The 56,467-nt window shown below is 58.6% G+C and carries 54 protein-coding genes and 1 pseudogene (1 of these 55 cut by a window edge); 26 read left to right on the top strand and 29 right to left on the bottom strand.

The features are described 5' to 3' along the window. The 3 genes from brnQ to phoB all read right to left on the bottom strand — a co-directional run. Positions 1–679 carry the 5' portion of a branched-chain amino acid transporter carrier protein BrnQ gene (gene brnQ, locus ABLU88_RS24245; protein WP_025107191.1) on the bottom strand. 641 nt of this gene lie to the left of the window's left edge, so only the first 679 of its 1,320 coding nucleotides appear in the window; it begins with the start codon at positions 677–679; its stop codon lies beyond the left edge, outside the window. Positions 680–1,097: 418 nt separating this feature from the next. Then, positions 1,098–2,387, bottom strand: coding sequence for a phosphate regulon sensor histidine kinase PhoR (gene phoR / locus ABLU88_RS24240; protein WP_004848171.1), 1,290 nt, complete (start codon positions 2,385–2,387; stop codon positions 1,098–1,100). 21 nt (positions 2,388–2,408) lie between these two features. After that, a complete protein-coding gene (gene phoB / locus ABLU88_RS24235; RefSeq protein ID WP_004099401.1) occupies positions 2,409–3,098 on the bottom strand; it encodes a phosphate response regulator transcription factor PhoB in 690 nt (229 codons plus the stop codon). 278 nt (positions 3,099–3,376) lie between these two features. Here phoB and sbcD point away from each other — a divergent pair, with 278 nt between their 5' ends. From sbcD to ABLU88_RS24220, 3 genes are all read left to right on the top strand, one after another. Further along, positions 3,377–4,579, top strand: a complete 1,203-nt coding sequence (gene sbcD / locus ABLU88_RS24230; RefSeq protein WP_014228147.1) for an exonuclease subunit SbcD — start codon at positions 3,377–3,379, stop codon at positions 4,577–4,579. Then, complete coding sequence (gene sbcC, locus ABLU88_RS24225) at positions 4,576–7,710, top strand: exonuclease subunit SbcC (RefSeq protein WP_345911460.1); 3,135 nt, start codon at positions 4,576–4,578, stop codon at positions 7,708–7,710. Before sbcD ends, sbcC begins: the two co-directional genes overlap by 4 nt. A 289-nt stretch (positions 7,711–7,999) precedes the next feature. Continuing rightward, positions 8,000–8,362 (top strand): NUDIX hydrolase, encoded by a 363-nt coding sequence (locus ABLU88_RS24220; RefSeq protein ID WP_025107193.1) that lies wholly within the window; start codon positions 8,000–8,002, stop codon positions 8,360–8,362. Between the two features lie 47 nt (positions 8,363–8,409). Here the strand turns inward: ABLU88_RS24220 and mak are convergent, their stop codons facing one another. Next, positions 8,410–9,315, bottom strand: a complete 906-nt coding sequence (gene mak / locus ABLU88_RS24215; protein ID WP_014228144.1) for a fructokinase — start codon at positions 9,313–9,315, stop codon at positions 8,410–8,412. Positions 9,316–9,405: 90 nt separating this feature from the next. Between mak and rdgC the strand changes: the two genes are divergently transcribed. Further along, positions 9,406–10,317 (top strand): recombination-associated protein RdgC, encoded by a 912-nt coding sequence (gene rdgC, locus ABLU88_RS24210; RefSeq protein ID WP_348838238.1) that lies wholly within the window; start codon positions 9,406–9,408, stop codon positions 10,315–10,317. A 42-nt stretch (positions 10,318–10,359) separates the two neighbouring features. Here the strand turns inward: rdgC and ppnP are convergent, their stop codons facing one another. From ppnP to aroL, 4 genes are all read right to left on the bottom strand, one after another. Beyond that, positions 10,360–10,644 (bottom strand): pyrimidine/purine nucleoside phosphorylase, encoded by a 285-nt coding sequence (gene ppnP, locus ABLU88_RS24205; protein WP_004099395.1) that lies wholly within the window; start codon positions 10,642–10,644, stop codon positions 10,360–10,362. An 87-nt stretch (positions 10,645–10,731) separates the two neighbouring features. Beyond that, a complete protein-coding gene (locus ABLU88_RS24200; protein WP_165795123.1) occupies positions 10,732–11,412 on the bottom strand; it encodes an AroM family protein in 681 nt (226 codons plus the stop codon). A gap of 252 nt (positions 11,413–11,664) precedes the next feature. Further along, entirely contained in the window at positions 11,665–11,856 is a 192-nt protein-coding gene (locus ABLU88_RS24195) for a YaiA family protein (RefSeq protein WP_004129622.1), read from the bottom strand. A gap of 71 nt (positions 11,857–11,927) precedes the next feature. Continuing rightward, positions 11,928–12,455 carry a shikimate kinase AroL gene (aroL, locus tag ABLU88_RS24190; protein WP_004848163.1) on the bottom strand — a complete coding sequence of 176 codons (528 nt, stop codon included), beginning with the start codon at positions 12,453–12,455 and terminating at the stop codon, positions 11,928–11,930. A gap of 334 nt (positions 12,456–12,789) precedes the next feature. Here aroL and ABLU88_RS24185 point away from each other — a divergent pair, with 334 nt between their 5' ends. Next, on the top strand, positions 12,790–13,488 hold the full coding sequence (locus tag ABLU88_RS24185) for a DUF2076 domain-containing protein (RefSeq protein WP_014228142.1): 699 nt from the start codon (positions 12,790–12,792) through the stop codon (positions 13,486–13,488). Here ABLU88_RS24185 and ABLU88_RS24180 read toward each other — a convergent pair. After that, complete coding sequence (locus ABLU88_RS24180) at positions 13,485–13,943, bottom strand: YaiI/YqxD family protein (RefSeq protein ID WP_009653579.1); 459 nt, start codon at positions 13,941–13,943, stop codon at positions 13,485–13,487. The genes ABLU88_RS24185 and ABLU88_RS24180 overlap by 4 nt on opposite strands. 116 nt (positions 13,944–14,059) lie before the next feature. Between ABLU88_RS24180 and proC the strand changes: the two genes are divergently transcribed. Then, entirely contained in the window at positions 14,060–14,869 is an 810-nt protein-coding gene (proC, locus tag ABLU88_RS24175) for a pyrroline-5-carboxylate reductase (RefSeq protein WP_004848157.1), read from the top strand. A gap of 46 nt (positions 14,870–14,915) precedes the next feature. Here the strand turns inward: proC and psiF are convergent, their stop codons facing one another. The 8 genes from psiF to ABLU88_RS24135 form a co-directional block, all read right to left on the bottom strand. Then, positions 14,916–15,236 (bottom strand): phosphate starvation-inducible protein PsiF, encoded by a 321-nt coding sequence (psiF, locus tag ABLU88_RS24170; protein ID WP_004132478.1) that lies wholly within the window; start codon positions 15,234–15,236, stop codon positions 14,916–14,918. Between the two features lie 90 nt (positions 15,237–15,326). Beyond that, positions 15,327–16,748, bottom strand: a complete 1,422-nt coding sequence (phoA, locus tag ABLU88_RS24165) for an alkaline phosphatase (protein WP_172868565.1) — start codon at positions 16,746–16,748, stop codon at positions 15,327–15,329. Between the two features lie 97 nt (positions 16,749–16,845). Then, positions 16,846–17,106, bottom strand: a complete 261-nt coding sequence (gene iraP / locus ABLU88_RS24160; protein WP_004848155.1) for an anti-adapter protein IraP — start codon at positions 17,104–17,106, stop codon at positions 16,846–16,848. A gap of 227 nt (positions 17,107–17,333) precedes the next feature. Then, entirely contained in the window at positions 17,334–18,326 is a 993-nt protein-coding gene (locus ABLU88_RS24155; protein WP_014228139.1) for a substrate-binding domain-containing protein, read from the bottom strand. Positions 18,327–18,392: 66 nt separating this feature from the next. After that, on the bottom strand, positions 18,393–19,679 hold the full coding sequence (locus ABLU88_RS24150; RefSeq protein WP_172868559.1) for an MFS transporter: 1,287 nt from the start codon (positions 19,677–19,679) through the stop codon (positions 18,393–18,395). Positions 19,680–19,773: 94 nt separating this feature from the next. Further along, positions 19,774–20,538 carry a gluconate 5-dehydrogenase gene (gene idnO, locus ABLU88_RS24145; protein WP_014228137.1) on the bottom strand — a complete coding sequence of 255 codons (765 nt, stop codon included), beginning with the start codon at positions 20,536–20,538 and terminating at the stop codon, positions 19,774–19,776. A 177-nt stretch (positions 20,539–20,715) separates the two neighbouring features. Further along, entirely contained in the window at positions 20,716–21,915 is a 1,200-nt protein-coding gene (locus tag ABLU88_RS24140) for a multidrug efflux MFS transporter (protein ID WP_014228136.1), read from the bottom strand. A gap of 169 nt (positions 21,916–22,084) precedes the next feature. Then, positions 22,085–22,768: an extensin family protein gene (locus tag ABLU88_RS24135; protein ID WP_014228135.1), complete on the bottom strand. Its 684-nt coding sequence runs from the start codon at positions 22,766–22,768 to the stop codon at positions 22,085–22,087. A 101-nt stretch (positions 22,769–22,869) separates the two neighbouring features. Between ABLU88_RS24135 and ddlA the strand changes: the two genes are divergently transcribed. Then, on the top strand, positions 22,870–23,967 hold the full coding sequence (ddlA, locus tag ABLU88_RS24130; RefSeq protein WP_033836946.1) for a D-alanine--D-alanine ligase: 1,098 nt from the start codon (positions 22,870–22,872) through the stop codon (positions 23,965–23,967). A gap of 115 nt (positions 23,968–24,082) precedes the next feature. On the opposite strand, the gene ABLU88_RS24125 is transcribed toward ddlA, so the two are convergent. Further along, positions 24,083–24,286, bottom strand: a complete 204-nt coding sequence (locus ABLU88_RS24125) for a DUF2754 family protein (RefSeq protein WP_004132489.1) — start codon at positions 24,284–24,286, stop codon at positions 24,083–24,085. Between the two features lie 255 nt (positions 24,287–24,541). Here ABLU88_RS24125 and ABLU88_RS24120 point away from each other — a divergent pair, with 255 nt between their 5' ends. Continuing rightward, positions 24,542–24,844, top strand: a complete 303-nt coding sequence (locus ABLU88_RS24120; protein ID WP_009653569.1) for a DUF2755 family protein — start codon at positions 24,542–24,544, stop codon at positions 24,842–24,844. Here the strand turns inward: ABLU88_RS24120 and ABLU88_RS24115 are convergent. The 3 genes from ABLU88_RS24115 to ABLU88_RS24105 all read right to left on the bottom strand — a co-directional run bounded on the left by ABLU88_RS24115 (position 24,841) and on the right by ABLU88_RS24105 (position 27,816). After that, positions 24,841–25,947, bottom strand: coding sequence for a DUF1615 domain-containing protein (locus tag ABLU88_RS24115; RefSeq protein WP_025107198.1), 1,107 nt, complete (start codon positions 25,945–25,947; stop codon positions 24,841–24,843). The two genes, ABLU88_RS24120 and ABLU88_RS24115, sit on opposite strands and share 4 nt — an antisense overlap. An 18-nt stretch (positions 25,948–25,965) precedes the next feature. Continuing rightward, positions 25,966–27,186: a peptide antibiotic transporter SbmA gene (sbmA, locus tag ABLU88_RS24110; protein WP_348838246.1), complete on the bottom strand. Its 1,221-nt coding sequence runs from the start codon at positions 27,184–27,186 to the stop codon at positions 25,966–25,968. Positions 27,187–27,303: 117 nt separating this feature from the next. Further along, the gene (locus ABLU88_RS24105) at positions 27,304–27,816 is read right to left on the bottom strand and encodes an isochorismatase family protein (protein ID WP_162557351.1); all 513 of its coding nucleotides are present in this window, start codon (positions 27,814–27,816) and stop codon (positions 27,304–27,306) included. A 220-nt stretch (positions 27,817–28,036) separates the two neighbouring features. Here ABLU88_RS24105 and ampH point away from each other — a divergent pair, with 220 nt between their 5' ends. The 4 genes from ampH (at position 28,037) to ABLU88_RS24085 (ending at position 32,946) form a co-directional block, all read left to right on the top strand. After that, complete coding sequence (gene ampH, locus ABLU88_RS24100; protein ID WP_014837555.1) at positions 28,037–29,197, top strand: D-alanyl-D-alanine-carboxypeptidase/endopeptidase AmpH; 1,161 nt, start codon at positions 28,037–28,039, stop codon at positions 29,195–29,197. Between the two features lie 106 nt (positions 29,198–29,303). Continuing rightward, positions 29,304–30,278, top strand: coding sequence for a porphobilinogen synthase (hemB, locus tag ABLU88_RS24095; protein ID WP_014228129.1), 975 nt, complete (start codon positions 29,304–29,306; stop codon positions 30,276–30,278). Between the two features lie 212 nt (positions 30,279–30,490). Further along, positions 30,491–30,988: a transposase gene (locus tag ABLU88_RS24090; protein WP_325934743.1), complete on the top strand. Its 498-nt coding sequence runs from the start codon at positions 30,491–30,493 to the stop codon at positions 30,986–30,988. 239 nt (positions 30,989–31,227) lie between these two features. Then, positions 31,228–32,946: a lysophospholipid acyltransferase family protein gene (locus tag ABLU88_RS24085; protein ID WP_106510526.1), complete on the top strand. Its 1,719-nt coding sequence runs from the start codon at positions 31,228–31,230 to the stop codon at positions 32,944–32,946. Positions 32,947–33,110: 164 nt separating this feature from the next. On the opposite strand, the gene tauD is transcribed toward ABLU88_RS24085, so the two are convergent. Genes tauD through tauA form a run of 4 tightly spaced genes read right to left on the bottom strand, consistent with a single transcriptional unit; the run spans position 33,111 to position 36,524 of the window. Further along, a complete protein-coding gene (gene tauD / locus ABLU88_RS24080; protein WP_286114625.1) occupies positions 33,111–33,962 on the bottom strand; it encodes a taurine dioxygenase in 852 nt (283 codons plus the stop codon). Beyond that, entirely contained in the window at positions 33,959–34,786 is an 828-nt protein-coding gene (tauC, locus tag ABLU88_RS24075) for a taurine ABC transporter permease TauC (RefSeq protein WP_032694130.1), read from the bottom strand. The genes tauD and tauC overlap by 4 nt, the downstream gene beginning before the upstream one ends. Beyond that, positions 34,783–35,550, bottom strand: coding sequence for a taurine ABC transporter ATP-binding subunit (gene tauB / locus ABLU88_RS24070; protein WP_004848135.1), 768 nt, complete (start codon positions 35,548–35,550; stop codon positions 34,783–34,785). Before tauB ends, tauC begins: the two co-directional genes overlap by 4 nt. Positions 35,551–35,561: 11 nt before the next feature. Continuing rightward, the gene (gene tauA, locus ABLU88_RS24065; protein ID WP_032748188.1) at positions 35,562–36,524 is read right to left on the bottom strand and encodes a taurine ABC transporter substrate-binding protein; all 963 of its coding nucleotides are present in this window, start codon (positions 36,522–36,524) and stop codon (positions 35,562–35,564) included. 341 nt (positions 36,525–36,865) lie between these two features. On the opposite strand from tauA, the gene ABLU88_RS24060 reads away from it, so the two are divergent. The 6 genes from ABLU88_RS24060 (at position 36,866) to fbpC (ending at position 44,653) form a co-directional block, all read left to right on the top strand. Further along, entirely contained in the window at positions 36,866–37,495 is a 630-nt protein-coding gene (locus ABLU88_RS24060) for a response regulator transcription factor (protein WP_348838223.1), read from the top strand. Continuing rightward, positions 37,495–39,036 carry an MASE1 domain-containing protein gene (locus tag ABLU88_RS24055; RefSeq protein WP_014837550.1) on the top strand — a complete coding sequence of 514 codons (1,542 nt, stop codon included), beginning with the start codon at positions 37,495–37,497 and terminating at the stop codon, positions 39,034–39,036. Before ABLU88_RS24060 ends, ABLU88_RS24055 begins: the two co-directional genes overlap by 1 nt. A 60-nt stretch (positions 39,037–39,096) precedes the next feature. Continuing rightward, positions 39,097–40,416 carry an MFS transporter family glucose-6-phosphate receptor UhpC gene (gene uhpC, locus ABLU88_RS24050; protein WP_348838243.1) on the top strand — a complete coding sequence of 440 codons (1,320 nt, stop codon included), beginning with the start codon at positions 39,097–39,099 and terminating at the stop codon, positions 40,414–40,416. After that, entirely contained in the window at positions 40,416–41,447 is a 1,032-nt protein-coding gene (locus ABLU88_RS24045; protein ID WP_025107206.1) for an ABC transporter substrate-binding protein, read from the top strand. Before uhpC ends, ABLU88_RS24045 begins: the two co-directional genes overlap by 1 nt. 69 nt (positions 41,448–41,516) lie before the next feature. Then, the gene (locus tag ABLU88_RS24040; RefSeq protein WP_085522053.1) at positions 41,517–43,595 is read left to right on the top strand and encodes an iron ABC transporter permease; all 2,079 of its coding nucleotides are present in this window, start codon (positions 41,517–41,519) and stop codon (positions 43,593–43,595) included. A gap of 11 nt (positions 43,596–43,606) precedes the next feature. After that, entirely contained in the window at positions 43,607–44,653 is a 1,047-nt protein-coding gene (gene fbpC / locus ABLU88_RS24035; protein ID WP_348838218.1) for a ferric ABC transporter ATP-binding protein, read from the top strand. A gap of 89 nt (positions 44,654–44,742) precedes the next feature. Here fbpC and mmuM read toward each other — a convergent pair whose 3' ends face one another. Together mmuM and mmuP are read right to left on the bottom strand one after the other, a co-directional pair. After that, positions 44,743–45,675 carry a homocysteine S-methyltransferase gene (gene mmuM, locus ABLU88_RS24030; RefSeq protein ID WP_032748170.1) on the bottom strand — a complete coding sequence of 311 codons (933 nt, stop codon included), beginning with the start codon at positions 45,673–45,675 and terminating at the stop codon, positions 44,743–44,745. Beyond that, positions 45,662–47,068: an S-methylmethionine permease gene (gene mmuP, locus ABLU88_RS24025; RefSeq protein ID WP_348838216.1), complete on the bottom strand. Its 1,407-nt coding sequence runs from the start codon at positions 47,066–47,068 to the stop codon at positions 45,662–45,664. Before mmuP ends, mmuM begins: the two co-directional genes overlap by 14 nt. A 280-nt stretch (positions 47,069–47,348) precedes the next feature. On the opposite strand from mmuP, the gene eat reads away from it, so the two are divergent. From eat to eutC, 3 genes are read left to right on the top strand one after another with little or no spacing between them, the layout of a single operon-like run. Beyond that, positions 47,349–48,728, top strand: a complete 1,380-nt coding sequence (eat, locus tag ABLU88_RS24020) for an ethanolamine permease (RefSeq protein ID WP_004129501.1) — start codon at positions 47,349–47,351, stop codon at positions 48,726–48,728. 11 nt (positions 48,729–48,739) lie between these two features. After that, on the top strand, positions 48,740–50,128 hold the full coding sequence (locus tag ABLU88_RS24015) for an ethanolamine ammonia-lyase subunit EutB (RefSeq protein ID WP_348838213.1): 1,389 nt from the start codon (positions 48,740–48,742) through the stop codon (positions 50,126–50,128). Beyond that, positions 50,125–50,901, top strand: coding sequence for an ethanolamine ammonia-lyase subunit EutC (gene eutC, locus ABLU88_RS24010; RefSeq protein WP_348838211.1), 777 nt, complete (start codon positions 50,125–50,127; stop codon positions 50,899–50,901). Before ABLU88_RS24015 ends, eutC begins: the two co-directional genes overlap by 4 nt. A gap of 260 nt (positions 50,902–51,161) precedes the next feature. Here the strand turns inward: eutC and ABLU88_RS24005 are convergent. After that, positions 51,162–51,239, bottom strand: a pseudogene (locus tag ABLU88_RS24005) (hypothetical protein); the annotation flags it as partial. Positions 51,240–51,422: 183 nt separating this feature from the next. On the opposite strand from ABLU88_RS24005, the gene ABLU88_RS24000 reads away from it, so the two are divergent. From ABLU88_RS24000 to ABLU88_RS23980, 5 genes are read left to right on the top strand one after another with little or no spacing between them, the layout of a single operon-like run. Then, positions 51,423–52,529 carry an ABC transporter substrate-binding protein gene (locus ABLU88_RS24000; protein WP_024359092.1) on the top strand — a complete coding sequence of 369 codons (1,107 nt, stop codon included), beginning with the start codon at positions 51,423–51,425 and terminating at the stop codon, positions 52,527–52,529. A gap of 20 nt (positions 52,530–52,549) precedes the next feature. Beyond that, positions 52,550–53,449, top strand: a complete 900-nt coding sequence (locus tag ABLU88_RS23995; protein WP_004099333.1) for a branched-chain amino acid ABC transporter permease — start codon at positions 52,550–52,552, stop codon at positions 53,447–53,449. Beyond that, the gene (locus ABLU88_RS23990) at positions 53,449–54,498 is read left to right on the top strand and encodes a branched-chain amino acid ABC transporter permease (RefSeq protein WP_004848115.1); all 1,050 of its coding nucleotides are present in this window, start codon (positions 53,449–53,451) and stop codon (positions 54,496–54,498) included. Before ABLU88_RS23995 ends, ABLU88_RS23990 begins: the two co-directional genes overlap by 1 nt. Next, entirely contained in the window at positions 54,485–55,267 is a 783-nt protein-coding gene (locus tag ABLU88_RS23985) for an ABC transporter ATP-binding protein (RefSeq protein WP_014228113.1), read from the top strand. Before ABLU88_RS23990 ends, ABLU88_RS23985 begins: the two co-directional genes overlap by 14 nt. Next, the gene (locus tag ABLU88_RS23980; protein WP_048261359.1) at positions 55,260–55,955 is read left to right on the top strand and encodes an ABC transporter ATP-binding protein; all 696 of its coding nucleotides are present in this window, start codon (positions 55,260–55,262) and stop codon (positions 55,953–55,955) included. The genes ABLU88_RS23985 and ABLU88_RS23980 overlap by 8 nt, the downstream gene beginning before the upstream one ends. A 107-nt stretch (positions 55,956–56,062) precedes the next feature. On the opposite strand, the gene ABLU88_RS23975 is transcribed toward ABLU88_RS23980, so the two are convergent. Continuing rightward, complete coding sequence (locus tag ABLU88_RS23975) at positions 56,063–56,245, bottom strand: hypothetical protein (RefSeq protein ID WP_004129481.1); 183 nt, start codon at positions 56,243–56,245, stop codon at positions 56,063–56,065. Positions 56,246–56,467: the final 222 nt, after the last annotated feature.

Raw genomic sequence — 56,467 nt, 5'->3', positions numbered from 1 at the left:
AGCGGGTCAGCAGGCGGGCTTCGGTCACGCCGCGAGAACGCGCGGCGTTGACAATCACGATACCAAAGACCATTGCCCCGAGGGTGTCCATGGTCAGATAGCCGTTGACGAAGCCGTTAGAGAACGGCGCGGTGCGGTAGGCTTCCATCGCGTGGCTCAGCGGACCGGCAGGCCAGACGATTGCCGCCACGGCGAGAATAATCAGGGCGATAATTTTCAGCGGCGCGAGGAAATTCCCCACGGTGTCCAGCAGCTTGCCCGGGTAGAGCGAAACGAGGATCACCAGCGCAAAATAGATAATGCTGTAAATCAGCAGCGGCAGCGGGCCGTCGCCGGTCAGCGGCGCAATCCCCACCTCAAAAGAGACGGTCGCGGTACGCGGGGTCGCGAACAGCGGCCCTACGGCCAGATAGCAGACGACCGCCAGCAGGATACCGGCGACTTTACCAATCGGCGTGCTCAGGCTCTCTACGCCGCCGCCGACTTTTGCCAGCGCCACGACCGTTAGCACCGGCAGACCCACGGCGGTAATCAGAAAGCCAATGGCCGCGCTCCAGACGTGTTCGCCGGCCTGTAAGCCAACCATTGGGGGGAAGATAATATTGCCTGCGCCGACAAACAGCGCGAAGGTCATAAAGCCCAACGCTATGATGTCGCGAGATTTTAACTGATGGGTCATAAATTCATTACAGCCTGTGGATGTGGTGTTGTAAAAACGGATAAATACCGCGCCTTTCCCCTGGGGATGATACAGCGGCCATTGTCAGTAAACTCAGCGGGATATGCTCCCAAAGCGGCGTGGAAAAGAATTGTTTTTTGAATTACCACGCAAAAACAGTCTGTCTGCGACCGTAGGGGGGCAATTTAAACGCTTATAACGTTTTAAAGCAAGGAGGGATCGCAAAAGCAGATGATTATGCTAACTCTATTTTGATGCGTAGAATTATTTACCTGATGGATAGAAAACATCTGGCTTATCATGCGAACAAAAAAGCAGCGAGCGTTCGTTAATTACGCAGCTGTGATTGCGCTGCAAAGGAAAATGACCAGCCGAAGCTGGTCATTGGCAAGTTATTCTGACACCCGGCCGCTCGGGCTCAATTTTTGGCAATTAAACGTTCCGGTAACAGGAAGCTAAAGCGGGTGCCTTTCCCCAGCGTACTCTCAATTTCGAGGCGGCTATCGTGATGGCTGACGGCGTGTTTGACGATCGCCAGCCCCAGACCGCTGCCGCCGGTCTGTCTTGAACGCGCTTTATCCACCCGGTAGAAACGCTCGGTCAGACGCGGAATATGTTCCGGCGCGATGCCCGGCCCGTTATCTTCGACGCTGAACAACGCTCCGTGCGGCGCGCGCTGCCAGCTTACGGTAATGTCCGTTCCCGGCGGCGTATGGTTGACCGCGTTATAGACCAGGTTGGAAATGGCGCTGCGCAGCTGTTCTTCATTACCCAGTACTTTCAGCGATTCATCGACCGAAAAATGCAGCACCTGCCTCTGCTGGCTTAGCGTTTGCGCCTCGCGCTCGACCACCCGCAGCATCATCGGCACATCGATTTTATCGTTCATCGCCAGTACCGGCGCGGCTTCGATTCGCGACAGCGTCAGCAGTTGCTTAACCAGGCCTTCCATGCGCTGGGTTTGTTCACGCATGGTGTGCAATGCTTTTTCGCGCGTTCCCCCTTCCAGCACCTGCTCCTGCATCATCTCCAGATACCCCTGCAGCACCGTCAACGGCGTGCGCAGTTCGTGGCTGACGTTGGCGAAAAAGTTTCGCCGCGCCCCTTCCAGCTGGTGCATCTGCGTGACATCGCGCGCCACCATCAGCAGCTGTTTATCGCTATAGGGCATCACGCGAATTTCAAGATGACGGCCGTTATTCAGCACCAGATTGAGCGGTTTGGAAAAATCGCGGTATTTCAGATAATTGGCAAATTCAGGGTAGCGCAAGAGGTTAAGGATGTTCTGCCCGTTATCGTCAGGCCAGCGCAGATTCAGGATCTGCTGGGCCAGACCGTTGCACCAGAACATCACCCCTTCTTCGGTGGTCAGCACCACCGCATCCGGCAGAGACTCCGCCCCGCTGCGAAAGCGCTTAATCAGGCTTCCCAGCTCACGGCGGCGCTTTTTATTACGCATCTGCATCTGGTGCAGTCCGTAAAGCAGCGGCTCCCAGCTGCCGCTGCCCGGCGGCGGCGTCATGCTGCGATCAACCCACAGCCACCACGACAGGCGCATCAGATTCCAGAAATGCCAGACAAGAAGACCGGTCACTGCCGCCAATAAAAACCACGGCAGGTAACCTAAAAACGCCCCGAGGATCAGGGCCGGGATACAACACAAGAAAAGCTCAAGCGCCAGCCTTTTCCATGACAGCCGTTCCAGCACGGTTCACACTCCTGTCAGCATTCAGAAACGGGCGGAGAAACGATATCCCGTACCGCGAACCGTTTGTACCATCCGGTCATGGCCGCTATGTTCCAGCGCTTTGCGCAGACGGCGAATATGCACGTCTACCGTTCTGTCTTCGACATAAACGTTGGTTCCCCAGACGTGATTCAGCAGCTGTTCGCGGCTATAGACTCGCTCCGGGTGCGTCATGAAGAAGTGGAGTAATTTAAACTCCGTAGGCCCCATATCCAGCGGATTTTCGCCGGTCATGACGCGATGCGAAGAGGGGTCGAGGCTCAGCCCCTGCATTTCAATCACCTCCTCCACCGCCATCGGCGAAATGCGCCGCATCACGGCTTTAATTCGCGCCACCAGCTCTTTCGGGGAAAACGGCTTAGTGATGTAGTCATCGGCGCCGGTCTCCAGGCCGCGGACGCGATCTTCCTCTTCGCCGCGGGCGGTCAGCATCACCACCGGAATATCGCGGGTCATCGCTTCACGCTTGAGCTGTTTAATAAACTGCAGACCCGACCCGCCCGGCAGCATCCAGTCAAGGAGGATCAAATCAGGCCAGGGTTCATTGAGCTGATTGACCGCGCTGTCAAAATCTTCCGCCTCGACGGGCTGAAAGCCGTTTTGCTCCAGAACAAAGCAAACCATTTCGCGGATTGGAGCTTCATCTTCAACGACCAGAATTCTTCTCGCCATTATTTACCCTGTATTTTTTAGCCATCAGTATAGAAGTGCGCGGCCATTATGCGTCAGATTTATGACAGATTTATGAAAAAAATGACCGCCAGATGAACGCGGATTTCGAATTGTGACACGGACTTAACTCACCCAAAAGCAGCGTTATCCCCTCAATAATTCAGGTTTCACTCCCCACAAGCACAGGTAACCAGGTGGCTGGACGTAGCCAACGCATAAGCAACTTGAAGGATGAGAGGTATATAATGCCGCTTACGCTTTTTTGCTATGGAACAACTATGCGCATCCTTCACACCTCTGACTGGCACCTTGGGCAAAATTTTTACAGCAAAAGTCGCGCCGCCGAACATCAGGCGTTTCTCGACTGGCTGCTGGCCAGCGCGCAGGAGCATGACGTCGATGCCATTATTGTTGCGGGCGATATTTTTGATACCGGCTCACCGCCGAGCTACGCGCGCGAGCTGTATAACCGCTTTGTCGTTCAGCTGCAGCAGACCCGCTGCCGGCTGGTGGTGCTGGCGGGAAACCACGATTCGGTCGCCACCCTCAACGAGTCGCGAGACATTCTCGCCTTCCTGAATACGACGGTGGTGGCCAATGCCGGCCACGCCCCTTTTATCCTGCCGCTGCGCGACGGTACGCCGGGGGCGATTTTTTGTCCGGTACCGTTCCTGCGCCCGCGTGAGCTGGTGACCAGCCAGGCCGGGCACTCTGGCGGCGAAAAGCAGCAGCTGCTGCTCAGCGCCATCAGCGACTACTACCAGCAGCAGTACCAGCTGGCCTGCGAACTGCGCGGCGACCGGGCGCTGCCGATTATCGCCAGCGGCCATTTAACCACCGTCGGCGCCAGCAAAAGCGACGCGGTTCGCGAAATCTATATCGGTACGCTGGACGCCTTCCCGGCGAGCCGTTTTCCGCCCGCCGACTATATCGCGCTCGGCCACATTCACCGGGCCCAGGTGGTCGGCGGCTGCGAACATATCCGCTACAGCGGTTCGCCCATCCCGCTGAGCTTTGACGAAACCGGGAAAAATAAGAGCGTCAATCTGGTCACTTTCGCTAACGGCTGCCTGACGGACGTCACGCCGCTTATCGTCCCCGTCACCCAGCCGCTGGCGGTCCTGAAGGGCGATTTCGCCAGCATTAGCGCACAGCTAAACCAATGGCAGAATAACGACCAGCAGCCCTCAGCGTGGCTGGATATCGAAGTCACCAGCGACGAATATATGCATGATATCCAACGTAAAATCCAGGCACAGACCGAAACGCTGCCGGTAGAAGTGCTGCTGGTGCGCCGCAGCCGCGCCCAGCGCGATCGCATTCTGGCCGGCGCTCAGCGCGAGACCCTCAGCGAACTGCAGGTGGAGGACGTCTTCGCCCGCCGTCTGGCGCTGGAAACGCTGGAAGCGACGCAGCAGCAGCGCCTGGAACAGCTCTTTAATGAAACGCTGCATAGCCTGAACGGTGAGGATCGCCTGTGAAAATACTCAGTTTACGCCTGAAAAACCTCAATTCACTCAAAGGCGAATGGAAAATTGATTTCACCGCTGAGCCCTTCGCCAGCAACGGACTGTTCGCGATTACCGGGCCAACCGGCGCCGGAAAAACCACCCTGCTGGATGCTATCTGTCTGGCGCTGTATCACGAAACCCCGCGCCTGAGCAGCGTGTCGCAATCGCAGAACGATCTGATGACCCGCGACACCGCCGAATGCCTGGCGGAAGTGGAGTTTGAGGTAAAAGGCATCGCCTACCGCGCCTTCTGGAGCCAGAACCGGGCGCGAAACCAGCCGGACGGCAACCTGCAGGTTCCGCGCGTCGAGCTGGCGCGCTGCGAGGACGGCAAGATCCTCGCCGATAAGGTCAAAGATAAGCTGGAACTGACCGCCGCGCTCACCGGCCTGGACTATGGCCGCTTCACCCGCTCGATGCTGCTGTCGCAGGGGCAGTTCGCCGCCTTCCTGAACGCGAAACCGAAAGAGCGCGCCGAGCTGCTGGAGGAGCTGACCGGCACCGAGATTTACGGCCAGATTTCGGCACAGGTCTTTGAAAAGCATAAGCAGGCCCGCGTCGAGCTGGAGAAAATTCAGGCCCAGGCCTCCGGCGTGCTGCTGCTGAGCGACGAACAGCAGCAGGCGCTCCAACAAAGTTTGCAAGCGCTTACTGATGAAGAAAAACAGCAGGTTAGCGAACAAACCCGCCTGCAAAATGCCCGTCAGTGGCTGGTACGCGGCGCAGAGCTGACGGCAGAAGATCTGCAGGTTCAAACCGCGCTACGCGAAGCGCAGGCTGCGCTGGAGCAGGCGCAACCGCAGCTTACCGTATTGCTGAATGCCCAGCCCGCGGAGCAGCTACGCCCGCAGTGGACGCGTCAACAGGAGCAAACCGCCGCGCTGGCGCAAACCCGCAATCTGAGAGAAGAAGTAAATACTCGCTTACATGAACGACTGCGGCTGCGGGCGGGGATTCGCCTCGCCGCCCGGCAGCAGTCTGAACGCCTGCAGAACCACCAGCAAACGCTCGCCGCATGGCTAAAAGAGCACGACCGCTACCAGCGATGGGGCAATGCGCTGGCGGGCTGGCGGGCCGCTTTCCAGCAGCAGGCCCGCGATACGCAGCAGCAAGCCGCTCTGCAGCAGCGTCTGGCGGAAACCAGCCGCCGGCTGGGCGAACTGCCGCCCGACGGGCTGGCGCTGGATGCTGAGCAGGTCAGCGCCGGCCTCGCGCAGCACGCCGCGGCGCGCGCTCTGCGCCAGCAGCTCGCGGCCCTGCATGGCCAGCTGCAGCCGCTGAGCCAGCGATTATCACAGCTTCATGCCGCCGGGCAGGCCAGTAAGCAGGAGCAGGAGCGGCTGGAAACCACCCTGGCCCAGCGCCGTCAGGCCTATAAAGAGAAGAATCAGCAGTTTAGCGATGTCAAAGCCCTGTGCGAAATGGAAGCGCGCATTGCCGGCCTGGAGGCCGAACGAGCCCGCCTGCAGCCCGGTTCCCCCTGTCCGCTCTGCGGTTCCGCGCAGCATCCGGCCGTCGCCGAGTATCAGGCGCTGGTTCCCGGCGTAAATCAGGCGCGGCGCGATGCGCTTGAGCGCGAAGTCAAACAGCTGGCGGAGGCCGGCGCCCTGGTGCGCGGCGAGCTGGACGCCCTGCTTAAGCAGCAGCAGAAAGAGGCCACCGAGAAAGCATCGCTTCTGCAGCAGGAGCAAGCGCTTACCTCACGCTGGCAGGCGACGATCGCCGGATTAAATATCGACCTGACGCCAAAGGATGACATTCCCGGCTGGCTAAACGCGCAGCAGGAGCATGAACAGCGGCTGTATCAGCATCAGCAGCGTCTGGCCTGGCAGGCCCAGCAGCAGGAGTGCCAGCAGCAGCTCCAGCAGCTCCAGCAGGAACAAGCGCAGCGCAGCGCCGCGCTGGCGGCTGAACTGGCCGCATTTGCGCTGAGTTTACCGGCAGCAGAGCAGGCCGCAGGCTGGCTGGCGCAGCGGGAAGACGAGACCCGCGGCTGGCAGGCCAAACAGAACGAACTGATCGCCCTGCAGGAACAGCTTCAGCAGTTGACCCCGCTGCTAGAGTCCTTGCCGGAAACGGACTTAGCGGCGGAACCCGCGCCGCTGGACGGCTGGCGCCAGGTGCACGACGACTGCCTCGCGCTTCAGAGCCAGTGGCAAACCCTGGGGCAACAGGAGAGCCAGCAGCAGGCTCAGTTGAAAGAGAGCGAAGCGCAGTTCAGCGCGGCGCTGGCCGCCAGCCCGTTCGCTGACCAGCAGGCGTTTCTCGCCGCGCTGCTCGATGAGGAGACGCGCCGGCGCCTTGAACGCCTGAAGCAGACGCTGGAAAGTACGCTACAGCAGAATCAGGCGCTGGCGATGCGGGCCCGCGAGGCGCTGGATAGCCACCGCCAGCAGCCGCCGGCGGAAACGGATATCAGCCAGCCTCTTGAACGGGTACAGGAACAGCTTCAGCAGCTGACGACGCTGCTGCGGGAAAACAGCGCCCGTCAGGGAGAGATTCGCCAGCAGCTGAAGCAGAATGCAGAAAACCAGCAGCGTCAGCAGTCGTTACGCCAGCAGATGGAACGCGCTGCGCAGGAAGTGGAAGACTGGGGATGGCTGAACGCGCTTATCGGCTCCAGAGAGGGCGATAAATTCCGTAAGTTTGCGCAAGGCCTGACGCTGGATAACCTGGTGTGGCTGGCCAACCATCAGCTCAACCGCCTGCACGGCCGCTATCTGCTGCAACGCAAAGCCAGCGACGCCCTGGAGCTGGAAGTGGTCGATACCTGGCAGGCGGACGCGGTGCGCGACACCCGGACGCTGTCCGGCGGCGAGAGCTTCCTCGTGAGCCTCGCGCTGGCGCTGGCGCTCTCCGATCTGGTGAGCCATAAAACGCGGATAGACTCGCTGTTTCTCGATGAGGGCTTCGGCACTCTGGACAGCGAAACCCTGGATACCGCGCTGGATGCGCTGGACGCGCTCAACGCCAGCGGCAAGATTATCGGCGTCATCAGCCACGTTGAGGCGATGAAAGAGCGCATTCCTGTGCAAATTAAAGTTAAAAAAATCAACGGGCTGGGCTATAGCCGTCTCGATAAAGCTTTCGCCGTCGAATAAATTTCCCCCTCCGCACCTGTCTTCAAGCCTCTCCCCCACGGGAGGGGTCGCGTTGTTGCCCGGGCTCAGAATTCACGATAAATCTTGATATCGCACGAATTTGCATGATAAGTTTAAATTCATTGCTTCAACGATGAATAACAGGCGAAATCATGCATAAAAACCGTGCTTATTATTTTAACCACATCATTTCGTGCAAAAACGTGCATTCATGACTTTTTCTGAGGGCGTGCTGCTGCCTCCGGCAGCATCGTCCCATCCCCTCTGGCCCATTAAGAAGGTCTTAACCATGAAAAGCTTACTTATTTTGATTGCCGGCCCGGTACGCAGCGGCACCCACAATCGCGCGGAACTTATCGACGCTAACCTGAACAATATGGCCCAGGTTGCGCTACGCGTTTATCAGAAAGGGCATATCCCCGTGGTCGGCGAATGGCTGGCTCTGCCCATCGCCAAAGCTGCGGGTTCAACGGAAATTGGCGATGCGATTAGCGAGGAATATCTCTACCCGGTCGCTCACCGTGTCATTAGCCGCTGCGACGCTATATTGCGCATGCCGGGCGAATCCCGGGGAGCGGATCTGGATATTGAGGAGGGTAAAAAAAGGGGGCTGCCGATTTACTACAGCCTGGAGGAGATCCCGGACCGGTAATCCGCGGGGTACCCGCTGCGCCGTTCAGGCCGCGCAGCGGTTGATGATTACAGCGGCCACAGCCAGGCCGCGCCGCGCACGCCGCTGGAGTCCCCGTGCGCCGCCCGGCGAATCGGCGTCTCGCATTCACCGCCGAATACCCATGGTTTTAGCAGATTCGGCACCGTCTGGTAGAGACGGTCAACGTTGCTCATTCCGCCGCCAAGTACAATAACGTCCGGATCGAGGATGTTAACCACGTGAGCCAACGACTTCGCCAGCCGCATCTCATAGCGGCTCAGCGCCAGCTCCGCCACCGGATCCCGCTCGCCCACGCGCTGCATAATCTCGCTGCCTTTTAGCGAATGACCGCTTAACCGCCGGTAATCGGTCGCAAAGCCGGTACCGGAGATAAAGGTTTCAATACAGCCCTGCTTGCCGCAGTAGCACGGTACTTCAGCGCGATAGCGAAGTTCATCTTCATCCATCCACGGCAGCGGGTTGTGCCCCCACTCGCCCGCCGTACCGTTGCCGCCAATATGGGCGCGTCCGTTAAGCGCCACGCCTGAACCGCAGCCGGTGCCGATAATCACCGCAAATACCGTTTGCGCCCCGGCCGCCGCGCCGTCTACCGCTTCCGACACCGCGAGGCAGTTGGCATCGTTGGCCAGACGCACTTCCCGTTGCAGACGCTGGCTAAGGTCTTTATCAAACGGCTGACCGTTGAGCCAGGTTGAGTTAGCGTTTTTGACCACGCCGGTATAGGGCGAAATCGACCCGGGGATGCCGATGCCGACCGTGCCGCTCTGCCCGGTAGCCTGCTCGGCCATCTCGACCAGCGAGGCTATCGTCTCTATCGTCTGGCGATAATCGCCCCCTGGCGTAGGCAGGCGATGACGAAATAGCTGCGCTCCCTGGTCGCTCAGCGCGATGACTTCCGTTTTGGTTCCGCCTAAATCAATGCCAATGCGCACTGTGAATTCCTCTCCCGATTAACAATGCAAGCATAGCGACAATTCGCTATCATGCCCGCTGGATTTAACGACTAAGCCGTGGAAATTATCATGCTGTGGTTCAAAAATTTAATGGTTTATCGTCTCAGCCGCGACATTTCCCTGCGCGTCGAGGAGATGGAAAAACAGCTGGCCGAGCTGACCTTTACCCCTTGCGGCAGCCAGGATATGGCCAAAACCGGTTGGGTACCGCCGATGGGATCGCACAGCGATGCGCTGACGCATACGGCAAATGGCCAGATCGTTATCTGCGCGCGTAAAGAAGAGAAGATCCTGCCGTCTCCGGTGATCAAACAGGCGCTGGAAGCAAAGATCTTCAAGCTGGAAGCCGAGCAGGGCCGTAAGCTGAAAAAAACCGAAAAAGATTCTCTGAAGGATGAAGTGCTGCATTCCCTGCTGCCGCGCGCCTTCAGCCGCTTCAGCCAGACCACGATGTGGATCGATACCGTCAACGGGTTGATCATGGTGGACTGCGCCAGCGCCAAAAAAGCTGAAGATACGCTGGCGCTGCTGCGTAAAACTCTGGGCTCGCTGCCGGTTGTTCCGCTGGCGCTGGAAACCCCGATCGAACTGACGCTGACCGAGTGGGTGCGTTCCGGTACCGTGGCTCAGGGCTTCCAGCTGCTGGATGAAGCCGAGCTGAAAGCGATGCTGGAAGACGGCGGCGTGATCCGCGCGAAAAAACAGGATCTGGTGAGCGACGAGATCGCCGTGCACATTGAAGCCGGTAAGGTCGTCACCAAGCTGGCGCTCGACTGGCAGCAGCGCATTCAGTTCTTAATGTGCGATGATGGTTCGATTAAACGCCTGAAGTTCTGCGACGAACTGCGCGATCGGAATGAAGATATCGATCGGGAAGATTTCGCCCAGCGTTTTGACGCGGACTTTATTCTGATGACCGGCGAGCTGGCCGCGCTGATTCAGAATCTGGTGGAAGGGCTAGGCGGCGAAGCGCAGCGCTAATCTCGTGAATTCCTTCCTGCCAGCGCAGGAAGGAAACGAACATTACAGGTAGCGGCACAGATAAGAGGTCGGCTCAGCCACCTGCAGATTAAACTCGCTATTCCCCGGAACGTTGAATACTTCCCCGGCGGCATAGACTTTCCACTCGGTCTCTCCCGGCAGAAGTACGTTCAGCGCGCCGCTGACTACGGTCATCTCTTCCGGCTGCGCGGTACCAAAGGTATATTCCCCTTCCGCCATCACGCCCACGCTCGCACGACCGGTGCTGCTGCTGGTGAAGCCGATAGATTTTACTTTTCCGTCAAAGTATTCATTGCTTTGAAGCATAAACTCGCCCTTATGATCTTGTGTTGAAGGCACAATATAGGGGGCGCTCCTTGCCCCTGTCACGTAAAATTAACGCGTTACATCAGGTTAAACTAATAGTTCTGCCGCCAGCCGTGAAACCAGCACATTTGACAACAGAACCGGAATATCCAGCGCCTTTTGTAATATGTCGCGATGCTGCTGGTGGTAGCAAAGGCAATCCAGCATTAATACGTCTGCGCCCTGTTCAATCAACTCCCTGCCCGCGGCGATTAACTCCTCTTTACCGCCGCTCACCGGATTGGAAATGGCGTAAAACGGAGTATTTTCTAATACCTGCCATTTATTCCGCTGCAGCGGCAAAATCTCTTCAACCGGAACAATCACCCCCACCTGATGGCCGTCGACAATCGACGCGACCAGCGGCGGAATAATTCTTTGCGGCTCAAGCAGGATCGCATTATTCGCCGTAAATCCGCTAAAGGGATGAGTGCTCATGAGTAAAATAAGGTCGTAATTTTGTTTATCGAGCATCGCAATGACGCTACGTAAATCACGCTCAACCTTCTGCCGTGAGACCTGCGCAATTTGATTATCGTTAAGCAAGGTCAATAGCATCTCATCGCCGGGCTCTATGCTGTAGTCCCGCATAACGTCTTCGCGCGTCATTTTGCCGAGCAGGCTAATGTGGGCGATCTCGTCTTCCCTGATATGTTCAGTTAAAAGCGGCAGCATCTCCGCCACGGGTACGACCCCAATGGTCAAGATTGCCATCGATGCACTACTCATATCGTTTACCTTTTCACAACCGCTGTTTCAAAACAGGCTTTTATTTACAACTTCTGCCCCCTGGTGACCCAAAGCAACCGTCGAGAAGCGTAGCAGGTTACGGCTGATATGGAATGTAAAGATTCCAGAAGCGTCAAAAACGCTCCTGAAAATCCGTACCTTAGGTAATCATTAGTACCGTTAATAGATTAAAAATGTGATACATGTCCGGTAGCGATCTTTTCAGAACGAATCCCGGACATTTAAGAGGAATTAAGACTTATCAGGATCTTCGTAACGCCGTTTGGCGTCCAGCGCTTCCTGTTCTGTAGGATGTTCGCTGATGAGTGAGTTTGGCGTCGGGTGATCGGCGCGCAGTTCATACCAGGTGACCGTCTGGCCCTGCGGGCCCTTTTCAACGGCGACAACACGCGCTTCCCTTGGATATGGAGGTCTGGTCGGCATAGCGTTTCCTTTTTTTACCTTAAGAGCTTTAAAGTATAGGCGCTGCCGATCCGTTTACCCCAGGCAAAGTCTTAACTGGTATAGGTCTCGCCGCAGACGGTGGTCATAATCTGTTCCACGACCTCATCCGGCGTGGCGGTCGCATTAATAATATGATGAGCGGCCGCGCGATACAGCGCTTCCCTCTGCGCCAGCACCTCACCCACTTCATCGCGGATGGGCTTTCCGGTCAGCGTCGGGCGCTGTTCCGCCTTCGGATAGGCTTCAAGGCGGTCAATCAGCGCGGAAACCGAGGCCTCGAGATAGATAACGATGCCATTTTCCCGCATAAACTGTCGGTTGTATTCGCTGAGGATAATGCCGCCGCCGGTGGCGATGATCGTCGCGGGTTGAGCGACGCGTTCTAAAGCCTGCGTTTCCAGCGCACGAAAGCGTTCCCAGCCTTCCTGCTGGACGATAGCCGCTACCGTGCGCTGCTCATGCTCCTGCAGCTCATGGTCCGTGTCGGCGAACTTAAAGCTGCGAGCTTTCGCCAGCGCGTGTCCGATGGTCGTTTTACCGCAGCCGCGAGGCCCGACAAGAAATATTAGCTGTGTCATTACCGAAGACCCCTTGGTTCCGCATTTTGCGGATAAATGAAAGCGAAAAGAGAAACAATGGTACCGCAAACTTACCCAACGCAAATCGTAAAATAAACGTTACACACCATCTACAAACCCTTTCACCTTAGTATTAGAAAGGACATTTAATGTAAACTTATCATTGCATTTGGTGTTATGCCAGCTTTACTTTTGTACAGAAGTTATTTTTTGTTCGCAGTCTGGCGTAAACAGTAACACATTTCTGCACAGCTTTACGCTGCCGCATATTTACAAGATGCGTGCTTCGGAGCGAATCTGAAGCTAATCAATCAGTATGACAGAGGTATGTAGTATGCAATCTGAAGAGCAACGCCTTATCGATGGACTGTTTTCCCGATTAAAAGAGGCCGAGAGCCACAGCGCATCACGGGATGCCAGCGCTGAGGAGCGGATTGCCGGGCACATTAAAGAGCAGCCGTTCGCCCCTTACTATATGGCGCAAACGATTTTGATTCAGGAAGCGGCGATCAAACAGCTCAACGACCGCATTCAGGCGCTGGAGAGCCAGGTGACCCAGCTTCAGGCCGCGAAGCCGAGCAGCGGCGGGTTTCTCTCAGGCCTGTTTGGCGGCGGTCAGTCGCGCGGTTCCGACCCGATTCCTGGCGCCGAGCAGTATGGCCGACCGCAGGCCGGCGCCCAGCCTCAGTATGCTCCGCAGGCGCAGCAGCAGAACTACGCCCCTCAGGCGTCGCGCAGCGGCGGCGGTTTTATGGCCGGCGCGCTGCAAACGGCGGCAGGCGTCGCGGGCGGCGTGGTACTGGGAAACATGTTGACCAATATGTTTAGCGGCTCGCATCCGCAGGAGATCGTCAATATCATCGAAGAGAAACCGCAGCCGGATCTCAGCCAGGCGCAGGACAATAGCGTCGCTGACGATACCTTCCGCCAGGATGACGGGCAGTTCCTCGCCGACAACAACGATTATGACGCCGACTTTGACGCCGGTTTCGGCAATGATGATTTCGGCAGCGACGACGACAGCTGGGTTTAACCCTGCTGGCGCTTAACGTCTAACAGCCATTTCTCCAGCGCGGCGGCAAACTGCTGCCGATCGCGCTGGGATAAGCTATCCGGGCCGCCGGTCTGCACGCCGCTGGCCCGCATCGTTTCCATAAAGTCGCGCATCGTCAGGCGTTCGCGAATGGTCGCCTCGCTGTAGCGTTCACCGCGTGGATTCAGCGCCGCCCCGCCTTTCTCCAGCACTTCCGCCGCCAGCGGGATATCGGCGGTAATCACCAGATCTCCCGGCTCGCATAAACGTACGATTTCGTTATCCGCCACGTCAAACCCCTGCGCCACGCGCAGCGTGCGGATAAAGCGCGACGGCGGGACGCGCAGAGGCTGGTTAGCAACCAGCGTCAGCGAGATTTGCGCGCGCTCGGCGGCGCGGAACAAAATATCTTTAATGACGTTCGGACACGCGTCCGCATCAACCCAAATAGCCATTGCGGCTCCTGTCGATGAAAAAGAGATGCCGTATTGTCGCCTGCTTTTGCCTTCCGCGAAAGCAACAAGATGTTAAGCTATATCGCTAACGATAAAACAAACAAAGGGGATTGGTGATGGAGAAGAAAATCGGCTTTATCGGCTGCGGCAACATGGGCAAGGCCATCCTGGGCGGCCTGATCGCCAGCGGGCAGGTGCAGCCGGGTCAAATCTGGGTCTATACCCCGTCGCCGGATAAAGTGGCGGCCCTGCACGACCAATACGGCATTAATGCGGCGCAAAGCGCGCAGGAAGTGGCTCAGGTGGCGGATATCGTTTTTGGCGCCGTAAAGCCGGGCGTGATGGTAAAAGTGCTCAGCGACGTCGCCTCCAGCCTGAATAAAGACTCTCTGGTGGTTTCTATCGCCGCGGGCGTGACGCTCGACCAGCTGGCGCGCGCCTTAGGCCATGACCGCAAAATAGTCCGCGCGATGCCCAACACGCCTTCGCTGGTCAACGCGGGGATGACGTCGGTCACGCCGAATGCGCTGGTCAGCGCCGAAGAAACCGCGGAGATCCTGACCATATTCCGCTGCTTTGGTCAGGCGGAAATCATTGCTGAGCCGATGATTCATCCGGTGGTCGGCGTCAGCGGCTCCGCGCCGGCTTACGTCTTTATGTTTATCGAAGCGATGGCCGACGCCGCTGTGCTTGGCGGAATGCCCCGCGCGCAGGCTTATAAATTCGCGGCGCAGGCGGTGATGGGCTCGGCCAAAATGGTACTCGAAAGCGGCGAGCATCCGGGAACGCTGAAGGATATGGTGTGTTCACCCGGCGGCACCACCATCGAAGCCGTGCGCGTGCTGGAAGAGAAAGGCTTCCGTTCCGCCGTCATCGAAGCGATGGTGAAATGCATGGAGAAATCAGAGAAGCTGAGCCGTTCCTGATTGCAATAGCGAATAGCGGGTGAGGTTTCCCTCACCCGCCCATTTCTTACACCTGTTTTTTCAGGCAGGCGCTCATAAATTTGCTGCGATCGTCCCCTTTCAGGGACTGCTGGGTCGCCTGAGCGTTACACTCGCGCATTTTCTGCTGCTGAGGCGTTAGCCCCTTACCGTCCTGCGCGGCGCCATCTTTCTTCAGGCAGCTACTCATAAACGTTTTACGCTCATCCCCTTTCAGCGACTTCGATGACGCTTCTTTATTGCAGACGCTCATCTTTTGCTGCTGAGGGGTCAACTCTTTTTCCGCGGCACTCACCGCTGTCATAAATACCAGGCCAAAAAGTAGGGTCACAAGTAATGTTATCTTCATCGCACCATCCTCTATGAGTGGATCTCTGTAAGTCTGGTCGCTGATGGAGAAAAAACCAGCCGGTAACGAAAATTCATCACCGGCGCCCGGTTATTTCAGATTAAGTGCGGCTTTCATGGTGTAGAACAGGTCCGTCTGGTCGGTTAAACCCACCACGTTGGCCGCGTGCGGGCCGTAGGCGGCAATACGCAGCTGGGTGCCGGTATGTTCCATCGACTCTTCTTCAGAGTTGCCGTAGCTCATCACCATCACCGAACCATCTTTGGTGTTCAGCGCCTGCGTCAGGCCCGGCGCTTTGGTATCTGCCGGGATAATCTGGCTGGCGTGAGCGTGGTCGGCGGTGACGATAACCAGGGTATTGCCCTCTTTTTTGGCAAATTCCAGCGCCTTCTGTACCGCTTCGTCCAGATCGACGGTCTCGCCAATCTGACCGCACGGATTCGCCGCGTGATCCTGTTTATCGATAGAAGCACCTTCCACCTGCAGGAAGAACCCCTTCTCATTGCTGCTCAGCAGATCGATGGCTTTTTCGGTCATCTGCGCCAGCGTCGGCACCGATGCATCGCGTTTCGGGTTCGGCGTACAGGTCACCGCCGCCTTATCGATATTGCCGTGATAAGACGCCTTTGGGCCTTCCCAACGCACCGGCATATTGCCTTCCGCGAAGAGACCGAGCAGCGGTTTGTCCTGATTGGCCTGGCTAATGGCGGCCAGCGAGCTGGCGTCGGTGACGATCTGGTAGCCGCGGGCTACCGCCTGATCGTGCAGCGTTTTGCCCTGCCATTCACCGGCCGTCGCGCTTTCCGCGAAGGTTTTCGCGCCGCCGCCCAGTGTTACGTCGGGACGGGCGTTCAGCAGCTGTTCGGTAATCGAACCTTTACCGCCCTTTTCCAGCGCGTTGCTGGCGCATTTTTCGCTGGTCACGCTCGGGCCGTAGCATTTACGCGACGTCACATGCGCCACCAGCGCAGCGGGAGTGGCGTCCTGCAATTCCGCCGTGGAGACGTTACCGGTAGCTAAGCCCGCCGCTTTCGCCAGCTCAAGGATGGTCTGATGATCTTTTTCATGGATATCCACGCCCAGCGCGCCGTTATAGCTTTTCACGCCGGTGGTCCAGGCCGTTGCGGAAGCGGCGGAGTCGGTGACATAATCCGGCTTGCCGGTTTTCTTATCCAGAGAATAATGGGTGTACTGGCCGGTCAGCGGCAGCGCGTCAATGCCTTTAAAGAAGCCGCCCGCCCCTTCTGCATAATTTCGCGCGGCGGTGATTTCAGAATCGCCCATTCCGTCGCCAATCAGCAAAATAATATTTTTAGCCGGTTTATTGATTAACGAAGCGCGCAGCGCCTCGGTCTGGTCACCGCTTAAACGACGCGCGCCGCCCGGCGTGGTGATATCGCCCTGCGCGGCACGATTTTCCAGAACCGGTGCGGTTGTTGTTTCTGCGTGAATAATCGGGGAGCCCAGCAGAGGCAGCAGGGCAATAAACAGGGCGCTTAATTTCACTTTTATCGTCTCCGTGTAAAAAATACTTTAAAAAACAAAACGAGGGAGACTGTATAAAAGCGATGTGACAGTAAAATGACAGCATCCATACCCTGTCACAAAACTAGCTACGAGGATGCCGTAACAGCTTCTTTATATATTGCTGCAGGAGCTGGGTATCGCGGTCATCCACCAGCGGGCCGGGGCTGGCCTCATCGATGGCCTGCTCAATATCGGTGATGAGCGCCTGCTGGGCGTCCTGCTCCATGTGACGTAGCAGAGCGGTCACCACCACTTCCAGCGCCTCAACCTGGGCCGTCAGCTCCTTCGATTCTTCTTCCTTTTGGGCGAGTTTTACCAGTAGCTCAGCAATGAGATTCTTCACAGCACTTTATCCTTATGCGAGGTCCGTAGTCTGCTATTTATGTCATACATTAGCCGTCGGTTGCCACTATTATTTTTTAAAAAAGTTCGCCACGCCGGTGAATAACAAGCGAAACGTTTTGCTCTTTGCATGCCACCCGCCAGGAATTTACTCAATGCGGATTAATAAGCATCATAACCAACTTTAACAAATAAGAATAAAATGGAATATCGCTATTCTATCGATAACTATAACGTATCGCCATAATATATCTGGTAGGCCAGATTCACGCTGTCCGGCGCGTCTTTACCGGTCAGGCGCGCAATAAGTATTTCGCTCGCCGTTTTACCGATTTCATAACGTGGGGTAATGACGCTGGCTATTTTTTGCAGCCGCGCACGGCCAATTTCCAGCCCGTGAAAACCGGCGATGGCGATCTCCTGCGGAACGGCTTTCCCCTGCGCCTGGCACTCGAGCAGCACCCCCACCGCCAGATCGTCGTTGGTACAAAAAATGGCGTCAATATCCGGGCGCGTCTTCTGCATCTGCAGGAACATCTGCCGGCCAAGCGCAACCGAGGAGATGGTCCGCGGCGCCATGTGATACGCCTTCAGGCCGTGCTCCGCCAGCGCCAGCTCGGTGCCGCGGAAGCGGCTTAAATCGCGGGGATCGTCCATTGAACCAAAAAAGGCGATCGCCCGTTTGCCGCTCTCAAGAAAAGCATGAGTCATATCCCACGCCGCCTTTTCGTTATCGAACCCCACCTGGATATCCAGCTGCTGGCCGCCGTAGTCCATCAGTTCAGCGACGGGGATACCGCTGGCGCGCACGTACTGCACCATGCGATCGCTGTGCTGCTTCCCGGTCAAAATCAGCCCATCGATATTATAAGAGAGCAGATTGAGCACTTCGCGCTCTTCGCGCTGCGGGTCATATTCGTAGTTGGCAATCAGGGTCTGATACTGGTGCGCGGAGGTCACCGACTCAATGCCGGCCAGCACATCGGCAAAAATCTGGTTGCGGAAGGAGGGAATAAGCACGCCAATCGTTTTACTCCGGGCGTTAAGCAGGATTTCCGGGGCGCGGTTAGGGATATAGTTGTTCTCTTCCATGACCTTTGAAATCAGCTCACGGCTGCGCTCAGAAACCTGGCCGGGGTCACGTAAATAACGGCTGACCGTCATTTTATTCAGCCCCGCCAGGTTGGCGATATCCTGCAATGTCATCCGGTTGTTTTTCATCAGGTTCTCTACGACAAGCGACTTTTATGCTCGCAGAGAACCTTACCACACCAGCGGCGGTTTATGTTAGCCGGCAACCTTTTTTGCCGTCACCGGGGAGACGGGTTGCGGGTTAGCGCGCACGTTGTACATCAGCACGACGGAGGACAGCAGCGCGACAGCCATAAAGGTATAGGAAACCCCCGGCCCGCCGGTAATCCCGTTGAGGTACCCCACCAGCCACGCGCCGAGGAAAGCGCCGAGCGCGCCAAAGCTGTTGATTAAGCCCATCGATACGCCGGAAACGTTGCGCGGCAGCAGTTCAGGAATAAGCGCGAAGAACGGCCCATACGGCGCATACATGCAGGCCGCGGCAATGACCAGTAGCGCATAGGAGAGCCAGAACGCCTGGTTGCCCACCAGCCAGGAGCCAAAGAAAGCGATAGCGGCAATCAGCAATAACGGCCAAATAAACAGTTTACGATTCTGGCACTTATCCGACAGCCAGGAGACCGTCAGCATCAGCATAATTGCCGCCAGGTACGGCACCGCCGCCAGCCAGCCCACCGCCACGATATCCATCTGCGCGGCGTTCTTCAGAATCGACGGCATCCACATCATGAAGCCGTACACGCCGATGCTCCACAGCGCGTGCACGGCGCAGAGCATGATCACATTGCGCGAGCGCAGCGCTTCACCGTAGTTGCGCACCGGCTTGATATGACTCTGCTCGCTGTCCATCACCTTCTGCAGGGTCTCTTTTTCCTGCTCGTTCAGCCAGGAAACCTCGGATGGTTTATCGCGCACCAGTATCCACCAGCATACCGCCCACAGTACCGCCGGAATGCCTTCGATGATAAACATTTCGCGCCAGCCCCACGCCTGAATCAGGTAGCCGGAAACGATGGACATCCACAGCACCGTTACCGGGTTTCCGAGGATCAGGAACGTGTTGGCGCGCGAACGCTCGGTTTTAGTAAACCAGTTGCTGATATAAATCAGCATCGCCGGCATCACCGCCGCCTCAACCACGCCAAGGGTAAAGCGAATCGCCATCAGCATCGGAATATTGCTGACGAACCCGGTCGCCGCCGCGCAGAATCCCCATAAAATCAGGCTAAAGAAAATCATTTTTCGCACGCTGCGTTTTACCGCATATATCGCGCCGGGTACCTGGAAAAAGAAATAGCCGAGAAAAAATAGCGCGCCAATAAGCGATGCCGTTCCTTTGGTAATACCCAAATCGCTTTCAATTCCCGCAGCAGCGGCAAAACCATAATTCGCACGGTCAAGGTAGGCCAGACTATAGGTAATAAATATAATCGGCATTAAATACCACCAGCGACGCGCGGGTAATTTCGCGAGCATGTGCATAAGCACTCCTCAGATATCAATATCATCACACGGGTTTAATACTCTGTCCTTCAGGTAGTGCGGGCACGCTGCTGCCCGAAGGACGCGAAGTGATTCAGACAGCGGCAAGCATTCCGCCGTCCACAAACAGCAAATGACCGTTAACAAAGTTTGCCGCCGACGAGGCCAGATATACCGCGGCACCAATCAGTTCTTCCGGTTTTCCCCAGCGCGCCGCCGGGGTACGCTGGTACAGCCAGGCGGAAAACGCCTCATCGTTGACCAGGGCGGCCGTCATGTCGGTGGCAAAATATCCCGGCGCGATACCGTTAACCTGAATATTATATTCGGCCAGCTCAACGCACATGCCGCGAGTCAGCATTTTAACCGCCCCTTTCGAGGCCGCATAAGGCGTAATGGTTTTACGCCCCAGCTCGCTCTGCATTGAGCAAATATTAATTATTTTCCCCGCGCGGCGGCCCATCATATATTTCGCCACCTGCTGTGAAACCAGGAAAACGCCCTTCTGATTGACCTCAATAACGTTATCCCACTCCTCCTCCGGAAATTCGGTAAAAGGGAAACGCCGCTGGATTCCGGCGTTATTAATTAAAATATCAATGGCGCCGATCTCCTCTTCGATGCGGGCTATCGCCTGCTCGACCTGCGCCGCCCGGGTGACATCAAAGGCGACCCCTACCGCATGAAAACCCTGCGCCACCAGCGCCTGCGCCGCCTGGTCCGCGCGCGCCTGGGTGCGGTCGTTGATGATGATCTCCGCGCCGTACTCCGCCAGGCCGCCGGCCAGCAGATGGCCAATCCCCTGAGCGGATCCGGTGATCAGCGCGCGCTTCCCTGACAAATCAAATAAATTTCGCATAAAACCTCTTTTTCAATAACTGTTACGCGTAACTGTATACGCGTAACAGTCAGGAATAGAAGAGGATGAGAGGGGAAAATGATCGTTTTGTGATCGGTGATACATTTAAAGCTTAAGGAACACCGAGGCCGCTACTGACGCTGTCGCATCCATCGCGGCCGAGGAGAAAGAGCGGAATTAAGCCGCAGGACGGCGGCTGCGGCGCAGCATAATGGCCAGCTGCCAGATATTGATCAGGACAATAACCGCCGTCGCGATAAACACCCAGCGGAAGCCGGCCATGGCCGAGACCGACGCGCCGATCAGCGGCCCGGCCACGTTGCCAAGATACATAAACGACTGGTTATAGCCGAAAATACGCCCGGTGACGCTGTCGCTGCAGTATTTGAGCAGAAGCGTTTGCACCGCCGGCAGCATCGCCCCATCGGCAAAACCGAGCAGGAAACGCAGGACGCCAAGCTGGAATGGGGTGGTAACGAACGACATGGCAAAGAACATCACCACCGCGCAGCACAGCGTCGCCAGCAGGATCCGCGAGGTGCCGATCCTGTCGCCCAGTTTCCCCAGACGGGGAGCCGAAATCAGCGCCGACACGCCCGGCACGGCGGCGATCATGCCGGCGAGAAAGGCGATGTTATTGCTATCCGGCGCCATCGACTTGATAAACAGCGCCAGAATCGGGCCGATTGAGCCGTTGCAAAGTTGGATCACCAGAGTGGTGAAAAACAGGCTGATCACCAGTCCCGGATAGGGCAGCGAGGCAAATACCGCCTTGCCGCTCAGCCGCTCCGCCCTCGTGACCTGCGGCCGGGCGCCCTCTTTAATCAGAAACAGCGTCACCAGGAAGCTTACGGTCAGCAAAATCGCGGTGATGATAAATACGGCGCGCAAACCGACGTGGTCGGCCAGGAAACCGCCGAGCAGCGGCCCGCCAATCACGCCGCTGATCTGCGCCGTCGACAGCGTGCTCAGCGCCCAGCCGCTACGCTCGCGCGGAACCTGAGACGCCACCAGCGCCATGGCGTTGGGAATATAGCCGGAAGTCAGTCCCATCACCGCGCGCAGGATAAACAGCTGCCAGACGTTGGTGGCGAACGCCTGAAGTAAAATGGCGATGGCCATCCCCAGCGAGGCGCGCAGCAGCATCAGCTTGCGCCCTTTGCGGTCGGCGAGGCTCCCCCACATCGGCGAGACAATCGCCGACACCAGAAAAGTGACGCTAAACGTCAGGCCCGACCACATGGATAACGCTTCATGCGAGGTCACGCCCAGTTGGGAAACGTACAGCGGCAAAAAGGGAAGAATTTGGCTGATGGCCAGGCCGGTAAAAAAACAGCCAAACCAGACGGAGATAAGATTAACCTTCCAGGATTCCATAACTACGCGTATTCATTAATTTTTTGGCAATTATTAACTAGCTTAGCAATTTCCCCTGTCCGACGTACTACCAGAGATGCGCTGACGGCGAGTTTAGTGTTTTATGACACCAGATTGCCCTATTGCGAATAATTTCATGGTGAAAAGCGTGGTATACAGCGAGTTATGCTCAGAAACAGAACCCCTGGCCGCGCATACCGAGGTGAAAATGGTTCGCATGGGCCGCGTTATAGTCCGGCCCTAAAGCGTTGCCGTAATAGCTGCAACCGCCGGCCAGTAACGCCTGTAGCCAGGGGTGATACTGCGCATCGGGCCACCCTTTCAGCACGCTGATGCGTCGGCCATCGGCCAAACGAAAGCCGCTGATATCCAGCGCCTCCGCGGTAGCGTGCTCGCTGCGCCGCGCGTTCTGACGATGGTAAATATTACGGCAGGCATAGCTGCCAAAATGGTCGACCTGGCGGAGCTCTTGCCCCAGCATCCGCCGAGTCAGCGGTTTCGCCTGCTGTTGCAGATACAGCGCGCTGCTTAACGCCAGCGGGCAGCTGGCGAGGAAGCTGCTGCTAAGCTTTACCGCGCCAAAATCGCGTACCCGAACCACGTTTTGCAGGGGGCACTCTCCCCCGCTATCGGCCACCGCCCGGCTGGTGATGAGATTTCGCTGATTCGCTTCCTTCAGCAGGTTGGCGCACTGTCCGGGCGTCAATCGCCGCAGCTTATAGTGGGTGATGAACCCCGGCGGATCCTCCAGACGCAGCGGCGCCAGCGGGTTATAGTGCGCGGGAAGATAACGATAGCCGTAATATCCGGCCGCCAGCAGCGCCAACAGAACGATAAGCCCTTTTCCTTTCACGCGCTGCCTCCCAATGCTTTACCCGGTGAATATTATGGCAGCCAGGCGGCCGTTTCACATGCTATGTTATGCCCTTTGATGTAATCATGATGGAAGTTGAAATGGCTAAGATGAGGGTTGGGATCGTTTTCGGCGGTAAGTCGGCAGAACATGAAGTATCGCTACAGTCAGCGAAAAATATCGTGGAAGCCATCGACAAAACGCGCTTCGACGTCGTTTTGCTGGGGATTGATAAGCAGGGGCAGTGGCATATCAACGACGCCAGCAACTATCTGCTCAATCCGCAGGACCCCGCCCATATTGCCCTGCGCCCATCCGATATTACCCTGGCGCAAATTCCCGGACGCGAAGCGCAGCAGCTGATTAACGCCGATAGCGGCCAGCCGCTGGCGGCCATCGACGTCATTTTCCCGATTGTTCACGGCACCCTTGGGGAAGATGGTTCTCTGCAGGGTATGCTGCGGATGGCTAACCTGCCCTTCGTCGGCTCCGACGTCCTCGGCTCCGCCGCCTGCATGGACAAAGACGTGACCAAGCGTCTGCTGCGCGATGCCGGGCTGTCGATTGCGCCTTTTATTACCCTGACCCGCGCCAACCGTCATCAGGTGAGCTTTGCCGAAGTGCAGGCGAAGCTGGGCATGCCGCTGTTCGTCAAACCGGCGAACCAGGGCTCCTCGGTGGGCGTCAGCAAGGTCAACAGCGAAGAGCAGTATCAGCAGGCCGTCGCCCTGGCCTTCGAATTTGACCATAAAGTGGTGGTTGAACAGGGGATTAAAGGGCGTGAGATCGAGTGCGCGGTATTGGGCAACGATAATCCCCAGGCCAGCACCTGCGGTGAAATCGTCCTCAACAGCGAATTCTACGCCTATGACACCAAGTACATTGACGATCAGGGCGCGAAGGTGGTGGTTCCGGCGGCCATCGACAGCGATGTAAACGATAAAATTCGCGATATCGCCGTTCGCGCCTATCAGACCCTCGGCTGCTGCGGGATGGCGCGCGTCGATGTGTTCCTGACCGCCGATAACGACGTGGTGATTAACGAAATCAATACGCTGCCGGGCTTCACCAACATCAGCATGTATCCGAAGCTATGGCAGGCCAGCGGTCTGGACTATACCAGCCTGATTAGCCGCCTGATTGAGCTGGCGCTTGAGCGTCACGCCGCCGATCGGGCGCTGAAAACATCGATGAATTAAGCCCGGGTAAGCGTTTAGGCCGCGACCCGGGGAGTGCGCCGGGGTTGATGTATCAGCCCGGAATCTTCCCGGCTCGCGCTGCGCTTAGCCGGGCTACGGGTTCACCACCTCCGGTTCACGCTTCCTCTGCCGGGCGGCGGCGAATAATAAACCCGGCAATCCAGAAGCTAATGACCCACGTCACCAGCCCAACCGCGTAAGAACGCCAGCCTTCGGTTTCATACCCGAGCAGCCCGACCACGCCATTCATAATAAAAATTAACCCCAGCGCTACCGCGTAGTAGTGCCAATCTCGGCGGATTTTTTCCGTGAGTTTCATAACCACTCCGACAACAAAAAAAGCATCTTCGCATAGCCGCCACCGCGGGTCTGTAGCGGCGTTGAGAATTGTCGCACATTGCGATATCGGTCTAAATTTCACAAATTTGTAGCAAACTCACAACCCGATGAAATCAGGAATATTCCTGGGCGGAAATTACCAGCAATCTGATACTGAAATCCCCCCTTCGTTGCCAGAATTACCCTCTACGTCGCCGTGGAAAAAACGGCAAGAAAGTGAAGTACGGAGGTCAAGATGGCAGAGTTCACCTTTGCAAAGACCGTCAACGGCGGCAAAAAGAGGGGCTCTCTCACCGGCAGCAACATCGCTTACGCTCTGTTTGTGCTGTTTTGCTTCTGGGCCGGTGCGCAAATGCTGAGTATGCTGATCCACGCGCCCGGCGTTTTTGAGCATCTGATTCAAATGCAGGACAGCAGCCGCCCGCGGGTCGAGATTAGCCTGGTGGTCGGTACCCTGTTCGGCCTGATTCCCTTCCTGGCGGGCTGCGTGCTCATTGGTATTCCTGGGCTGATATTCCGCTGGCGCAGCCGCCGCTAACGGCGCGCCATACAGCTGGCCCGCCGGTCGTCAACGCGTTTGGCAAACCAGGCGGTCGTCAGGTTACGGGTGATTTTCGGGCTCTCAAGCTGAATGCCCGGCAGCACCTCCCGCGGGAGCGTTTTGCCGGCTTTCTTATCGGCAATGCGAAACACCTGCTTATAGAGATCGCTCTCTTCAAACGCCAGGGTATCGCCCTTCTTTAACTGACGATGGATATCATCATCGCTCATTGCCAGCTGTGAGGATAACCGACGCACCGCCAGTTCGGTGGTTCCGGCCTCGTCGCTATCGTAGCGAATCAAATCGCCATCCAGCGCCAGCTTCACGCCCGTCGCTTTAGAGACGGCGTTCTGGAAGGCGGCGTTACGGCTGGCGTACCATCCGGCGTTGAAATCGGCAAAACGGTACAGCGGCACGCTGTAGTTCGCCGGATAATTCAACAGATGATAGGTGCCGAACCACAGACCGCCGCGCAGGCTGAACACCTCCTGGCGCACGGTACCGTCGATTTTCCACGGGTAGCCGTCGGTATGCTGCTCGGCGAAGGCGATGCTGACCTGCATCGGGCCGCCGGTATGCACCGGGTTCAGCGAGCCGAACAGCTTCTGCCCCATCGGCACCATGCCGATAAAATCATCGAAAATCGCGCTCAGCTGCTTTTCGGTTTTCACGCTATCGAGGCGTTCGCTATAGCTTTTGCCGTTGGGCGATTTGATTTTCAGCGCGGTATGCACCAGAAAAACCGGGATATGCATTTTCTCCGCCCGGCGGTCAATCTCCTGCCAGGCGATTTTATTCAGCCCCGGCACCGCCGGGTCGGCCTGATAGTTGGACTCCTGCTGCGCCACCGCCAGCACCGAACAGACGTTCTCTTCCGTCGGCGCCAGCTTCTGGCTGGCAAAGGTTTTGGCGATGGCCTGCGCCCATGCCTCGCGATCTTTCACGCTGGCGGGCATTTTCTGCCGCACCACCGCGGCAACATCAATCGCCTTTTCGCCCTTTTTCAGCTCCGGCTCCGGCTTGCTGGAGCAGGCGCTTAGGACAATCCCTGCCAGTAGCGTCAGGGTGAGAGAAGTGATTCTGGATTGCGCTACCGGCATGGTTCATCCTTGCGTTGATCAACTTAATGTTTGCGTCACGGTCTGCAGCTCTTTGCCATCCAGCTCGCGCTCGAAGCTGCGCAGACGTTTGTAGATAGACATCAGCTCAACCAGTGTAGTCCATGAGCTAATCAGATACTGGAACGAACCGCGAACCTGGCCAAAGACGTTGGTGATCTGGGTCATCAGGCCCAGCGTAATCGTACCGGCAACAATCGACGGAAACAGCAGGAACAAACCGAAAACGTTATCCACCTGCAGATAAAGAATACGGGCGATATTGAAATACATGTAGTGGAAATAGAGGCGGAAATAGTTGCGGCGCACGGCGCCAAACAGCTCACGCACCGTCGGCGGCGTCGCGCGGTTGGCGTCATCTTCGCCGTACACCAGCTCTTTACGATAGGCGGCCTCAACGCGCTGGTTTTTGAACTCCAGGCCGGGCAGCTTGATCCCCACCACCGCCAGCAGGCCGGTACCCATTAACGACCAGATGATGGCGGCAATCACCAGGCCGTAAGGCAGGTGGCCGACAATCGGTAAATCCGGGACGTGCGCGGAGAGCGTCACCAGCACCGGCAGGAAGGCGATAAGGGTCATCACCGCGTTAAGGAAGCTGACGCCCATGCTCTCCAGGGTGGAAGCAAAGCGCATGGTATCTTCCTGCACACGCTGCGCGGCGCCTTCGATATGGCGCAGATGCTGCCAGTGCGCCATATAGTGTTCGTTCATGGCGGTACGCCAGCGGAAAACGTAGTGGCTGACGAAGAAGTTGTTCATCACCCCGATGACCACCGCGATAAGCGCGATGCCGAGAAAGATGCCAATCTCCTGATAAAACTGGTTAATGCTGACCTTATGCGGCGTCACCAGCGCGGCCTGAATAAGATCGTAGAACGGGGCGTACCAGGCGTTTATCGCCACCCCAACCTCGACCAGAAACCAGGTGACGAAAATAATCAGCGAGGTGCCAAGGATCGACCAGTACTGCCAGCGGTGGGGGCTGTAAATAAACCAAAAGAGGGCGAAAACGCCCACGCAGAATACGTAGAACGCGTAGAACACCAGGTAATTGAGCGACCAAAAGCGCGCCGCGCTAATCGCCACATCCTGAGATGCGCCGGTGACCCGCAGCAGCCAGTCGCCGCCGCCCGCCTGCCAAAAGATCACCGCCAGCAGCGACCAGATAAAGGCAGAAATAAAAAACGGCCCCGGTTTGGGGAAAAAGGATTTAAACATCATGCTCTCCTGCTAACTTCTTTTTCGTTTTGCTGTGCTGTGTACCACAAAGACGCCCGCCGCAAAGCCGTCGCAGCGAAGCAAAGTGGGCGGATGATGAGACCGGATATCAGCAGCTTAGTTCGCCGACCATCCGTTCAGAATTGTTTCTGTCGATTGCACCTGTAAAGGATTGTCCGGAACGGTCAGCGTACGCCACACCTCGTTGTAGTGGGCGATCAGCGTGACGGCCTGCGCCGCCGGGCGGTTGGCTGTGGTATGGGCATCTTCAGCGACGGTAATCGCATAGCCCCGGCTGGCGCCGTTTTTGATGGTGGTATCTACGCAGTAGTCGGTGGCGCAGCCGCAAATCACAAACTGCGTGATGTGATGTTCGCGCAGCACCTCTTCCAGGCGGGTGCGGTAAAAGGCGTCGCAGGCGGTCTTGGTCACGAACAACGCGCCTGCCGGCTGGTGCAGTTCAGGCAGCAAAGCAAAACCTTCGCTCCCCTCTTCCAGACCGCCCTCTTCGCAGTGCTGAATGAAGATAACGGTATCCGCGGCGTTTATCAGGCGGTTAATTTGCGCCGCGCAGCGCTCGCGCTCAATACGCGGCGTCGCGAAAACGCCGTTTTGCATATCCACTACCATCACTACCCGTTTCGCCGCCATCGTCTCTTGCCACCCATGTTTAGCCAAAACGAATATCATACGCGCCCGCAGGCGAAAGCCGCTATCCGAAAGCAAAAAAAGGATTTTTTACGCCAGGTTACGTTTTTCCGCACAGAATGGCGTTATTAGCGCTTTGCTCGGCGGCGCTTCGTAGTATAAATACGCTCTATATTTTTCTTCACCATGATGGATGCCCCCGTTGAAACGTAGTCTGCTCATTTTTGCTGCGCTGTGCGCGGCGTCGTTGACATCGGCCCAGGCCGCGCAGCCGAGCGTCGACCCGGAATTCGCTGCGGATGTTGTCGACCGTTACGCTAACCATATCTACTACGGCAGCGGCGCGATCGGCATGGCGCTGGTGGTTATCGATGGTAACCAGCGCGTATTCCGCAGCTTCGGCGAGACGCGCCCGGGCAATAATGAGCACCCGCAGCTCGATTCGGTGATTCGCATCGCCTCCCTGAGCAAGCTGATGACCAGCGAAATGCTGGTCAAACTTCTCGACCAGGGCGTGGTGAAGCTCAACGATCCGCTGAGCAAATACGCTCCGCCGGGCGCGCGCGTGCCGACATATCAGGGAGCGCCCATTACGCTGGTGAATCTGGCGACCCATACCAGCGCCCTGCCGCGCGAGCAGCCCGGCGGCGCGGCGCATCGTCCGGTGTTCGTCTGGCCGACGCGCCAGCAGCGCTGGAACTGGCTCTCCACGGCAACGTTAAAAGCCGCGCCGGGTTCGCAGGCCGCCTATTCCAATCTGGCGTTCGATTTACTGGCCGATGCGCTCTCTACCGCCGCGGGCAAGCCCTGGCCGCAGCTGTTTGAAGAGCAGATTACCCGTCCGCTGGGGATGAAAGACACCACCTTTACGCCTTCGCCCGATCAGTGCCGGCGCCTGATGATCCCGGAGAAAGGGGCCAGCCCGTGCAACAATACGCTGGCGGCCATCGGCAGCGGCGGCGTTTACTCCACGCCTGGCGATATGATGCGCTGGATGCAGCAGTTCCTCTCTTCCGATTTCTTCACCCGCGGGCAGCAGGCGGACCGGATGCAGACGCTCATTTATCAGCGCAGCCAGCTGACGAGGGTGATCGGGATGGACGTGCCGGGCAAAGCCGATGCGCTGGGTCTCGGCTGGGTCTACATGAAGCCGAAAAACGGCCAGCCGGGCATTATTCAGAAGACCGGCGGCGGCGGCGGTTTTATCACCTACATGGCGATGAACCCGCAGGCTAACGTCGGCGCCTTTGTGGTGGTCACCCGCTCTTCATTGACGCGTTTCAACAACATGAGCGATGGCGTCAACGAGCTGGTCAGCGAATTAAGCGGCGACCGCCCCGGGATTGAGACCGCCAGCCAGTAACCTGTTGGGATGTTTTGCCGACGATAGATAAGGATCGTTTTGGCGAAACATCCCGCCGCCAATTGAGGTAAACTCGCTTTTTTCATTTCACAAAATCAGGCAAACCATGACAGATTTAATCACTCGCCCGCGCCGACTGCGCAAGTCCGCTTCGCTACGTGCCATGTTTGAAGAGACAACACTGAGTTTGAACGACCTGGTGTTGCCGATCTTTGTTGAAGAAGAAATCGACGATTACAAAGCCATCGAAGCGATGCCCGGCGTGATGCGTATTCCGGAAAGACACCTGGCGCGCGAAATCGAGCGCATTGCCAACGCCGGTATCCGTTCGGTGATGACCTTCGGCATTTCCCATCATACCGATGCCGTTGGCAGCGATACCTGGAACGAAAACGGCCTGGTAGCGCGCATGTCCCGCATCTGTAAAGAGGCGGTGCCGGAGATGATCGTAATGTCCGACACCTGTTTCTGCGAATACACCTCCCACGGCCACTGCGGCGTGCTGTGCGACCACGGTGTCGATAACGATTTAACCCTTAGCAACCTCGGTAAGCAGGCGGTGGTCGCCGCTGCCGCAGGCGCGGATTTTATCGCCCCGTCCGCCGCGATGGACGGCCAGGTGCAGGCCATTCGCCAGGCGCTGGACGCCGCCGGATTTACCGATACGGCGATTATGTCCTACTCCACTAAGTTCGCTTCATCGTTCTATGGTCCGTTCCGCGAAGCCGCGGGTACCGCGCTGAAAGGCGATCGTAAAACCTATCAGATGAGCCCGATGAACCGCCGCGAAGCGATTCGCGAATCGCTGCTGGACGAAGCCCAGGGCGCCGACTGCCTGATGGTCAAACCGGCCGGTCCCTATCTCGATATCCTGCGCGATCTGCGCGAGCGCACCAACCTGCCGCTCGGCGCGTACCAGGTGAGCGGTGAATACGCGATGATTAAGTTCGCCGCCCAGGCCGGCGCTATAGATGAAGAGAAAGTGGTGCTGGAAAGCCTCGGCGCGATTAAACGCGCCGGTGCGGATCTGATCTTCAGCTACTTCGCCCTCGATCTCGCCGAAAAGAAAATCCTGCGTTAATTCGGCTATTACCGTTCCCCGGTCGCGCTACGCTTACCGGGGCTACAAACCTGCTCCGGTAGCCCGGGTAAGGCGTCAGCCGCAACCCGGGGAATTCCTCTGCTGCAAAAAGTTGCGAGACTCTTTCCACCATTTTCTTTAGATTCTTGCCACACTGTTACCCCGACTCTACCCTGCCGCTTAAGACGTTATCTTTTGCAAAGGAGCGCTGCATGGTGGCCTACCGTCGTTATTACCTGAAGGGTGGAACCTGGTTTTTTACAGTTAATTTGCGAAACCGAAAAAGCAGACTTCTGACCGAGCACATCGGAACTTTACGTCACGCCATCCTCACCATCAAACGGCGAAAACCCTTTTACATTGATGCATGGGTTATCCTTCCTGAACATCTTCATTGCATCTGGACATTACCCGGAGACGATAGCGATTTCTCCGCCAGATGGCGGGACATAAAAGGTTGCTTTAGCAAAGCATTAAAACAAGAAAATGTCTGGCAACCGCGTTTCTGGGAACATGCAATCCGCGATGAAGAAGACTACCGCCGGCATATCGATTACACCTACATTAATCCTGTAAAACACGGTTGGGTACGACAGGTTTGTGATTGGCCTTTTTCAACCTTTCACCGGGATGTACGGCGCGGGTTATATCTATATCCCGTTAATTGGGGTGGCGAAATTCACGATTTTTTGTGCGGCGAACGCCAGTAACCCCCCGGTCGCGCTACGCTTACCGGGGCTACGATCTGCTCCGGTTGCCGGGTTCATTGCCAGGCTTCCCCCGGTCGCGCTGCGCTTACCGGGGCTACGGGTTCACCACCGTCTGTGGGCCGGTAGCCCGGGTAAGGCGCCAGCCGCAACCCGGGGAAATATCCCAAATCTTCACTCAACTGTAATCTGAGCGACATCTGCGCCTTCTACTGTCTGGGCAGGACGGAGGAGGTGCCGCTATGTTTAGTCTCGACAATGTCATCGATGACCTGTGGCCTCAGGCAAAGCCAGCGCTCTGGCAGAAAAAGGTGCTGAAAAAGCTCCTGCATGAGGAAGAGTTTCAGCAGTTTGCCGCGCGTCATCATCACCTGAAAGGACTGGATACGGTCGAACAGGTGCTCGAACATCTTAATATCCGCTGCGCTATCCCGGCGCACGATCTCGAACAAATCCCCGAACATGGCCCTCTGGTCATTATCGCCAACCACCCCACCGGTACGCTTGACGGCCTGGCCCTGCTCTACGCGGTGTCCCGCGTGCGCCGCGACGTCAAAGTAGTCACCAACCGCATGCTGACCCACCTTGAACCGCTGAGCTCGCTGTTTATTCCGGTCGATAATATCAACGGCCGAACCGCCAAAGCGGCGCTGCAGCAGATGGACCAGCAGCTGCAAAACGGCGGCGTGCTGATTTTCTTCCCGGCGGGTGAAGTTTCACGCCTCACCCGGCGCGGTATCCGCGATAAAAAATGGCACTCCGGATTTATTAAGCTGGCGGCGAAATACCGCGCCCCGCTGCTGCCGGCGTGGATCCGCGCGCGCAACAGCGCGCTGTTTTACGCCAGCACGCTGATTTCCGATAGCCTGCCGCTGCTGCTGCTGATGCAGCAAATGTTTCGCCGCCGCAACGGCAGCCTGCCGGTTAATTTCGGCCAACAGATTGCCTGGTCAAGCTGGTTCGATCCTCAGCGCTCTGTTCGCGAGCTGACCGAACGCTGCTATCGCCACCTGGAGCTGCTGGCAAAAGGGCAGCCCGGCGTATTTAAAAGCGAAAGCGCTATTGCCCGACCCGAAGACCGCGCCCTGCTCAAGCGCGAACTGGGACGGGCGGAAACGCTGGGGCGCACGGCGGATGGCAAAGTGATTTATCTCTGGCAGCGCCGCGGCCAGGAAGATGCGCCGGTGCTGCGCGAACTGGGCCGCCTGCGGGAAATCGCCTTCCGCGCGGTGGGCGAAGGCAGCGGCAAACGTCGCGACGTTGACGGTTACGACGACGACTATCTGCATCTGATTCTGTGGGATGAAGAAGACCTGGAAATCGTCGGCGCTTATCGCTTTATGCCGACCGCGATGCAGCTGGAAAAGCGCGGCCTGAACGGCGTCTACAGCTACAGCCTGTTCCATTACGACGCGCGCATGGACGATATTCTGCAGCACGGAATTGAGCTGGGGCGCAGCTTTATCCAGCCGCGCTACTGGGGCCGCCGCGGACTGGACTACCTGTGGTCCGGCATCGGCGCGTATCTGGCGCGCTATCCGCACTATCGCTATCTGTTCGGCCCGGTGTCGATTTCCGGCGGGCTACCGCCGTCGGCGCGCGATCTGCTGGTCGCGTTCTATCGACTGTGGTTCCCGGCGACGCATCCGCTGGCGGAGTCGCGTCGCCCTTATCCGGCCTCGCTGCCCGATGTGCTGGCGCAGTTTGGCGGAGAAGATTACAACGACGATCTGGCGCGGCTGAAGTCCCTGCTCGGCAACCTCGGCTGCGCGATCCCGCCGCTGTATAAGCAGTACTCGGAAGTTTGCGAGCCGGGCGGCGTACAGTTTATCGATTTCGGCAGCGACCCGGATTTCAACAACTGCGTGGATGGTCTGGTGCTGGTGGACTTGACCTACCTGAAGGCGAACCGCTATCAGCGCTATATTGGGGTACATCTGGACGTGCAAAAATCGGCATAAAAGCCTTTTCCCGACTTGCGGCGCATTGCGCCTTAGCCGGGCTACGGGTTTACCGCTTTCTGCGGACCGGTAGCCCGGACAGGCGCGTTAAGCGCCGCCTCCGGGAAGCCACGTGCAATACCGCTTCCCGATGTTCTCCACGGCGCGCGGCCGGGCTACAAGCATTACCCCGCCCGATAATAGGGTTTATCCCCGAGAATCGTCGCCCGGTGCATAATGCGCCGCTGCGGCAGGTAATCGGCGTTGGCGTAGTGCTGGGTGACGCGGTTATCCCAAATCGCCACGTCGTTCGGCTGCCAGCGCCAGCGCACCTGGAAGTCCGGTTTAGTAACGTGAGCAAACAGGAAGCCGAGCAGCGCCTCGCTCTCTTTCTCCGTGACGTCGACGATGCGGGTGGTAAAGCCCTCATTGACAAACAGCGCCTGCTTCCCGGTCACCGGATGGGTGCGCACCACCGGATGCAGCAGCGGCGGATTTTTCGCGACCGCCTCCAGCCAGCGCTGATGCTCCTCTTCGCTTTTGCGGTATTTGTACTCCTGAAACGATTTGCGAAAATCATGCTCCGCGCGCAGGCCGCTTAACAGCTGGCGCAAAGGCGCGGAGAGCGCCTCATAGGCCGCAATGCCGCTGGTCCATAGGGTATCGCCGCCGGTTGACGGCAGCTCTTTTGCCGCGAGGATCGCCCCGGCGGGCGGCGTCTCAATAAAGGTGACATCGGTGTGCCAGTTATCGTTATCTGGCGGGTTATCGTCGTGGGTATCGAGCACGATAATCTCATCCACGCCGGGCGCGTGCGGATAGACCGGATGAATATGCAGGTCGCCAAAGCGCAGGGCGAGATCCCGCTGCTGCTCGGGAGTGATGTTTTGCTCACGCAGGAACACTACCTGGTGACGCAGCACCGCGTGATACAGCTGCTCAAACTGGTTGTCGCTCAGCGGGCGAGTGATGTCGACACCGGATATCTGCGCGCCAATATACGGCCCCAGCGGGGTAATGCTTAAACGTTCGCTCATTGTACTTCTCCATGCCAGGGCGTCAGGCGACGCTGCAGCGCGCGCAGCCCCAGTTCCAGTAAAAAGGCGATGATGGCAATCACCGCGATCCCGGCCAGCACCACGTCGGTGGCGAGGAACTCACCGGCGGACTGCACCATAAAACCTAACCCGCGGGTGGCGGCAATCAGCTCCGCGGCCACCAGCGTCGACCAGCCCACGCCGAGCCCAATGCGCAGGCCGGTGAGGATCTCCGGCAGCGCGCCGGGCAGGATCACCAGCCACAGCACCTGCGCCCGGCTGGCCCCTAAAGATTGCGCGGCGCGAATGCGCACCTGCTGGGCGCTCTTAACCCCCGCCAGCGCCGACATCGCCACCGGCGCGAATATCGCCAGGTAGATCAGCAGGATCTTCGAGGTCTCGCCGATGCCGAACCAGATCACCATCAGCGGTAAATAGGCCAGCGGCGGCACCGGGCGATAAAGCTCGATCAGCGGGTCGAGGATCCCGCGCACCGTGGGGCTCAGCCCCATGGCGATCCCCACCGGCACGCCGAGCAGTACCGCCGCCAGCAGCGCGATAACGATACGCGTCAGGCTCGCCGCCAGGTGCTGCCAGAGGGTGGCGTCCATAAAACCCTGCGGACCGGCAATAGTGATAAGTTTCTGCAATACCTGTCCCGGCGGCGGCAGAAACAGCGGACTAATCAGCTGCAGGGCGGCAACGGCCCACCAGATAGCCAGCAGTACCGCCAGGGTCGCCACGCTCAGGCTGAGCTGACGCGAGAGCGGCCAGCGCCACTTCAGCCCCCGCTGACGCGGTTTGTCATTGATGACCACGCTCATGAGAAAGCCTCCCGTTGTTCAAATACCCGGCTGAGGACGTATTCGCGCTGTTCGATAAACCGCGGGTCCGATTTAATGCTGCGGCAGGATTCACCGGCGACGAAGCGGCGGCCAAAATCGAGCGGCAGCCGTTCGAGCACCCGGCCCGGCCCCGGCGAGAGCAGTACAAGTTCGGTGGCCATAAACACCGCCTCTTCGATATCGTGGGTGATCAGCAGCACCTTCTTACCGGTCTCATGCCACAGGCTGAGCAACAGGGTTTGCATCTGCTCGCGGGTAAAGGCATCCAGCGCGCCAAACGGCTCGTCGAGCAGCAGCAGCTGCGGGTTGGCCGCCAGCGCGCGGGCAATGCCTACCCGCTGGCGCTGGCCGCCGGAGAGCTGCCAGATAAAGCGCTTTTCCGCCCCTTCGAGGCCCACTTTTTTTAGCATCTGCGCGGCGGTTGCCCGGCGCTGCGTTTTGTCGACCCCGGCCAGCTGCAGCCCGAGCGCGACGTTATCCTGCACGTTGCGCCACGGCAGCAGCCCTTCATGCTGAAACACCACGCCGCGATCGGCGCCCGGCCCTTCAACCCGCTGGCCTTCAAGGGTGATGCTGCCGTGCTGATAAGGCACGAATCCGGCAATCAGGTTCAGCAGCGTGGTTTTACCGCAGCCGGAGGGCCCCAGGACCACCAGCAGTTCGCCGCTGTCCAGCGTCAGGTTGATATCCGCCAGCGCCGGTTTACCGCCGTAATCGGCGGAAAGATGCGAGATTTGCAGCATCATGACCTCCTTTACTTCACAAAACGGTCGGTGACGTACTGGCTGTAGTCGCTACCGGCGGCGGGCACTTTGCCCTGCTCTTTCAGGAATTTAGCGGTGTCGATGATGGCTTTATTCACCGGCCCGTTCAGCTCCTGCGCCTGCTGGGCGGCGGTCAGGTAGGTATTGCCTTTCACCAGCCCCGGGACGTCGGCTTCCGGTACGCCGCTTAAGCGCGCCAGCTTGCTGATGTTCTCCGGCTGCTTCAGCCACTCATCCGGGTTGGCGATATAGGGCTGCTGCGCGTCAATGGCGCTTTTGGCGAAGGCTTTGACGATGTCAGGATGCTTTTCGGCAAAGTCTTTGCGTACCACCCACACGTCCAGCGTCGGCGCGCCCCACTCGCCCACCTGCGACGAGTCGGTGAGAACCGTGCCGTCTTTTTCCAGCGCGTTAACCGCCGGCGCCCAGACGTAGGCGCCATCAATGTCGCCACGCTGCCAGGCGGCAATAATCGCCGGCGGCTGCAGGTTGAGGATCTGCACCTGCCCCGGTTTAATCCCCCAGTGCTTCAGCGCCGACAGCAGGCTGTAGTGAGTCGTAGAGATAAATGGCACGGCGATGCGTTTGCCGATCAGGTCCTGCGGTTTGGTGATGCTCTTCTTCACTACCAGCGCTTCGGAGTTACCGAGCTTTGAGGCCAGCAGAAAGACTTCAATCGGCACCTGCTGGGTGGCGGCGACCGCCAGCGGGCTGGAGCCGAGGTTGCCGATCTGCACGTCGCCGGAAGCCAGCGCCCGCACGATGCTCGCGCCGCTGTCAAACTTGCGCCAGTCGACGGTCGCCCCGCTCGCTTTGGCGAAGGTGTTGTCCGCCTGGGCGACTTTCGCCGGCTCGGCGGAGGTCTGATACGCCACGGTAACGTTGACCGCCTGAGCCTGGAACGCCGCCAGCGCCAGCGCGGCAATGAGTGTGATACGCGATTTAAGTGCCATAGTGTCTGCTTCCCATAGTTGTTATGGGTGCAGTATTTCCGGCGCGATGCGTTTGATGAAGTAATTAAAAATTCTTGCTAAGAACAAAGCGTTTTTAGAAAAAAATCGGCAATGCTTATACACAAAATCATTCATGCTGCATCGAGGCGGCAAGGTTGTTCGTCCCCGGGAGCTGACACAAGTCAGTGACCGGGGCGGGCAAACGAAGCCAACAAAGAGGCAGCTTGAAGGATGAAGTGTATTGCGATTTTGTTACATTCGTTGCATAACTGCGCCTGATTGATTGCCAGCGCAGCGGCGGCAGGCATCATAGAACCATAATGCGCTGAGAGAGAAGAAACATGATTCGAGTGGTGCTGGTCGATGACCATGTGGTGGTGCGTTCAGGCTTTGCGCAGTTACTCAGCCTCGAAGAAGATCTTGAGGTGGTTGGCCAGTTCAGCCGCGCGGCGGAAGCCTGGCCGGCGCTGCTGCGCGACGACGTCGACGTGGCGGTCATGGATATCGCCATGCCGGATGAGAACGGCCTGAGCCTGCTAAAGCGCCTGCGCGCGCAAAAGCCGCAGTTCCGCGCCATTATTCTCAGTATTTACGACACCCCCACCTTCGTGCAGAGCGCGCTTGATGCCGGCGCCAGCGGCTATTTGACCAAACGCTGCGGCCCGGAAGAGTTGGTCCAGGCGGTGCGTTCCATCGGTATGGGCGGACACTACCTGTGCGCCGATGCGCTGCGGGCGCTGCGCGGCGGAGAACAACCGGCGCAGGTGCTGGAAGTGCTCACCCCGCGTGAACGCGAAGTATTTGATTTGCTGGTTAAAGGCGACAGCGTCAAGGAGATCGCCTTTAAGCTCGAGCTCAGCCACAAAACGGTTCACGTCCATCGCGCCAACGTGCTGGGCAAACTACAGTGTCACAGCACCATTGATCTGGTCCATTTCGCCCTCGACCACCAGCTGCTGGCGGGTCATTAATGTCGCGCAGCCTTCGCCACAGCGTCATCTCGCTGTTCATCGTGCTGGCCTGGGGAAGCGGCTGGCTGATGCTGTGGACGCTCGGATTTTACCTGACCCATAACGGCCAGCAGGCGGCGCTGTTCCTGCCGCACGGCGTCTATCTGGCGCTGCTGATCCTGCTTTCGCGCCGCTACTGGCCCGCGCTGGTGCTGCCTCCGGTGCTGATGCTGCTCTGGCTGCACGGCGAACAGCTGCTGAACGGCTATATTCTGCTGGCCGCGCCGTTGATCGGCCTGCTTCCCGCCGGCCTCGCCCAACAGTTCTGGCACCGCTTTCCCCTTTACTGGCAGCGGCTGACGCTGCTGCTGGCCACGGTTACCGCCAGCGCGCTGCTCAACACCGCCCTGCTCTCGCCGTTTGTGAAAAGCCCGGCGATGATGCTCGGCCTGGCCTCGTTTACCGGCGGGGTGCTGCTGACGCCGTTTGTCTATCTGATTTTTGAATTCCTACGCCAGCAGCACCGCTACCATCTGCTGGGACTGGATACCAATAATCCACCGCTGCGCACCTCATTGATCATCTGGTGCAGCCTGTTCTTTATCATCGGCATCGGCACCCAGATGGTACTGTCGCCGGAAATCGAGCGCCTGCTGTTAATTGTGGTGTTTCTGCCCAACGTGGTGATGGCGTGGAAGTTCGGCTGGCAGGGCGGCGTCCTTTCCGGCCTGCTGGGCAGCATGATGATCACCATCGCCCGCCAGGTTGGCGTTGGATTCAGCAACCTGGTGGAGCTGGAGATTTTTCTGGCCACCCAGGCGCTGCTCGGCATCGGGCTGGGCATTGCCATCAGCCGCCAGCAGCACCTGGCGCAAAACCTGCACCACTACCGCCAGCGACTGGAGGCGGAGCTGGCGGCGCGGCGGGCGCTGGCCGAAAAGCTGATCCATACCGAAGAGGATACGCGCAAAAGCCTGGCGCGCGAGCTGCACGACGAAATCGGCCAGAATATTACCGCCATTCAGATCCAGTCGCAGCTGGTGAAGCGGGCGCGCGATCCTGCGCAAACCCAGGCCGCCGCCAGCCAGATTAACGATCTCGCCCGGCGTATTCACCACTCCACCCGCCAGCTGCTGCGCCAGCTACGCCCGCCGGCCCTCGATGAGCTGTCGTTTAAAGAGGCGCTGCACCATTTGCTCAATGAGTTTGCCTTTGCCGAGCGCGGTATCCGCTGCCGCTTTGACTACCGGCTCACCGCCACGCCGGAGAGCGAAACGGTACGTTTTACCCTCTATCGGCTGCTGCAGGAGCTGCTTAACAACGTCTGTAAGCACGCCGACGCCAGCGAGGTTGCCATTGCCCTGTATCAGCAGGGGACGCTGCTGCGCCTGGAGGTGAAGGACAACGGTATCGGCATCAGCCCCGACAAAATGGCCGGCTTCGGCATTCAGGGCATGCGTGAGCGGGTCAGCGCCCTGGGCGGAGAGCTGACGCTGGAGTCGCAGCGCGGCACACGCGTAATTGTTAACTTGCCCACAAATTTGCAACAAACAGCCGGCTAACCAGGAAAAAGTCTTAGTCACTCCGGACTTTCTCTCATCCCCTTTCGATTTCACTTTCATATAGTCAGCAAAACGGAGACGGCTATGCGCTCAGCAACCGACATTAATCAACGTTACAGGACGCTGCGTCCGCAGCTGCTGATGTACATGGTCATCGGGTATGCGGCGTTTTACCTGACGCGCAAAAGCGTCAACTACGTTCTGCCGGCGCTGCAAACGGATCTGGGTCTGGATAAAGGCGATATCGGCCTGCTGGGATCGCTGTTTTACCTGACCTACGGCCTGTCGAAGTTTACCGCCGGGCTGTGGCACGACAGCCACGGGCAGCGCTGGTTTATGGGCGCGGGCCTGTTCGCCACCGGTCTGCTGAACGTGGTTTTCGCCTTCGGCGAGTCGCTGACGCTGCTGCTGGCGGTCTGGACGCTGAACGGATTTTTTCAGGGCTGGGGCTGGCCTCCCTGCGCCCGCCTGCTAACCCACTGGTACTCGCGCAACGAACGCGGCTTCTGGTGGGGCTGCTGGAATATGTCGATCAACATCGGCGGGGCGATTATCCCGCTGATTAGCGCCTTTGCCGCCCACTGGTGGGGCTGGCAGGCGGCGATGCTGGCACCGGGGATAATCAGCATGGCATCAGGCATCTGGTTAACGCTGCACCTGAAAGGAACGCCCCGCGAAGAGGGATTGCCGTCGGTGGGCGCCTGGCGTAACGACCCGCTGGAGCTGCGCCAGGAGCGGCAAAGCCCGCCGATGGGGCTGTGGCAGATGCTGCGCACCACGATGCTGAAGAACCCGATGATCTGGCTGCTGGGCGTCTCTTATGTGCTGGTCTACCTGATCCGCATCGCGCTCAACGACTGGGGCAACATCTGGCTGACGGAGAGCCACGGCGTCAATCTGCTCAGCGCCAACGCCACGGTGATGCTGTTTGAAGCGGGCGGCCTGCTCGGCGCGCTGTTCGCCGGATGGGGGTCGGATCTGCTGTTCAGCGGCCAGCGGGCGCCGATGATTTTACTGTTCACGCTGGGGCTGATGGTCTCCGTCGCCGCGCTCTGGCTGGCGCCGGTACACCACTACGCGCTGCTGGCGGTTTGTTTCTTTACGGTGGGCTTCTTCGTTTTTGGCCCGCAAATGCTGATTGGCCTCGCGGCGGTGGAGTGCGGACACAAAGCGGCGGCGGGTTCCATCAGCGGATTTCTCGGCCTGTTCGCCTATCTGGGGGCAGCGCTGGCGGGCTGGCCTCTGTCGCTGGTCATTGAACGCTACGGCTGGTCGGGGATGTTCAGTTTACTCTCGGTCGCCGCAGTTCTGATGGGTTTATTGCTGATGCCGCTGCTGATGGCGAGCATTACTACCTCTGCTGCTCAAAGGATAAAATAATGAAAAAAACGCTGGTCACTACCCTGATTGCTTCCGGCATTGCGCTGGCGACGTTAAGCGGCGCGGCGCACGCCAAAGGTCGTCTGGTGGTCTATTGCAGCGCCACCAACGAAATGTGTGAGGCGGAAACTAAAGCCTTCGGCGAAAAATATGACGTAAAAACCTCGTTTATTCGCAACGGCTCCGGCAGCACGCTGGCAAAGGTCGATGCCGAGAAGAAAAACCCGCAGGCGGATGTCTGGTACGGCGGCACCCTCGACCCGCAGTCCCAGGCCGGCGAAATGGGCCTGCTGCAGCCCTATAAATCGCCGAATCTTACGCAGGTGATGGAGCAGTTCCGCGACCCGGCGAAGCTGAAAGGCAACTACTCCTCGGCGGTGTACGTCGGCATTCTCGGCTTCGGCGTGAACACCCAGCGCCTGAAAGAGAAAAACCTGCCGGTGCCAAAATGCTGGAAGGATCTGACCAAACCGGAATACAAAGGCGAAATCCAGATTGCCGACCCGCAGAGCTCCGGTACCGCCTACACCGCGCTGGCGACCTTCGCCCAGCTGTGGGGAGACGATCAGGCTTTCGATTATCTTAAACAGCTCAACGCTAACGTCTCCCAGTACACGAAATCCGGTATCGCCCCGGCGCGCAACGCCGCCCGCGGTGAAACGGCCATCGGCATCGGCTTCCTGCACGACTATTCGCTGGAAAAAGAACAGGGCGCGCCGCTGGAGCTGATCTCGCCTTGCGAAGGCACCGGCTACGAAATTGGCGGCGTGAGCATTCTGAAGGGCGCGCGCAACCTCGACAACGCCAAACTGTTCGTCGACTGGGTGCTGTCGAAAGAGGCCCAGGAGCTGGCGTGGAAGAAAGGCAAGTCCTATCAGATCCTGACCAACACCAGCGCCGAAACTTCGCCGAACTCGCTGAAGCTCGACGACCTGAAGCTTATCAACTACGACATGGATAAATACGGCTCAACGGACGTGCGTAAAGCCCTCATCAATAAATGGGTTAGCGAAGTGAAGATGGGTAAATAAGCCCGCACTGCGTTCATTTGCCGGGTGGCGGCATCCACGCCCTACCCGGCCTACGACACCGGAAAACTTATGTCACACACACTTGCACTCCATCCCGTGAAAAAGCGGGATGCGATATTCCTTTGGGTTTTATTCGGCTGGCTGGCGTTCGCCCTGCTGCCGAGCTGGAGCCTGGATTACGGTCTGCTGGAGTCCACGCGCGATGAAATTCTCGCGGCCTACGGCTGGTCACAGTTCAATATCAGCTGGCTGTGGTATCTCCTGCCGAGCCTGCTGCTGATTCGTCCGTGGCAGGAAGCCAGCCGGGAGCAGCGCAGCCGCCACTACCTCGATGCCGGCTGGGCGCTCCTCTGTATGGCGTTTATCGTCGTCAGCGCCACCGTGGAAGGCCGCGGGTTAGGCTACGCCACCCTCGTGCTGTTTGTCGCGCTGGGCGCCATCATGACCCTGGCGCTCACCCGCCTGGAATGGCTGGGCGGCGACCGCTTTGTGATTGGTTCGCTGGTCACCATCGTGGCGTTAATCGGCGTCTTTATCGTCTGGCCGAGCATCGCCATTTTCATCCCGATGTTCACCAACGACGCCGGCGAGTTTGCCCCGCTGGCGTTTATGGCCGTGCTGTCGCAGGCGCATATCGTCCAGGTGATCCTCAACTCCATCGCCCTGTCGATTGCGGTAGGCATCGGCTGCACCTTCTTTGGCCTGGTGCTGGCGATTTACACCACCCGCATCGCAAAGCGCAGCGCGATTATTGGCCGCATTTTCTCGATTCTGCCGATCGTCACCCCGCCGTTTGTCGTCGGCCTCGGCGTTACCCTGATGATGGGCCGTTCCGGCTACGTCACCGAACTGATGGTCGACTGGTTTGGCTTAACCAACACCAACTGGCTGTACGGGTTTACCGGCATCTGGCTGGCGCAGGTGCTGGCGTTCACTCCGATGGCGTTTATGATCCTCGACGGCGCGATTAAAACCATTCATCCGTCGCTGGAGGAGGCGTCGTACACCCTGCGCGCCAGCCGCTGGCAGACCTTTAACGGCGTCTTCGTCCCGCTGCTGAAACCGGCGCTGGCGAACGCGTTTTTAATCGTCATCGTCCAGTCGCTGGCCGACTTCAGCAACCCGCTGGTGCTCGGCGGCAACTTCGACGTGCTGGCGACGCAAATCTACTTCTATATCACCGGTTCGCAGCTCGATTATCAGGCCGCCAGTACCCTGGGCGCGTTCCTGCTGCTGTTCTCGCTGCTGGTGTTCTGCATTCAGTATATGTGGATCGGCAAGCGCTCGTACGTCACGGTTTCCGGTAAGTCCTATCGCGGCGACGTGCAGCCGCTGCCGGTGACCCTGGTGTGGAGCGTGATCGCCATTCTGGCGGTGTGGATCGCCTTCAACGCCCTGCTCTACGGCAGCATTTTCTACGGCAGCTTTACCGTTAACTGGGGCGTGGACTACACCCTGACGCTGGATAACTTTATCAAGCTGTTCGGCCAGGGGATGAGCGACGGCGCCTGGCCTTCGCTGCTCGATACCCTGCTCTACGCCGGGATCGCCGCGCCGATCACCGCCGCCTTCGGCCTGCTGATCGCCTGGATCGTGGTGCGTCAGCAGTTTAAAGGCAAAAAGACCATCGAGTTCACCACCATGCTGTGCTTCGCGGTGCCGGGCACCGTGGCGGGCGTCTCCTATATTCTCGCCTTTAACAGCGCGCCGGTGTACCTCACCGGAACGGCGGCGATTGTGATTATCTCGATGGTGATGCGTAACGTGCCGGTGGGCATCCGGGCGGGCATTGCCGGTTTAGGCCAGATCGACAAATCGCTGGACGAAGCGTCGCTCAGCCTGCGCGCGGGTTCCCTGCGCACCATTACGCACATCCTGCTGCCGCTGCTGCGCCCGGCGATCCTCTCGGCGCTGATCTACAGCTTTGTGCGCGCCATTACCACCGTCAGCGCCATTGTGTTCCTCGTGACGCCGGACACCCGCGTCGCTACCGCCTATATCCTCAACCGGGTGGAAGACGGCGAATACGGCGTGGCGATCGCCTACGGATCGATTCTGATCGTAGTGATGCTGGCGATTATTTTTATCTTTGACTGGCTGATCGGGGAAGCGCGTATCTCCCGGTCAAAAGCCAAAAACCAGGCGTAATGGAGCGCACTATGAGTCAGAAAAATTTTGTTGAACTGCGCAACGTCACCAAACGATTCGGCAGCAACACGGTTATCGACAATATCAACCTCACCATCCCGCAGGGGCAAATGGTGACCCTGCTCGGCCCTTCCGGCTGCGGTAAGACCACCATCCTGCGCCTGGTCGCCGGGCTGGAAAAACCGAGCGAAGGGCAGATTTTCATCGATGGCGAAGATGTGACCCATCGCTCCATTCAGCAGCGCGACATCTGTATGGTGTTTCAGTCTTACGCCCTGTTTCCGCATATGTCGCTGGGGGACAACGTCGGCTACGGTCTGAAGATGCTCGGCGCGTCGCGCGGCGATGTGAAAGCGCGGGTGAAGGAGGCGCTGGCGATGGTGGATCTGGAAGGATTCGAAGACCGCTATGTCGATCAGATCTCCGGCGGCCAGCAGCAGCGCGTCGCGCTGGCGCGCGCCCTGATCCTCAAGCCAAAGGTGCTGCTGTTTGATGAGCCCTTAAGCAACCTCGACGCCAACCTGCGGCGCAGCATGCGCGATAAGATCCGCGAACTGCAAAAGCAGTTTGATATCACCTCGCTGTACGTGACCCACGATCAGAGTGAAGCCTTTGCGGTTTCCGATACCGTGCTGGTGATGAATAAGGGGCATATCATGCAGATCGGCTCGCCGCAGGATCTTTACCGCCATCCTGCGTCGCGCTTTATGGCGAGCTTTATGGGCGATGCCAACCTGTTCCCGGCCGCCTTCAGCGAGGGGTTCGTCGATATTTATGGCTATCGGCTGCCGAGGCCGCCGCATTTTGCCGCCCACGGCGAGGGCAGCGTCGGCGTCCGCCCGGAGGCGATCACCCTGAGCGATCGCGGCGAGGAGAGCCAGCGCTGCACGATCCGCCACGTGGCCTATATGGGACCGCAGTACGAGGTGACGGTAGAGTGGCACGGGCAGGAAATTTTACTGCAGGTGAACGCGACGCGGCTGCAGCCGGACGTCGGCGAGCATTACTATCTCGAAATCCACCCGTACGGGATGTTTGTGTTAGCGGATGCCGGATGATTGATGCCGGGTAGCGCTTACGCTTACCCGGCCTACGATTCGTGCACGTTGTCGGCCGGGTAAGGCATCAGCCGCCACCCGGCGCAAACTCAACGCCGGGCGTTCAGTTCGGCAATATCCTTCGGCGTCGTGCGGCAGCAGCCGCCAATCAGCTTCGCCCCCGCCGCCAGCCACTGGGGTAAATATCCCGCCAGCGTTGCACAGGCTTCGCCGTGGTGATGCCAGGTCTTGGATACCGGGTCATAGTGCTCCCCGGAGTTAGGATAAACCACCAGCGGCAGCGCCGTCAGGCTATGCAGATGCGCCAGCGCGGCGGTGGTGTTCTCCAGTGCGATACAGTTAATGCCCAGCGCCACCACCTGCGGATAGTTTGCCAGCACACCAACCACTTCCCGCAGCGGCGTGCCGTCGCTGAGATGCTGCGCATCGCGCAGGGTAAACGAGAACCACGCCCGCGCGCGCGGATAGGCGGTCAGCAGCTCCGCCAGCGCCTTCATCTCGGCGAAATTCGGCATCGTTTCGCAGGCCAGCAGATCGGCCCCGGCGTCGAGCAGCGCTTCCACGCGCGGACGATGAAACGCCTGAAATTCCTCACGGCTGCGGACATAATCGCCGCGATACTCCGAGCCGTCCGCCAGGAAGGCGCCGTACGGCCCGACCGAACCGGCAACCAGCAGCGCGCCCGCCTGCGGGTTTTCCGCCAGATACGCCTCCCGCGCCTTGCGGGCCAGCTCAACGCTTTTGCCGATCAGCGCTTTCGACTGCGCTTCATCGAGGCCGCGGGCGGCAAAGCCCGCCGGCGTCGCCTGATAGCTGGCGGTGATCGCCACCTGCGCGCCGGCGCGGAAATAGTCGAGGTGAACTTCGCGGATAAGCTCCGGGTTGTCGACCAGCACTTTCGCCGACCACAGGCTGTCGGCAAGATTGCAGCCGCGCGCTTCCAGCTCCGTCGCCATCGCGCCGTCCAGCAGGATAAAGGGCTTTGCGTCAAGGAGGGCGGTTAACGGATTATTCTGCGACATGTTGAGGCTCCTGGGTGAGTTTCCGTGAACGAGTCAGATAATACGCACCATAACACAGTGCCACGAACGGGATCCCGCACCACAGCGCAATCCTCTGACTCGGGTCAAACGCCAGACCCACGCAGGCCACCAGGCAAAGCACAAATCCCAGCGCCGGCACCAGCGGATACCACGGCGCGCGGTAGTGCAGTTCGCTTAGCGCCTTCCCCTGCTGCAGATGACGGCGGCGGAACATAAAGTGCGAGGCGCAGATGCTCAGCCATACCGCCACCACCGCGAAGCCGGAAATCGCCGACAGCGCGACAAACACCGTATCCGGGGCCACGACGCTGGAGAAGAGCGCCAGCACGCCGCCGAGCATGCTGACCGAAATCGCCGTCAGCGGCACGCCGTTCCTGGTCAATTTGGTAAAACAGGCCGGCAGCGTTTTTTCATTGGAGAGCGACCACAGCATCCGCCCGGAGGCGTAGAGGCCAGAGTTGGCCGCCGACAGAATCGCCGTCAGGATCACAAAATTAAAGATATCCGCCGCGTAAGGGATCCCCACCTTTTCGAACACCAGCACAAACGGGCTTTTTTCGACTCCCGCCTGCTGCATCGGGATCAGCGCCGCCAGCACGAAGACGGTGCCGATAAAAAAGATAATCAGCCGGGCGATGGTGGTGCGAATGGCCACCGGAATGACTTTGTGCGGATTCTCCGTTTCCCCCGCCGCGATGCCGATAAGCTCGGTGCCGGAGAAAGCGAAGTTAACCGCCACCATGGTCATCAGGATCGGCAGACCGCCGTGCGGGAACCAGCCTTCGGCGGTGATATTGCGCAGCCCCGGCGCCGGGGAGCCATCCTGCATCGGAATGATGCCGAAGATCGCCGCCCCGCCGAGAATAATAAAGGCAATAATAGTGACCACCTTCACCAGCGAGAACCAGAATTCACCTTCGGCAAAGAAGCGGGTGGAGATAACGTTGAGGGCGAAAATCACCGCGCAGAACACCACGCACCAGGCCCATACCGGCACCTGCGGGAACCAGTACTGCATGCAGAATCCGGCGGCGGTGAAGCTTGAGCCAAGCGCCACGGTCCAGGTCAGCCAGTAGAGCCAGGCGACGGTGTACCCGGTCGCCGGGCCGAGATAGCGCGCGGCGTAGACGTGGAACGCCCCGGTTTCCGGCATCGCCACCGAGAGTTCGCCCAGACACTGCATCACCAGCCAGACCACCAGCGCGCCAATCAGATAGGCCAGCAGCGTACCCGCCGCTCCGGTGGTGGAGATGATATAGCCGGTATTAAAAAATAGCCCTGTGCCAATAACGCCACCCAGCGACAGCATAATCAGGTGGCGGGTCTTCATGGTGCGCTTAAGCTGCCCACCTTGTTGTTGTGTTGTTTGCATTTGACCTCATGGGCGTATAGACATCTAAACATCCAGATAAGAGATTCCTTATACCCCGCCTATCGCCAAATTGCAAAGCGGCCTGGCGCGATGGCGCAAAAAAGACGCTGGCGCCAGTAACGCCACATTTGCGGGCAGCTGCACCACGGCGACTCTCCCGCCGGGCGCGGTCTGCACCTTTTTTGATCCTCGTTGGCGTAAACCGCCGCGTTTATCGGTGATATGCCCTGGCATTCTCTTTGCAACCCTCCCGATATCTTTATCTGGCGAGGCAACGAACATGACAGAGCAAACCACAACGCTAAAAAGAACGCTCGGCAGTTTCCGCTTATGGGGGATCGCCGTTGGGCTGGTTATTTCCGGAGAGTATTTTGGCTGGAGCTACGGCTGGTCCCAGGCCGGGACGCTGGGCTTTATGATCGTCGCGCTGGCCATCGCCGCGATGTACTGCGCCTTTATTTTTAGCTTTACCGAGCTGACCACCGCCATTCCGCATGCGGGCGGGCCTTTTGCCTACGCCTACCGCGCCTTTGGCCCGACCGGCGGGTTTATCGCCGGCTTCGCGACCCTGATTGAATTCGTCTTCGCCCCGCCCGCCATCGCCATGGCCATCGGCGCCTATCTTAACGTGCAGTTTCCGGCGCTCGACCCCAAATGGGTGGCCTGCGGCGCCTACATCATCTTTATGACGCTGAATATTCTCGGCGTGGGTATCGCCGCGACCTTTGAGCTGGTGGTGACGTTATTAGCGATTTTCGAACTGCTGGTGTTTATGGGCGTTGTCGCGCCGGGCTTCTCCTGGAGCCACTTTACCGCTAACGGCTGGGCGGGCGCGGAGAGCTTCAGCGGCCTGGCGCTGCCGGGGATGTTTGCCGCCATCCCGTTCGCTATCTGGTTCTTTCTGGCGATTGAAGGCGCATCGATGGCCGCCGAAGAGGCGAAGGATCCGCAGCGCACCATTCCCCGGGCGCTGGGCGGCGGCATCCTGACCCTGACCGTGCTGGCGATTGGCGTGATGATTTTTGCCGGCGGCGTGGGCGACTGGCGAACCCTGGCCAATATTAACGACCCGCTGCCGCAGGCGATGAAAATGGTGGTCGGCAACAGCAGCGGCTGGCTGCATATGCTGGTGTGGCTGGGACTCTTCGGCCTGGTGGCCTCGTTCCACGGGATTATCATGGGCTACTCGCGGCAGATTTACTCGCTGGCGCGCGCGGGCTATCTCCCCGCCAGCCTGGCGACGCTGAACCGCCGCACCCGCACGCCGCATCTGGCGATCCTCGCCGGGGGCGTGGTGGGCATCGCCGCCATTTTCTCCGATTCGCTGATCACCATTAGCGGGATGCCGCTGACCGCCTGTATCGTCACGATGTCGGTATTTGGCGCTATTGTTATGTATATCACCTCGATGGCGGCGCTGTTTAAACTGCGCCGCAGCGAGCCGAAGCTGATTCGACCGTTCCGCGCGCCGCTCTATCCGTGGGCGCCGGCCTTCGCGCTGGCCATGGCGGTACTTTGCCTGGTGGCGATGGTCTGGTACAACACGCTGCTGGCGCTGATTTTCGCCGCCATGATGCTCGGCGGCTACCTGTGGTTTCGCAAGACCGCAGCGGCCCGCCAGCGCGCGGCGGTGGATCCGCAGCTGCGTACGGTCTCCTGAGGAGGCGACACATGTATAAAACCACGCTATCGGGCCAGGTATGGCGCTTTGATAGTCTGAAAACCTTGATGGCGAAGGCCTCCCCTGGGCGTTCCGGCGACGCGCTGGCGGGGGTTATCGCCGGCTCCGCCGAAGAGCGGATGGCGGCAAAAATGGCGCTGGCGGAGGTTCCGCTCACGGAGATTCTCGATAATCCGCTGATTCCCTACGAGCAGGATGAGGTGACCCGGCTGATCCTCGATACCCACGACGCCCGGGGCTTCGCGGCGATTCGCCATCTTACGGTCGGAGATTTTCGCGACTGGCTGCTCGACGACGCCACCGATGAAGCGGCGCTGCGCCAGGTCGCCCGCGCGATAACCCCGGAGATGGCCGCCGCGGTCAGCAAGCTGATGCGCAATCAGGATCTGATCCTCGCCGCCAGCAAATGCCGGGTCGTCACCCGTTTTCGCAATACCATCGGCCTGCCGGGGTGCCTGAGCGTGCGCCTGCAGCCCAATCACCCGACCGATGATATGAAAGGCATCGCCGCCAGCATGCTCGACGGCCTGCTGTACGGCGCCGGGGACGCGGTGATCGGCATCAATCCGGCCAGCGACAGCCTGCCGGTGCTGGCGCAGCTGAACCATATGCTTGACGATATTATTCAGCGCTTCGCCATCCCCACCCAGTCGTGCATTTTGACCCACGTCACCAACACCCTGCAGCTGATTGAGCGCGGCGCGCCGGTGGATCTGGTGTTCCAGTCGGTGGCCGGTACCGAAGCCGCCAACAGCGGTTTCGGCATTAATCTGGCTCTGCTGCAGGAAGCGCGGGAAGCGGCGCTTAGCCTGAACCGCGGCACGCTGGGCAACAACGTGATGTATTTTGAAACCGGCCAGGGCAGCTGTCTTTCCGCCAACGCCCACCACGGCGTTGATCAGCAGACCTGCGAAGCCCGGGCCTATGCCGTCGCCCGCCATTTTGAGCCGCTGCTGGTCAATACGGTGGTGGGCTTTATCGGCCCGGAGTATCTGTACGATGGTAAGCAGATTATCCGCGCCGGGCTGGAAGATCACTTCTGCGGCAAGCTGATGGGGCTGCCCATCGGCTGCGACGTTTGCTACACCAATCACGCCGAAGCGGATCAGGACGATATGGATACCCTGCTGACGCTGCTCTGCGCGGCCGGGCTGACCTTTTTGATCGGCGTTCCGGGGGCTGACGATATTATGCTCAACTACCAAAGCACCTCGTTCCACGATGCCCTTTACGCCCGCCGACTGCTGGGTTTACAGCATGCGCCTGAGTTCGCCGACTGGCTGACGAAGATGCAGATTATTGACCGCCACGGCGCGCTGCGTCTGACCGATGCCCGCCATCCGCTGCTTTCCGTCCTGCCGCAAGGAGAACCGGTATGAATCCTCCCGACGCCTGGAACCCGCTGCGTGAGTTTACCGATGCGCGGATTGCGCTGGGGCGCAGCGGCGCCAGCCTGCCGACCCGCGAAGTGCTGAATTTCGGCCTCGCCCACGCCCGGGCGCGCGATGCCATTCACCAGCCTTTCGCCAGCGACCAGTTAGTCCAGCCGCTGGCGGAGCTGGGGCTGTCGACGCTGACCGTCCGCAGCGCCGCCAGCGATCGCCATGTCTATCTGAATCGCCCGGATCTGGGGCGACAGCTGAACGAAGAGAGCCGCGCCGACCTCGCCGCCAGCGGCGCGCGCCCCGCCGACCTGCTGCTGGTGATTGGCGACGGGCTGTCGTCATACGCCGTGCAGCGCCAGGCGGTGCCGCTGATTCGCGCCCTGCTGCCCTATCTGGAAACCCTCGGCCTGAGCCTGGCCCCGGTGGTGCTGGCGCACCAGTCGCGGGTCGCGCTGGGCGATGATATAGGCGAAACGCTGAAGGCCAAAGCGGTGGCGATATTGATTGGCGAAAGGCCCGGGCTCTCCTCGCCGGATAGCCTCGGGGTGTATTTAACCTGGCAGCCGCATCGTCAGCGGCTGGAGTCGGAGCGCAACTGTATTTCTAATATCCGTCCGGAAGGACTGAGCTTTGATGCCGCCGCATTTAAACTGGCCTGGCTACTGGAGCAGGCCTTTTTGCGGCGGCTTACCGGAGTGCGCCTGAAAGACGAAAGCGATAATCCGGCGCTGCATGGAAAAATAAAACCATTGAGCCAGTTAAAATAATAAGTCACGCAGGCAGCAGAATAGATTTTTAATATTATCTGGCGCACCTGAATATTATATTCGGGTGCGCGCTGAAATTGCGGGCTTTCCAGGCCGGGTAAGGCGTCAGCCGCCACCTGGCAAAATGCGTTAACCGTACCAAAAACAGTATTTTCATCAGCCTTATGCCCTCTCCTGGAGGTAATAAGAATATTGCATGAGTAAAAACGAAACGGACGTTGTAAGGTAAATCCGCATACCAAATATATCTCGTTATCTATTCAACATAACAGCCAATAATTCGCCGGATACGCTGGCGAATTATGTCTCAATGTTATGCAGTCATTGATAGTTAAAGATATACCCAAAATAATTCGAGTTGCAGGAAGGCGGCGACGCAGTGAATCCCCAGGAGCTTACTGAAGTAAGTGACTGGGGTGAGCGAGGAAAGCCAACGCACAAGCAACTTGAAGTATGAAGGGTATAAATAATCCACCGACGGTGAGGTAACAATGAACAAGTTTTCCGGGAAAGCGTCTTTAATGGCCACGCTGGTTGCCGCGTGGGTCGGTGCCAGCAGCGCGCAGGCGGCTGAAATTAAAATCGGCGTGGTCTTACCGCTGAGCGGCGCGCTGAGCGGCTACGGTCAGCCTTCGCAAAAAGGGCTGGATATTATCCAGAGCATTACGCCGACGTTAAAAAACGGCGACACCGTGAAGCTTATCGTGATCGACGATAAGAGCGATAAGGTCGAAGCCGCTAACGCCATGCAGCGCCTGGTTTCCAGCGATAAAGTCGATGCGGTGATCGGCGAAGTCACCTCCTCCAATACCCTGGCGATGACCAAAATCGCCGACGACAGCAAAACGCCGCTGGTCTCCTCAACCGCGACCAACGACCGCGTTACCCGCAACCACCCTTACGTCAGCCGGGTCTGCTTCTCCGACAGCTTCCAGGGCGTGGTCGGCGCTAACCTCGCCTCGCGCGATCTGAAAGCCAAAACCGCCGCCATCGTCTTCGACAGCAGCAACGACTACTCCGTCGGCCTGGCGAAGGCCTTTCGCACGCAGTTCCTGAAAAACGGCGGCACCATTCCTATCGAAGTTCAGGCTCCCGGCGGCAGCAAAGACTTTAAGGCCCAGCTGGCCAGCGTGAAGGCGAAGAACGTCGACATGATCTATATGCCGATCTACTACACCGAAGGGGCGCTGATCGCCGTACAGGCGAAGCAGCTGGGGCTGAGCAAGCCGGTGGTCGGCGGCGACGGGCTGGCGGCGGATCAGGTCTTTTTTGACGTCGGCAAAGACGCGGTCAACGGCTATATGACCACCGACTACTACTCGCCGAACGCCAAAGAGCAAACGCCGGCGGGCGAGGTGTTTATCAAAGCCTGGGAAGCCAAATACCAGCAGCCGACCCACACCTGGGGCGCGATGGCGGCGGACGCCTATAACGTCATTATCAACGCCATGAACCAGTGCAGCGACCCGCACGACCGGGTTTGCGTTAACGAAAAAATTCGCGCCACTAAGGACTTCCAGGGCGTAACCGGCACGCTGACGTTACAAAACGGCGACGCTATCCGCAGCGCGGTCATCAACGAAGTGAAGGATGGCAAGCTGGCGTTTCGTACCGTGGTTAATCCTTAAGGTTTTATAAGGGATATCAGATGGATGGTGCCATTTTTCTCCAGCAAGTGGTCAATGGAATGAGCCTTGGGGGCATGTACGCCCTGATTGCCATCGGTTATACGATGGTTTATGGGGTGCTTCGCCTGATCAACTTCGCCCATGCGGACGTAATGATGGTCGGGGCGTTTACCACCCTGTTTTTGTTTTCTTCCATTGGGCTACCCTTCGGGGTAGCCGTTTTCCTGACCCTCGCGCTGTGCGGCCTGTTCGGTATGCTGATCGACCGGGTGGCCTATCGCCCGCTGCGTCAGGCATCAAAAATCTCCATGCTGATCACCGCCATCGGCGTCAGCTTCTTCCTCGAAAACCTGTTCAACGTGCTGTTTGGCGGCAGCTCGCGCTTCTTTTCCGCACCGGAATTTTTCAACAACACCCGCGCCTTTGGTGACGTGATTATCACCAACGTGGCGTGGATCGTGCCGCTGATCACCGTCCTGCTGCTGCTGGCGATCCTCTGGCTGCTGTACCGCACCCGCTACGGGATGGCGATCCGCGCGGTGGCCTTCGACGTTAATACCGTGCGCCTGATGGGCATCGACGCCAACCGCATTATCTCGCTGGTGTTCGCCCTCGGCAGCAGCCTCGCGGCGCTGGGCGGGGTTTTCTACTCCATCAGCTACCCGACCATCGACCCGCTGATGGGCGTGCTGATCGGCCTGAAGGCCTTCGCCGCCGCGGTGCTCGGCGGAATCGGCAGCGTCACCGGCGCGGTGCTCGGCGGCTTTATTCTCGGCTTTACCGAGGTGGTGGCGGTCGCTCTGTTTCCCGAGCTGGGCGGTTACAAAGACGCCTTTGCCTTTATGTTCTTGATTCTGGTCCTCTTGTTCCGCCCGGTTGGCATTATGGGCGATGAACGTCTGGAAAGGAGCCGTTTCTGATGCTCAACGCTACGACTACCGCCGGGGCGCAGCTGCGCAACCTGGTCATTATTGCTCTCTGCGTCGCGCTGCTGGCCGGGATCAACGTCGTCTTCAACGACTACATTATTCGCGTCATCAGCACCATTTTCGTCTTTATGATCCTCGCGGTCAGCTATAACCTGATCAACGGCGTGACCGGCCAGCTGTCGCTGGAGCCCAACGGCTTTGTGGCGGTCGGTGCTTACGTCACCGCCCTGCTGATCCTCCCCAGCGACAGCAAGCTGGATATGTTTGAGATGGCCGCCCCCAGCCCGTGGATCCTCGTGCTGCACGCCGGGTTCCTGCCCGCGCTGCTCATTAGCGGCCTGTGCGCGGCGGCGCTGGCGGTTTGCCTTGCCCTGCCGGTCTTCCGCGTGCGCGGCGACTACCTGGCGATTGTGACCCTCGGCTTCGGCTTTATCATTAAAATCCTCGCTATCAACAATCCGCAGATCACCAACGGCGCCATTGGCCTCAACGATATTCCGCAGCAGCCGCATCTCCTGTTCTGGTGCGGGCTGTTCGCCCTGCTGGCGACCGGGATGATTTTGCAGCTGGTGTGGTCGAAGTACGGGCGAATGATGAAAGCGGTGCGCGACGACGAAGACGCCGCTATCGCCATGGGCGTGAACACGTTTCGCATTAAAACCTGCGCCTTCGCCACCAGCGCCTTCTTCGAAGGGATCGGCGGCGGCCTGCTGGCCTCGCTGCTGACCACCATCTCGCCGGGCCTGTTCGACTTTATGCTCACCTTCCAGCTGCTGATTATTATCGTGCTCGGCGGCCTGGGCAGCACCACCGGCGCGCTGCTCGGCACCGTACTGGTGGTCGGCAGCGGCGAGTGGCTGCGCTTTCTCGACCAGCCGCTCCAGTTCTTCGGTCACGATCTCGGCGCGTATCCGGGCCTGCGGATGGTGGTGTTCTCGCTGCTGCTGCTGATCATCATGCTGTTCGCCCGCGAAGGTCTGCTGGGCAAAAAAGAGATTTGGCAAGTGGGCAAAAGGGGCCGCGGCTATGGCGCAAAATAAGGTCATTTTACAGGTACAGGACGTGACCATGCAGTTCGGCGGCCTGCGGGCCATCGACAGCGTCAGTTTCCACGTCGACGAGGCGGAAATTTTTGGCCTGATTGGCCCCAACGGCGCGGGCAAAACCACGATGTTCAACGTCATCACCGCCAACTATAAGCCGACCAGCGGCAGCGTGACCCTGGCGGGAAAGTCGCTGAAGGGGCTGAAGCCGAACCGGGTGGTCAACGCCGGGATCGCCCGCACCTTTCAGAATATCCGCCTGTTCAACTCGATGACGGTATTAGAAAACGTGATGGTCGGCCTCGACAGCGCCAGCCGCTATTCGCTGCTGGAAGCGGCGCTGCATATTGGCCGCTACTTCCCCGCCGAGCGGGCGGCAAAGGCCAAAGCGATGGCGATTCTGGACGATATCGGTATCGCCCATTTCGCCGACGTGCAGGCCACCAACCTCAGCTACGGCAACCAGCGCAAGGTGGAGATCGCCCGCGCGCTGGCGACGTCGCCAAAATTGCTGCTGCTCGACGAGCCCGCCGCCGGGATGAACCCGAAAGAGACGGAGGATCTGGCGGATCTGATCTTCCGCATGCGTAACGATTATCAGCTCAGCGTACTGCTGATCGAGCACGATATGCCGTTCGTCAACAAGCTTTGCGAGCGGGTGATGGTGCTGGAGTACGGCAAACCGCTGTTTAGCGGCCTGATGTCCGAAGCCATTCAGGATCCGGACGTGATTTCCGCCTACCTGGGGGACGTTCGTTATGCTTAGCGCGCGCGAGTTAAAAGTGTTTTACGGCGTGATTCAGGGGCTGAAAGGGGTGGACATTGATATTCACGATCGGGAGATTGTGACCCTTATCGGCAGCAACGGTGCCGGGAAAACCTCCACCCTCAACGGGATCGTCAACCTGGTGCGTTCCACGGGGCGGGTCAATTTTCTCAACGAGGATATTTCCCGCAGCCAGACGCATCAGATTGTGCGTAAGGGGCTGGCGCTGGTGCCAGAAGGACGGCGCATCTTTACCAACCTGACCATCGAAGAAAATCTGCGCATGGGGGCCTACAACAATCTCGCCGGCTTTACCCGCCTGCGCGATCGCATGTACAGCCTGTTTCCCCGGCTGAAAGAGCGGCGCGGCCAGATGGCGGGAACCATGAGCGGCGGCGAGCAGCAGATGCTGGCGATCGCCAGAGCGTTGATGAGCGAGCCGGTACTGCTGATGCTCGATGAGCCAAGCCTCGGCCTGGCGCCGAAAATTGTTGGGGAGCTGTTTGCGACGATTAAGCAGCTGCGGGAAGAGAATATTACCGTGCTGCTGGTAGAGCAGAACGCCACGGCGGCGTTGACCATCGCCGATCGCGCCTATGTGCTGGAGAATGGGAAGATTATGCTCTCTGGTCCGGCGCCGGAGGTGCTGGCGAATCCGGAAATCAAACGGATGTATCTGGGGGGATAAAGCTGTTCAGGGCTGCGGCTTCGCTTCCTGCGTCGCCGCAACCGCAAACAGCCTCGCGCTACACAAAGCACACCTCGTTCCAGTAGGCTTCACGCGTCCTGCGCCGCTCAGTATGTTTTATCATGGCGAAACCACCTTGTTTCAACGTTGCCGAGCTCAATTCCGTAGAGACTGGCGACCGGTAATATTGCCTCCATGATGCGTTGGGTATCCTGCTGACCGGCTTCACCGCCGGATCCAGATAAAGAAGCCAGCCAGCCCGTTATGCGTTGCCACAGCGCCACTTTCATTTTTCTCCTCCGTCGGGAAGCATTTTTGCCTGTGTCTATTTCAACCACAGTTGACGGCGGGCGGGAAATATCAATTCCGGATTTGTAATTCTGTGGGATGCATATTGGAGCCTTTCCCGGATTGCGACGTAAACGTCTTATCCGGGCTACACGACCCCAGACGACTGAGGCCCCGTAGCCCAGCCAAGCGCAGCGCAGGCTGGGAAGGACCCGCAGCGTTTG

It is taken from the genome of Klebsiella sp. GW_Kp182 (assembly GCF_040062275.1).
Taxonomy (GTDB): domain Bacteria; phylum Pseudomonadota; class Gammaproteobacteria; order Enterobacterales; family Enterobacteriaceae; genus Klebsiella; species Klebsiella michiganensis.
This window is presented reverse-complemented; position numbering and strand designations above follow the sequence as displayed.

What these genes read in the sequence shown, in the direction of transcription:
- phoB (WP_004099401.1), bottom strand. Translation starts at nt 3,098, where the DNA reads ATGGCGAGAAGAATTCTGGTCGTTGAAGATGAAGCTCCAATCCGCGAA.
- sbcD (WP_014228147.1), top strand. Translation starts at nt 3,377, where the DNA reads ATGCGCATCCTTCACACCTCTGACTGGCACCTTGGGCAAAATTTTTAC.
- ABLU88_RS24220 (WP_025107193.1), top strand. Translation starts at nt 8,000, where the DNA reads ATGAAAAGCTTACTTATTTTGATTGCCGGCCCGGTACGCAGCGGCACC.
- rdgC (WP_348838238.1), top strand. Translation starts at nt 9,406, where the DNA reads ATGCTGTGGTTCAAAAATTTAATGGTTTATCGTCTCAGCCGCGACATT.
- ppnP (WP_004099395.1), bottom strand. Translation starts at nt 10,644, where the DNA reads ATGCTTCAAAGCAATGAATACTTTGACGGAAAAGTAAAATCTATCGGC.
- ABLU88_RS24200 (WP_165795123.1), bottom strand. Translation starts at nt 11,412, where the DNA reads ATGAGTAGTGCATCGATGGCAATCTTGACCATTGGGGTCGTACCCGTG.
- ABLU88_RS24195 (WP_004129622.1), bottom strand. Translation starts at nt 11,856, where the DNA reads ATGCCGACCAGACCTCCATATCCAAGGGAAGCGCGTGTTGTCGCCGTT.
- aroL (WP_004848163.1), bottom strand. Translation starts at nt 12,455, where the DNA reads ATGACACAGCTAATATTTCTTGTCGGGCCTCGCGGCTGCGGTAAAACG.
- ABLU88_RS24185 (WP_014228142.1), top strand. Translation starts at nt 12,790, where the DNA reads ATGCAATCTGAAGAGCAACGCCTTATCGATGGACTGTTTTCCCGATTA.
- ABLU88_RS24180 (WP_009653579.1), bottom strand. Translation starts at nt 13,943, where the DNA reads ATGGCTATTTGGGTTGATGCGGACGCGTGTCCGAACGTCATTAAAGAT.
- proC (WP_004848157.1), top strand. Translation starts at nt 14,060, where the DNA reads ATGGAGAAGAAAATCGGCTTTATCGGCTGCGGCAACATGGGCAAGGCC.
- psiF (WP_004132478.1), bottom strand. Translation starts at nt 15,236, where the DNA reads ATGAAGATAACATTACTTGTGACCCTACTTTTTGGCCTGGTATTTATG.
- ABLU88_RS24155 (WP_014228139.1), bottom strand. Translation starts at nt 18,326, where the DNA reads ATGAAAAACAACCGGATGACATTGCAGGATATCGCCAACCTGGCGGGG.
- ABLU88_RS24150 (WP_172868559.1), bottom strand. Translation starts at nt 19,679, where the DNA reads ATGCACATGCTCGCGAAATTACCCGCGCGTCGCTGGTGGTATTTAATG.
- idnO (WP_014228137.1), bottom strand. Translation starts at nt 20,538, where the DNA reads ATGCGAAATTTATTTGATTTGTCAGGGAAGCGCGCGCTGATCACCGGA.
- ABLU88_RS24140 (WP_014228136.1), bottom strand. Translation starts at nt 21,915, where the DNA reads ATGGAATCCTGGAAGGTTAATCTTATCTCCGTCTGGTTTGGCTGTTTT.
- ddlA (WP_033836946.1), top strand. Translation starts at nt 22,870, where the DNA reads ATGGCTAAGATGAGGGTTGGGATCGTTTTCGGCGGTAAGTCGGCAGAA.
- ABLU88_RS24125 (WP_004132489.1), bottom strand. Translation starts at nt 24,286, where the DNA reads ATGAAACTCACGGAAAAAATCCGCCGAGATTGGCACTACTACGCGGTA.
- ABLU88_RS24120 (WP_009653569.1), top strand. Translation starts at nt 24,542, where the DNA reads ATGGCAGAGTTCACCTTTGCAAAGACCGTCAACGGCGGCAAAAAGAGG.
- ABLU88_RS24115 (WP_025107198.1), bottom strand. Translation starts at nt 25,947, where the DNA reads ATGCCGGTAGCGCAATCCAGAATCACTTCTCTCACCCTGACGCTACTG.
- sbmA (WP_348838246.1), bottom strand. Translation starts at nt 27,186, where the DNA reads ATGTTTAAATCCTTTTTCCCCAAACCGGGGCCGTTTTTTATTTCTGCC.
- ABLU88_RS24105 (WP_162557351.1), bottom strand. Translation starts at nt 27,816, where the DNA reads ATGGTAGTGGATATGCAAAACGGCGTTTTCGCGACGCCGCGTATTGAG.
- hemB (WP_014228129.1), top strand. Translation starts at nt 29,304, where the DNA reads ATGACAGATTTAATCACTCGCCCGCGCCGACTGCGCAAGTCCGCTTCG.
- ABLU88_RS24090 (WP_325934743.1), top strand. Translation starts at nt 30,491, where the DNA reads ATGGTGGCCTACCGTCGTTATTACCTGAAGGGTGGAACCTGGTTTTTT.
- ABLU88_RS24085 (WP_106510526.1), top strand. Translation starts at nt 31,228, where the DNA reads ATGTTTAGTCTCGACAATGTCATCGATGACCTGTGGCCTCAGGCAAAG.
- tauD (WP_286114625.1), bottom strand. Translation starts at nt 33,962, where the DNA reads ATGAGCGAACGTTTAAGCATTACCCCGCTGGGGCCGTATATTGGCGCG.
- tauC (WP_032694130.1), bottom strand. Translation starts at nt 34,786, where the DNA reads ATGAGCGTGGTCATCAATGACAAACCGCGTCAGCGGGGGCTGAAGTGG.
- tauB (WP_004848135.1), bottom strand. Translation starts at nt 35,550, where the DNA reads ATGCTGCAAATCTCGCATCTTTCCGCCGATTACGGCGGTAAACCGGCG.
- tauA (WP_032748188.1), bottom strand. Translation starts at nt 36,524, where the DNA reads ATGGCACTTAAATCGCGTATCACACTCATTGCCGCGCTGGCGCTGGCG.
- ABLU88_RS24060 (WP_348838223.1), top strand. Translation starts at nt 36,866, where the DNA reads ATGATTCGAGTGGTGCTGGTCGATGACCATGTGGTGGTGCGTTCAGGC.
- ABLU88_RS24055 (WP_014837550.1), top strand. Translation starts at nt 37,495, where the DNA reads ATGTCGCGCAGCCTTCGCCACAGCGTCATCTCGCTGTTCATCGTGCTG.
- ABLU88_RS24045 (WP_025107206.1), top strand. Translation starts at nt 40,416, where the DNA reads ATGAAAAAAACGCTGGTCACTACCCTGATTGCTTCCGGCATTGCGCTG.
- ABLU88_RS24040 (WP_085522053.1), top strand. Translation starts at nt 41,517, where the DNA reads ATGTCACACACACTTGCACTCCATCCCGTGAAAAAGCGGGATGCGATA.
- fbpC (WP_348838218.1), top strand. Translation starts at nt 43,607, where the DNA reads ATGAGTCAGAAAAATTTTGTTGAACTGCGCAACGTCACCAAACGATTC.
- mmuM (WP_032748170.1), bottom strand. Translation starts at nt 45,675, where the DNA reads ATGTCGCAGAATAATCCGTTAACCGCCCTCCTTGACGCAAAGCCCTTT.
- mmuP (WP_348838216.1), bottom strand. Translation starts at nt 47,068, where the DNA reads ATGCAAACAACACAACAACAAGGTGGGCAGCTTAAGCGCACCATGAAG.
- eat (WP_004129501.1), top strand. Translation starts at nt 47,349, where the DNA reads ATGACAGAGCAAACCACAACGCTAAAAAGAACGCTCGGCAGTTTCCGC.
- ABLU88_RS24015 (WP_348838213.1), top strand. Translation starts at nt 48,740, where the DNA reads ATGTATAAAACCACGCTATCGGGCCAGGTATGGCGCTTTGATAGTCTG.
- eutC (WP_348838211.1), top strand. Translation starts at nt 50,125, where the DNA reads ATGAATCCTCCCGACGCCTGGAACCCGCTGCGTGAGTTTACCGATGCG.
- ABLU88_RS24000 (WP_024359092.1), top strand. Translation starts at nt 51,423, where the DNA reads ATGGCCACGCTGGTTGCCGCGTGGGTCGGTGCCAGCAGCGCGCAGGCG.
- ABLU88_RS23995 (WP_004099333.1), top strand. Translation starts at nt 52,550, where the DNA reads ATGGATGGTGCCATTTTTCTCCAGCAAGTGGTCAATGGAATGAGCCTT.
- ABLU88_RS23990 (WP_004848115.1), top strand. Translation starts at nt 53,449, where the DNA reads ATGCTCAACGCTACGACTACCGCCGGGGCGCAGCTGCGCAACCTGGTC.
- ABLU88_RS23985 (WP_014228113.1), top strand. Translation starts at nt 54,485, where the DNA reads ATGGCGCAAAATAAGGTCATTTTACAGGTACAGGACGTGACCATGCAG.
- ABLU88_RS23980 (WP_048261359.1), top strand. Translation starts at nt 55,260, where the DNA reads ATGCTTAGCGCGCGCGAGTTAAAAGTGTTTTACGGCGTGATTCAGGGG.
- ABLU88_RS23975 (WP_004129481.1), bottom strand. Translation starts at nt 56,245, where the DNA reads ATGAAAGTGGCGCTGTGGCAACGCATAACGGGCTGGCTGGCTTCTTTA.